This window comes from Mesorhizobium sp. L48C026A00 (assembly GCF_000502375.1).
GTDB classification, from domain to species: Bacteria; Pseudomonadota; Alphaproteobacteria; order Rhizobiales; family Rhizobiaceae; genus Mesorhizobium; species Mesorhizobium muleiense.
On record NZ_AYWU01000020.1, the window covers coordinates 1 to 57490 of the forward strand.

The following is a 57490-nucleotide window of genomic DNA, read 5'->3' on the forward strand; positions in this document are numbered from 1 at the left end:
ACTGATCGAAGGCATGCCGCGCCTATACCTCTTCGAGAATTCGCGCTTGCAGGGCGACTGCCGACGTGTCCGCAGCCTCGCGTCGAGGGCGAGGAAGATCGACAGGAATGTCGAGCGCTATGGCGCCATCGCGGATGACAATCACCCGGTCGGCTAGGGCCACCGCCTCGGCGACATCGTGAGTGATGAGAACCGTCGTGAAACCGTGCTCGCGCCAGATACGCTCGAGCAGGCGGTGCATCTCCATACGCGTCAGCGCGTCAAGAGCACCGAATGGCTCATCGAGGAGAAGAACACCGGGCCGGCTCACCAGGGCACGAGCAAGGGCGACGCGCTGGCTCTGGCCGCCCGACAAGACCGCGGGCCAATCATTCGCCCGATCCGCAAGTCCGACATCGGCGAGCGCTGCCGNAGGGCGACGCGCTGGCTCTGGCCGCCCGACAAGACCGCGGGCCAATCATTCGCCCGATCCGCAAGTCCGACATCGGCGAGCGCTGCCGTGGCGGTCTCGCGCCAGCCATTCGCGCGTGCGATGCCGACATTGCTGAGAACGCGATGCCAAGGGAGAAGCCGCGCGTCCTGGAAGAGCAGCCGGACGTTCGACTGCAGCGATTGGACCTCCGCGCCGCCGACCGAGACGGTCCCGCTCGTCGGGCGGTCGAGGCCGGCGATCAGGCGAAGGAGCGTGGACTTGCCGCAGCCGGAGCGACCGACAATCGCCAGCAACTGGCCGGCAGGGATAGCAAGGTCGAGCTTGGACAACACCCGCCTGTCGCCAAACGACTTGGACAAGCCGTCAAGCAACACAGCCTGTCCATTCGCCGGGCGCTCTTCATGCTTCCGTCGCACAGCCTCGCGGAGCGTGTTTGCTCCGTCTGGAGCTGTATCGGTTTCCNCACAGCCTGTCCATTCGCCGGGCGCTCTTCATGCTTCCGTCGCACAGCCTCGCGGAGCGTGTTTGCTCCGTCTGGAGCTGTATCGGTTTCCTGGAATACTGCGCCTTCGCGCAGCCGGAGCGCGGTTGCAGCTTCTCTCATGGTGCTGCTTCCTTGGTGGCGGCAGGTTGGTAGGCCGGATGCCAGGCCAGGGCCCGTGTCTCGATCTTCCGCGTGATGAAATCGGCCAGCTTGCCGAGCAGCGCGTAGACGATGATGCCGAGGACAACGATGTCGGTCTGCAGGAATTCGCGCGCGTTCATCGTCATATAGCCGATGCCCGACGAGGCCGAGATCGTTTCAGCGACGATCAGCGTCAGCCACATGATGCCGAGCGAGAAGCGCAGACCGACAAGGATCGACGGCAGTGCACCCGGCAGGATCACCCGCCAGAACAGGGCCAAGCGGCCGAGCCCATAGACGCGCGCCATCTCGATCAGCCGGACGTCGACGGTGCGGATGCCATGAAAGGTATTGAGATAGATCGGAAAGGCTGTTCCGACCGCAACAAGAAAGATTTTCGCTTCCTCACCGATGCCGAACCAGAGAATGACGAGTGGGATCATGGCCAGGTGCGGCACGTTACGCAGCATCTGCATCGACGAATCGAACGCCGTCTCGGCCGGCCGCGAAATTCCGGCCAGAACGCCGAGGACGAAGCCGATACCGCCGCCGATAACGAGCCCCTTCAGCGCCCGCTCCGTCGAGATGGCGGCATGGGTGAGAAGCGAGCCATTGCGGAGGCTTTCCCAAAAGGCGGCGGCCACAGCGCTCGGAGCCGGTAGCAGGCGGGTCGACATTATTCCGCTGCGCGAAGCAATCTCCCATACGACCAGAATCCCTATCGGCAACGCCCAAGGGGCCAGGAGCTTGAGCGCCGCGGCGCCTGCGTCTTTAAGCTGTGACGGCCGTGCCATGATCAGGATGCCTTCCGCGCGGCCGGCCTGATTTCATTGGCGATGGTCTCGCCGAACGGGCCGGTATTGACGGAAAGTGTCGTCTTTTCGGGCGCGTGCGCGAGTGGAAGCAACGGAAAGACGAGCTCGGCGAAGCGATAGGCCTCCTCGAGATGCGGATAACCGGAGAGAATGAAGGTATCGATGCCGATCGCCCTATACTCTTCCATTCGTGTCGCGACCTCCTCGGGCGAGCCGACCAACGCGGTGCCGGCGCCGCCGCGGACCAGGCCCACGCCTGCCCACAGATTTGGGCTGACCACGAGCTTGTCGCGGCGGCCCCTGTGCAACGCGCTCATCCGGCTCTGACCAACGGAGTCCATGCGTGAAAACACGGATTGCGCCTTGGCGATCGTTTCTTCGTTGAGATGCGCTATAAGGCGATCGGCCGCTGCCCAGGCTTCCTCCGACGTTTCGCGAACGATGACGTGGAGCCGGATGCCGAAGCTCAGCTTGCGGCCGTGCTTCCGCGTTGCCTCCTTGACCCTCGCGATCTTCTCCTCAACGAGCGTTGGCGGCTCGCCCNAGCTTGCGGCCGTGCTTCCGCGTTGCCTCCTTGACCCTCGCGATCTTCTCCTCAACGAGCGTTGGCGGCTCGCCCCAGGTCAGATATTTGTCGACCGTCTCAGCGGCGACTTCGATGCCTTCCTCCGAGGACCCGCCGAAGTAAAGCGGCGGATGCGGCGCCTGAACAGGCGGAAACAGCAACTGCCCGCCTTCCAGGCGGATGTGCTGGCCGGAAGTGTTGACCGTCTCGCCTGCAAGCAGCGCCTTGTAGGCATGGAGAAACTCGCGGGTGATTTCGTATCGATCGGCGTGGCTTGCGAAGATGCCATCGCCCTTGTTCTCGACCGGGTCACCGCCTGTGACGACGTTGACCAGCAGGCGGCCGCTTGACAGCCGGTCGAGTGTCGCGGTCATCCGCGCCGCCACCGTCGGCGGCTGCAGCCCCGGCCTGACCGCGACCAGGAATTTCAGCCGCTCGGTCGAGGTCAGCATCGCCGAGGCGACAATCCAGGAATCCTCGCAGCTTTTTCCCGTGGGCAACAGCACGCCGTAGTAACCGAGCTGGTCGGCAGCTTGGGCGATCTGGCGCAGATAGGGGAGATCAGTGGCACGGCCTCCCACAGCCGTGCCGAGGTACCTGCCGTCTCCATGAGTCGGCAGGAACCACAGCACGTTCACGCGGTCGGGAGAAAGATCGGCGGACACGTTCACGACTGCGGCTTCTTCACTGCATCGGCGATCGAGATGGCGGCCGGGATCAGGCCGAGTTCGAAGAACACGTCAGCGATCTTCTGCTGTGCGGCTACCACCTCCGGCGTGATCGGCTTCACGCCATAGGAGCGCCGTTGGACGGCGACTTCGAGAACATCCGCAGGGATGCCGAGCGCGGGCGAAAACTGTTCGGCCACATCGCCGCGATTGGCATTGATCCATGTGTCGATCTCCCCGAGCGACGCCACGATGGTGTCGACCACCTTGGGGTGGGTGTCGACGAAGTCGCGCGAGGCGAGATAGAATTCGTGGTTGTCCACCACGCCGCTGCCGTTCGCCAATTGGCGGGCACCGGTGGCTGCTTCCGCGGCCGCCAGAAATGGCTCCCAGATTACCCAGGCATCGACAGCCTGCTTCTCGAATGCGGCGCGTGCGTCGGCAGGCGGCAGAAATGAGACTTCCACGTCAGAATAGGCCAACCCGGCTTTCTCCAGCGCCTTGACGAGAAGGTAATGGACATTCGAGCCTTTGTTCAGCGCGACCTTCTTTCCCTTCAGGTCGGCGACGGTCTTGAGCGGGCTATCCTTGGGGACCAGGATCGCCTCGGCTTCAGGCGCCGGTGGCTCATAACCCACATAGACGAGTGGAGCACCTGCAGCCTGCGCGAAGATAGGCGGCGCTTCGCCAGTCGTGCCGAAATCGATAGAGCCGATGTTGAGTGCCTCGAGCAACTGCGGCCCGGCCGGGAATTCCGTCCACTCGACCGTGTAGCCCTCAGGCTTCAGCTTTTCCTCAAGGAGCCCCTTTGACTTAAGCAGAATGAGTGTGCCGTACTTCTGGTACCCGATACGGACGGTCTTGTCTTCCGCATGAGCTGCGGTCGCCGCCCCTAGCGCTATGCTGCCGGCGAGTGCGAGCTTCGCAAGGTAGCTTATGAAGGCATTCATCAATCGGACTCCTCTTCCCAACGTCAGTACAGGACTTTGAAATTAGCTGGCATGAAGCATGCCGCAGTGGCGGGCGCTCACAGACAGGAGCGCAGTCGGGAGTGCCCGATTTCGTTGAGCGTAACGGGCGGGAGGAGCCCTCACAAAGGATATTCGACTATTTTGATAGAATTTATTGGGAACAGTTTTCCTTTGGAGGAGAGGACCGGCAAAGCACCGGCCCGTGCCCGAACAAGCAAGCGCCACCTGGCGTCACGTCGACGAAGGCTGGCTGAGCAATGCGGTCGCGAGGCGCTGGCATTGAACGCGGATGTCCGGGATCGCTTCGATCTCGAAAAAGGTGCCGCGGGTAAGCGGACCCACTGCTGAAACGCGATCGTTGCGGATTCCCTCCCGGCTGATCAGGGCGCCGTCCGTGGAGACGTCGAGGCCGATATGAAGCCGATCCGGTCGTGCCATGCCTGCAGCCAAAAGCGATCCGATTAGCGGATTTGAGCTCTTTTCAGGGTCGGCGATGACGCCCGCGCAATCGTAGATGCGCGCAACCCGAATTTCGTCGACGATTAGGCTGTTTCGACGTTGCAGCCTGGCCGCGAAGCCCTTCTCGACAGATCTCACGTCAAGCACCCGGCCGGCGATCACGCACAGCCGACCATCCGCGATCGCCTCGGAGAGCCGCTCGCTAACTTGCGGCGCCATGCGGTGCCTGTGGATGTCCCACCAAGCCTTCAGATGCCTGAAGAATTGGCACTTCGAGGCATCCGACCAGCTCTGCCAGATCGACTGATTGTGCGGGCGCAACCCATCCACGACATCGCGCCAGTTACCTCCGCGCGCCTCAGTCGCGGTAACGAGATCCCGGAACCAGCGCGCGAATTCCGGCGGCCCGCTGCCGAGTGGAACATCGGCTTGCTGAAGAACCATGGGGGTAGTCTTGCTGTGCACGGCCGGAAGCAGTCCGCGGCGTGAAACAGCGACGATTTGGCCGTGGTGCCCGGCAAGCATCAGAGACAGGCATGTATCGACCATGCTGAGGCCGCTGCCGATGATGAGGACTTGATCGGCTGGATCGGGCAGGGCGGCGTCATCTGCCCCTGACGGCGCAAGCAAGGACTGACTGCTGCTCGCCTTCTGATCGTGTCCCGTCGCCAGAACGCATCGCTGCGTCACAACGCTTGAACCATCCGCCAGCCGCAGTTCCAAATACTCATCGCGCTCAACGATTCCGACGCATTCCTCGTCGATTATTCGCAATCTTCCGTATGAGCCCTCGTTCGAAGTCTCATGCAGCAGCTGTCCGAGATATTCGCCATACAGGCGACGGGGAGCGAAATAGGTCGTCGGATCATCGATCTGGATATTGCGAGCTCGCAGCCAATGCACGAAATGGTCGGGATCGTCGGCGAAGGCGCTCATGTTCGAGGCCCGGACATTGAGAAGGTGATCCGGGAGGTCCGTCGAATAGGCTAAGCCTCGCCCAAGCGAGGTGCGCTTTTCGATAATGACGATGTCGAGGTTGGGATCGCGACTGCGCAGGAGATGCGTCGCCATCAGCACGCCGCTTGCACCGCCGCCGATGATTGCAATCGAGCTCGCCGATACCGTGGGGCCGGCCAAGTTCCATTTTCGGCGATGGGTTACCGTCATCAACGAGCGATCTCCGTGCGGCTCGCGAGCGTGGGGCGCGACCCGGGAGGGGAACAAGGAGAAATCCGACACGCTCCGGTTAGGTGTGATTACCAGGCGGCGTCGAGATTGCGTAGACGCTCGACACAGAGCGCCCGCAACACGCGCGCGGCATCCGCATAGGTCAACTGCCCTTCGCCAAAGGCAAGAAGCCTCTCGGGGATCGCCGCGGCGACATCCTCCAGAATGCGAATCGGAAGGAGATCCGAACAGCTACGCATACGCCCGAAAACCGAGCTGATTGGGACCAACTGACCTTCGAATTCGACCAGCGGTTCGCCCGTATCATGCTCCCAGCCTTCATAGGCGTCGAGGGCATCGGAGAAAGCCTGATGCAGATAGATCGGTGCGTGGCCTTCGTGCAGTGCGGGAAGCAAACGCGTCATCAATTCCTCCTGTGATCTGCTAACAAACGCAAGCGAACTCATGAGATTCACACGCCGGAACTGGCCGCCCAACAGCCCGGTCCTGATCTTGAAATCAACGAAAGTGGGCAGGCCTACCAATGGCCGTACATGCAGAGATAGAAGCTTTCGTCACGCTCTGGCAGGCGTGAACGCTCTTCCCCTTGTCGGACGACTTCTTTCGGCGCGGGCGTATCAGCCGCCGCTTCGCGGCTTTGCGAAAAGAACATCCGGAGTCGGCTCCAGACATCCACTGCAGCTAATCCGAGAAATGTCTGCGTCATCGTCACCTCCTGCTATGCAAGCACGAATGGGTGGTAGGCGTTCAGGCATTTACCTGACCAGTATGACTCCGGAGAGCAGGAAGTCAACAATGTCTACTATTATTATAGACATTAACTTGTCGACCGGCTACTTCGCTCGTGCTTCCGCAACTCGATGAGCATGGCACCACACCGAAGAGGCACAGGGTGGCGAAATTCGACTGCACGGCGGTCGCGGAAGCATACGGAACGATACGGGAAGGCTTTTGATTTTGGCCCACGAAAAAGACAACGAAATCAATAATCTGAATACGCCCTCAGGGGCCACCATTGTGGTTATTCATCAATGGCTTACTGGATGGTTCGCCAAGCAGCGGCTTGCGCGTCACCAGCCGCACGACTCGGTCCATGCCCTGTACTGCCACGCGTACTTGCGATGCCCCACGCGAATAGAGCTCGGCGTGATCGATGTTGTCATGGCTAAGCACGTCCATGAGCTGCCTGGTGGATGCCTCGGCTTCGGCGAGATAGACGCCATCGACTTCCTTAGTCCGTGAAGCGTCAGGCCGTCGCGTCATATCACAACTGGCACGTGGTCGTCCTTCAAGCCGAGAATTGGGCGGTCTGGATCAATTTAACAAAGCCTGAGGCTGAGCTTTTGCGGCCGCTTCCAGCCGAATCCCTCGCGGTGGAAGCAGTTCGCCCCCGAAAGCTCGTGACTTAGCGGATATCGCGCCCCCTGACATCTAATCCCGGAGCAGATCGAACATCAGCTTGAAGAAGCGGTCTGCATCGACTTCCTGCGCGATGCGGGCATTGTCCCTTTCGCCACGCTCGCCCCAGAAATCGGCAACGGATTGGCGCGTCATCCCATTAGTCCGCTTCCTGAGGCAGTCTTCTTAGGCCTTCGCCAGCTTGGCCGACGCCTTCTTGGTTCGCGCCATTCTAGTTCTTCTGGCGAATTGACAGCGTTGCGATCGAAAGCAGAAACAGGCGTGGTGCCAGCGTAATCCTGTATCAAAGCAGACTTGGGTCCAGGAAACTGAAAGGGAAGTGTCGGGATTGGGAGGATAGCTCGGGTGAGGATTTATCCGGTCATCATGCCGACCGCATAGCGCTGCATACCAGCGACGCGATCGACACGGCGCGGCTGCTGAAGAGCACGATGAGGTTTGGCCCTGACCGGATCGTCGTCGGCAAGGTCCGCGACGGGGCCGCGCCGACGCTGCTTAAGGCCTCGAACACCGGCCTTCCCGCTTAACGCGGATACACGGCCCTAATGAGAACTGCTAGTGCAGCACTGCCTACGACCCCGCACAGAAGGGCGGGGCTGATGTAAAAGTTGAAGATCAAGGCGATGAAGAAGCACACGATGCCAGTGGTCGCGACCGTGATCACATCCAGTAATTCGTCTTCCATGACCAATTATCCTTGGTCTGCCATGGCGCCACTCGGCCGAAGGGGAGGGGGCACGAACCCAGCGGCGATAGCGGTGCCTTTGCCGGATTTGCGCCGCCGCGACGACTAGGCCGCTGCAGACGTTGCCGGAGGGCGAAGCGAAAGCGTGCAGAACCGTCGGGCGTTCTGTCAATCGCTCGCATTGGCATTGGCAACTTGGAAGGCGTTGAACGTCGTTGCGACCAGATCGGTTGTGTAGATCGTCTCGCCGTCCTTTTCGTAGGATGAGTTGTTTATGCGGCCTTCAGCTATTACCGGCTGGCCTTTGGAAACGTTCTCCTTGATCCAGGCTGCCTGATCATCGAACACGGTGACGGTGACCCAATCTGTCCTCGTTTCCTTTTTCCCGGCGTCGTTGGTCCAATGGCGGTCGGCAGCGATGCTGACCTTGACCGCCTTATTGAAGCTGGTGACGCTGCCTACGTTCCCGGCAACGGTGAAACGGTTGATGCTGCGCATAGTAGGATACCTTCTGTAATTAGGTGGCTCGATTTCCGTTCGCACGTCAATTAGAGTGTCATCATAGAATCGGCGGAAGCAGCAGTCAGATGTCGAGATTGAACCGGGCCCGCTGCCTCAAGCCCTTGGCGTCAGTGTACTCGACGTACCAAGGCTTTGACCGCACCGGCCGCGGCATGCTGATGGTCTTCTGGCAACTGTCGCCGTCACGCCGGGTGGTGACTGGCTTGAAGATGGGCCTGCCGTTGCGATGGTTGAAGCACAGATTCTCGCGCTTCTCGCACATGTTTGGTTTTGAGCGGTTGCCGTCGTGCCCGACGTCGCTGTAGCCGACGGTCCAGCCTTCCGGGCAGTCGTCATAGACGTCTTTCCGCGCCGCGGAGGAACTCGCGGCTGGACACGTCGGCCAGGAGAAACCCGGAAGCTTCATGGCCCCGAGGAGCCGGTACATGGGCGGGTGGCAGCTTGGGGTGGCTTGCCAGTTCCCGGAGACGCACAGCAGAACCTGACAGCCCCATTCGGAAGCCGGCGCGCTGCTGGCGTAGAGGGAGCCGACTGCAATCGCAGCGGCATAGAGCAGAGATTTGGTCAATGGGAGCTCCTTTCACGGACGTCGCAGTTAATACTTTAATTGATTTCTTGCGACCGCGAAAGGAGGTTTGTATGGGGTTGGACGGCGGTGGAAAAATACGATCCGAGAAACGTTTTGGACAATCCAGAGCGCGATGTCATGCAGGCGCAAATAGCGGCAAAACTCGACGAAGTACGACAGCGGCGCAATCTCTCGAATCGAGATTTCGTGGCGCTGATCAAGAGCTTTGCTAGCGAAAAGGAATTCTCCTATCGCACCTACTATTTGACGATGCGCCAGGAGCAGAACCTGACACTCGCGACGGTCGCGTTATTTGCACGGGCCCTTGAAATCAGCGTCGCTGAATTGCTGGTGCCGCCGGCAGTCCTGGAGCCATCCATGAAGCGACTCGACGTCCAGCAGATCAAGGACAACATCGCGCGCGCGATAAGTGGCTTCCGCAGCCGCAAGGACATGATGAAGAAGGATGTTGCCGACCTGATCGGCATCTCGACCGTCACGTATTACAAGATCGAGCAAGGGCAACAGAACCTGACGCTGGCGATAATCGGCATGATCGCCAAAGGGCTTGGCGTGCCGACGGCCGCTCTGCTCCTCGGCCGCGTCCCCTAGCGCTGATTTTTGCCTTGCCGGGCGCAAGCGGCTCCGGCAGGCTTGTTCAAAAGCCCCCTTTGCGGCGGTTCGACTGGGTGCGGACTGATTGGGTTAGGCGTCCGAGCCGTCAGCCGGACGGTGGTTTGCGTCTAGCAAACCGCTGAAAGCGGCCCGAAGGGCCATCCGCCCGGCTGTAAGAAGGCTGTCCGCCTTTCTGTTTATTGCCGAAGGTTCCTGAGGACGCCGCTTTTTTGAACCCAGTCGGACAAAAATTAAGGCCGAGGTTCGGCCGAAATTTTTTGAGCCATGCGAGCCAGCGCCGGCACTGGATTTTTACCAGGTTCGGCAGATGTCTGGCGCGCCATTGCGGGCGGTCTGTGATGTCGAGCAGGCCAAGACGGCGGGCCCGGCGCAGCGCGTTGCGGACGGTGGTGACGCCGACGCCGGCGCGGTCGCCGATCTCCTTGACGCTCGATCCGCAAGAGCCGTGCTGACGGCAATCCGAGGCGACAATGTAAAGCACAGCCCGTTCACCCTCCGTGAAGCGATCCCGCACATTTGGAGGTAGGGCGGCCATATCGCCCAAGCGCCGTTTCCTCGCCCATCGAACGGGGCAGCGCGACCCGCTCGCCGCCTGGTGGCGCGACTGCTCGGATTTCGGACGCTGCGGAAAGTAGGTGCGCGCCGGCGGCAACCGGGCTTCGCGCGCCCCTTGCAGCAAGGAGCGCCGCGAACAGGCGGCCTCGCTGAGCTCTTGCGCCTCCTGGTCGCTCAAGGCGCCCTCGGCCAGCCCTCGCCAGACAAGCGCAAGATAGTGGTCGATCTGCTTGACCGTCGTGATGTCGGCAAGCCACTGGGCCATTTCGGTGTGTATGGTCACCACGTCTTTCCCTTGCTTGCGGCAAAGAAAATCCGTGGCGCGAAAGCGCATTTTCCTGTTGCGACTGTCAGGGGAAGCAGCTAGATTTTGCCATCTTGTTTTGGTGGCAATTCGACGGAATTGGCGTTCCGTTCTAGGTACGACCTCTTGGAAATCCGGCCTTCGCGCCGGGTTTTCTTTTTGCCTATCAGTTCTCCTGCGATTCGATGATTTGCCACCCTAAGCGGCTGGGTGCATAAGTTAAAGTAAAAACCTGATCGCCGACAACCTCGGCTTACCCTGCGCCGCCTGGCCCAAATCGGCTTTGCGCCGTCGGCGCATCCGTTCCCGACCGATCGCCTTCGCTGCACAGGGGAGGGCGGCTTTCGCCGCCCCTGTCGTTAACTATTCGTCGCTGTCGTCAGTGTTTTCATTCGCTTCGGTGCGAGGATGGACGCGGGTGAATATCGCCGCGATAACATCGGTCGTGTAGACCGTCTTGCCGTCCTTTTCGTTGGACGAGCTTGCCAACCCGGCCTTCCACGTAAAAGCCGTCGCCAACGTTCACGTTGTTCTTGATCCAGTCGGCGCGCGTGCCGCTCAGGATCGTGACTGTAAGGCGAAAACCGGGAGGGGGACCACTCACCCGAAGGGCCGGCGCAAGATTCTCGCATGCGGATCCGCAGCCGATCCTGCACGGAGTCGGCGAAGCCGCGGAGGAAGAATGGGGGGATGCCGGTTTTCGCCTTTTTGGGGAGAGGGGCAGAGCCCGCCTTTCCCCTCTAGCGACAAAGGAGTTGATACTTTAACATCGCTGCATGAGCGGCGCCCAACAGATCGCGGACATGTATTTTGAGGAACTGCGCGAACGCGCAGAGCGCGAGGGGATTGACGCTGCGTTGCATGTGGCAGCGATGACGCTGGCGTTCTATCAGAACAGCGCCAGCACTGGATTTCATCGGCGACAAGGGCCGTTGCTGGTCACGCCGACGACTGCGGTAAACGGGCCGGAAGAACCATGAACAATGACAGCGTGTCACTCTTTCGAATGCGTGCGATCGCCCCCGCAGCGATCATCACTCTGCTGGTGCCCGGATTCACGTTTGCGCAGGCAGGCAATCCGATGTGGCAGTCAGGGTATAATTGGACGTGCGAAGCGACGGCCCGCACGATCTGTGAGCGAGACGGGACTTGCAAAATCGGCGATGCAGGCGGTGTGAAGTTCGAGATCGAATATGAAAACAGCCGTGCGCTGTTTCCCGACGGGACGGTGAAGATCAAGCGACACTACCGGCAGACGGTCAATGACAGTCCCCTGCAGGCGGAGGTGAAAGTCGAGCTGGCGGACAACCGCGTCCTGTGGTTAACGGCGGTCGATGCGAGCCGCACCTACTCGCAAGCCTGGACGGGAGCCATTGTCGAACCGAAAGGAGGGGTCGTGCTTTCGATCACGCAAGGCGTTTTTTGCCTTCCAGAATCTGCGGGAATGCCAAAGGGATGACACCGGACAGTTTGACCCGAAGGCAGCGTCGAGAACTCCGATGGTGGGCCGCTGAACTTGGCAAGGATCAGCAAGGCAGCGTGCCTTGCGTATCGTGTCACGGCGTCGGGCTGCAGGCGCTCGAAAACGATCGCGACGCGCCGTGATCAAGAACGATGTGGGATACGCAGCTGAGCCTTGCCGCCGTTGCGCCGGCATGAAATTTTTTCGCCGCTAGGGGAACTGTTCCCGTCCAATCGAAACCAGCCAATCGCCGCGTCCAGACCGGCAAACAGCCAAATTGTTCACCTTTGGGACGTTGTCGCTCCCCACAGCATCCCCGGATTCACATGAGAGAAGGCGAGTAAGACTGTGCCGGTCCGCCGGGCCGACTTGTCAGCAGACGACAGAAACCGCTCAACGGCCGCGCCTTAGTAACCGCTTCAAGCTCAAACCGGCCAACAAAATGTAAGGCGGCATGGCGAGCGAATAGTGACCACAGTTTAATTCCAAAATATTCGGCCTAGCACCGGCGTTCTTCAGCCTCTGCATGAACCTCTCCGATAGCTCTGGCAACACCACTTTGTCTCTCTTAGCCAACACAACCTGAAGATCGAGATCAGGCCGTGCCAAACTATGCGCGTAATTCTCCAAGTTAAGTGGACCCCAAGCCCTTCTGAGATCGGTCAGCTCAATCTCAGGCTCAAGGCTATCGCGTATCGATCGTGTCGCGCGGCCTGTCCAAACCATATCCGCTAGACTCCCCGCCGTCAGAAACAACGAGGCTTTTGACACAGCCAGGTCGTGTGCCGCGACTAAGGCCGCAACCCAGGAACCTAAGCTCATTCCGAGAACCGAAATCTCTCGATAGCCTTCGCTTTTCAACCAACGTATGAGTTTTCGCCCATCCAACACTGCCTGCCTTACAGATTGGATCGTTCGACCGAGATTAGGGCTAAGCATATAGTCGGCGTGCACGGAGCCGGGTCGGCTGCGTTCGAAGTGATAAGGCATAGCAATCTCGACAACCGTGATGCCACGCTGCGAGAAAAAGTTGGCAATCTTACGGTTCCGAGCGCTTGCATTCCAATGGTGAAAAATCACCATCGCCTGATCGAACGACCCGCTTTCTGTGATTTTCGCCGAGACGACATTGTTTTGTTCGATATCAGTAGAAATGTCCGATGGAAATTTGAGCCACCCATCTAGCCTTTCAAAACCCTGATCACTCACACTCGGCTCATCGAAAAAGGCTGGATCAGCCACGGCTTGGTCCGCAAGGGCACAGAATTCCTCGATACTTGTTATCTTCTTCGCACCTGGAAAGGCGCGTTCCGCGTCAAGGACGAAATCCGTTGGTTTCTTCCCTTCCTCACCGCGAAGGGCCCGGCGTTCGTCCCAACGATCGAGCCAACTATGAAACACTCTGATTGTTTCCTAACTCGCTCGCTCGCCAGCGGCCAAATCCTGGATCGAACAGGCCGTAGAGTGCGACTAGCACTGAAATGGCCAGAAGGGTCGAAAAGCCGGCAAACGCGTCGATCAACAAGTAGCTGACAACAAGTAACGCCACGACCGCCGACATCTTCCACAAAGACGCATGAAATCGACCTCCGACACCTAATCGGATCGAGCCATACAGAAATACAAAACAGGTCGAAATAACGATAAGAAGGCTGCTGTAATGCGTCGGCATACGATAGCGGAACCCGGTGCTCACATCATCGCGACCTTGGAACATCGAAGACATATCGCCGACCAACCACGCCACAATATTCTCACCACTGGATGCCAGATAAGAGCTTTGGACCTTCATCCATATGGCGACCAGAACCCCCAAAACAGTACACCGAAAAACCCCACGCATCACTGTGAGGCCGGCTTCATTGAGCTCTTGCTGATGATCAACATGCGGCAGCTTCTTCAATCCGTCTCCAATTCTCCAAAGATCATGAACAACCGTATAGAGCAAAATGAGACCTACGAAGAAAAGATAAAACACCAGGCACATGTATAGGTAAGCGAGCCCCGTAAAAACGACTGTTTCGGGGACAGATATGACCTCAGGACGCACAAGAGCTATTTTTCCCCAATCCATGGCATAGTTGCCACCGCCCTTCATCAACGGGATCAAGGACACGCCGATCCATTGAAAAAGACCCGCGAACAGCAAGCAAATCAGAAAAACCGACCAATATGTGTACGAGGAAGCGTCAACGTTGCGCAACCAGGCGTCGTCGCTTTCCATCTGATCGCCGTGCGCTGCGAGCTTTCTGCGCCCCTCACTTTTCCAGAAGACCAGCAACTCTATAACGAAGAAGAAAAACAGCGGTAAGAACACCATAAAGTCGAGTGTCCAATTTGCGGCCCAAAGGAATCCAACCTGCTTAACGAGCCCGTCCGCTCGCTCGTAGGTGACGTTGTGGTTACCAATGATGTACGACAAAAAGCCGAGGGCGGTCATGCCGGCAAACACCGACGCCGGTAAATTCAGGGGAGATCCGTGACTAAAAAACGCCTCCGATTTCCTCGCCAAACTAAAACGCCGCCTCGGCCCCTTGGCGTCAGTATCCCGTGTCAGCTCTGCCGGGGAGTCTGTCTCGTCATCGAAGGCCGCAGTCAGTGCCGTATCTGGAATCTCCTGTGCAACGCTGCTTCCGGCTCTCTTCCATTCTCGTCTTGGCCGATAACCGCGATTGCGCCGCACTAAGCTCCATCTGCCATTCGCTAGTTGCGACCGGATCATCGCATCCAAAAATCCTCGCCAGCCAACGAATGTTGGCAGTGCTAATTCCCTTCTCGTTCTCTTGAAACCAAAGCTGCACCGTTCGCAGATCGACCCCAATCCGGTTGGAATCGATCTGTGAAATCGCCCCTGCGAGAAGCTCGGGCGTCCATGGGCCTGCAGGAAACCCGTCTTTGCCCAACGGCCTACCAGCACCCGCCGCGGCCAACCGCTTGAATATTTCTTTGAAATCACTTTCGTCTCCCGGCGGAGGGAGAAATATTTTTCCATTCTTAATCAATGGCTTACAGGCGCTGCTTTCGTTTCGTTTCGCTGGCCTTCGTATCCTATCGTGCCTTCGTCCTCAATCAACGTATTTATCAACTCGATGCAACTAAGTAGCGCGCTTCCGAGCTTTGGACATGCGCGCCCGGATGAAGGGTGCAACTGATTGATTTTGGGAAGGAACATGGCCGAAATCATTTCCTTGGAGCGGGCGAGGGACGCCCAACGTAGCTTCTCACCCCACAAGGAGGATGCGCGATATGGCTCTGGCTGTAATAACGTTTAATGGTGAACGCCTTGAGGATCCTATCACTGAAAGGCCGCTCACAACGATACTTCGACGGCATCGTCAGTTGAGAGAGCAGGTGGAGCGTCTGTGTCGGCGTCTCGTCGAGTGCGAGACGGAAAGTCGGTTTTCAGCGCGGCTCGAGATGCGACTGAACGAGCTCCTTGCCAAGGAAGAGCATGCACGGGACGAGATGCTTCGATTTGCGGTCGAAAGCATCGAGGATTGCGCTGCCAAGGCCGAGCACCTTCGGTGGTTGCTCAACGAGGGCGACAGCGGATTGGAAGACGCCGATTGGAATCTGCTGTTGCAGTCGTTTGTGAATAGTACCCCGGTGGCCGCCGGCGCTTTCTCCTAAGCTTGCGTGCGGACGCCAAAGGTGCCTGCCAGAAACGAAGGTTTTTCAGAAGGCGCCATCTTCGCCGTCGCGAAAGGGTGGAATCTTGCTGTCTGAGCCGACTGCCGGAATGCACAGGTAGCGCCATATCGCGACATTCATGGCGCTTCTCAAAAGCTGCCCTTCGCGCACGGCTCGAATCGACCCGATTGAGACGTAGAACGCTCCATCGCGGTATAGTCGAGGCGATGCCCCGGCCGGCGCGGTCGCGCATCATTCGTTCTCCGTAGACCGGCAACAAATCATCAAGCCTTGCCGAGCGCAACCGCATCGGGCCGCGGCGAATGCGTTCGGTACGCTCTTCGACAGTTTCTGATGATTGCGTGCCACAGGTGTCAATCACGTCGCAGTTCAAGACGGGCCTGCCCCGATGCAACCACCATTCGGGCGGCTTCAGGGCGACACGCGAAAGCACCTGTGGGATCGGGATCAGAACCAGCCTGGTCGATCAGGAATATGTCCTCATTACCTTGTCATGGACCGGCCCACCAGGAACTCTTTGGGTATGTGGCCGTTTCCTTGACATAAGGAAAAGCCCTATTGGAGGTTCACATGTTTATACGAATAGCAAGCGCGTCGGCGCTCCTCCTTGCTTTCGCTTCGCCGGCCTTTGCCGACTGCGGCCAGGAGTTGAAGGTGCTCGAGCCGAACGTCATCACCGCCGAAACGGGCGCAAGCCCTAATAAATCAGGCATTCCGGCAACGAAGCACCAAGAGGAGGTCCTGGCCGGCAAGCAGCAGGGCGGCAATCCTGAAACCACCGGATCAACGGCGGGAAATGTGAAGCCAACCACGCCTCATCAGGAGCAAGCGACTGGCACCCGTAGCGCCCAGAATGCCGAACATCCTAGCCAGCTGATGGCGGAAGCTCACAAGATGTCCCAAGCTGGCGACGAGCAAGGCTGCATGAAAAAATTGGCAGAACTCAAGGACGCCCTTGGCGTCAAGTGAACGCCAGATTGCCGGATGATTGCGCCAAGCATCAAGGCGCAACAGATGCATGAAGGCAGACACCACTAGGATCGCTAGTGGTGAAAGCCTGACGCTTGGTACTCGACGCATTTCTCCGAAGCTGACCGTCCCGCAAGGGCTCTCGAGTCGACCCCTTGCGGACGTTCCCCGAGGCAAGAGCCCGGGCAAGTCCTGCGCGATACTCGTCAGGCCACCCGTTCCACGGCCAATATCTTCGTTTCAGCGGCCTCTTCCAGAGAGATTTCCGCCTATCCCATCAATTTGGGATACAATCGGGAGAACAGGGCAGCCCCCCGCAGCCGAAGAGGAGAAGGGGCGTGGATATCGCGGCATGGCTACTGAGCCTCGGCCTGCAGCAATACGAGCCGGCTTTTCGCGAAAACGACATTGAAGCTGATACGCTTCCCCAGCTCACAGCCGACGATCTTGTGGCGCTCGGGGTCACATCGATTGGTCACCGCCGCAAGCTGCTCGCCGCCATCGACGCCCTGCGCGCTAGTTCGGATACAGCGGCTATCTCAACCACGCGATCCATGGCGGCGGTCTCAGGGACAGCCCCGCCGCCTGCCGAGGCTGAGCGGCGGCAGCTAACGGTCATGTTCGTTGACGTCGTCGGCTCGACGGCACTCGCAGGCCGCCTGGATCCGGAGGACATGCGCGAGGTGATTGGAGCCTACCATCGCAGTGTCGCTGACACAGTTGGCCGCCACGGCGGCTTCGTGGCGAAGTATATGGGCGACGGGGGCCTGGTCTANCCAGAGGCTGAGCGGCGGCAGCTAACGGTCATGTTCGTTGACGTCGTCGGCTCGACGGCACTCGCAGGCCGCCTGGATCCGGAGGACATGCGCGAGGTCATCGGAACCTACCATCGCTGCGTCGCCGAGACTGTTGGCCGTTATGGCGGCTTCGTGGCGAAGTATATGGGCGACGGGGTCCTGGTCTATTTCGGTTGGCCACAAGCTGATGAGGCCGATCCCGAGCGCGCTGTGCGCGCCGCCTTGGCTACGCTGGCGGAGGTCGGCCACGCCGCGCCAGCCGGCGAACGGCTGGTCGCACGCATCGGCATAGCCAGTGGCCTCGCAGTCGTCGGCGACCTGCTGGGTGCCGGGGCCGCACAGGAGCAGACGGTAATAGGCGAGACGCCAAACCTCGCCGCCCGCCTACAATCGCTCGCTGATCCTGGCTGCGCAGTGATCGACGCACAACACGGCGGCGCATTGGCGGCTTGTTCGAGTGCCGCAAGCTTGGCGAATTTCATCTCAAAGGCCTGTCTGGCGCTGTGCGCGCGTGGCAGGTGTTGGGCGAAGCCTTGGTTGAGAGCCGCTTCGCGGCAATGCATGCGGCCTCCCTCTCGCCGCTGGTCGGGCGCGATGACGAGCTCGAGCTGCTGCTGCGCCGCTGGCAGCAAGCAAAGGACGGCGAAGGGCAGGTGGTGCTCATCTCCGGCGAGCCCGGCATCGGCAAGTCCCGCCTGATCGCTGCGCTCGAGGAGCGCGTGGCCGGAGAGGCGCATCTCAGACTCAAGTACTTCTGCTCGCCGCATCATCGCGACAGCGCGCTACAGCCCGTCATCGCACGCTGGCAGAACGATGCGGGTTTCGTGCGCAGCGAGTCTGCGGACGCACGGCTCGACAAGCTGGAAGCTCTGCTTCTCCCATTCGGCGCAACTCGCGAAGAAGTGACGCTCATTGCCGAGTTGCTTGGCGTGCCGGGTGGAGAGCGGTATCCGCCCCTGGCTCTCAGTCCGGAGCGCAAGAAGGAGCAGACCTTCGGAGCATTGAACCGGATTCTGGACGAAAGGTCACGTCGGTCTCCCGTGCTGATCCTGTTCGAGGACGCGCATTGGGCCGACCCAAGTTCGCTTGAGCTGTTGGACAGGTTAATCATGCGTGTGGCCTCTTTGCCAGTGATGGTGATCATCTCCTTCCGGCCAGAGTTTCATGCGCCTTGGGTCGGCCAAGCCAGCGTGACCTTGATGGCGCTGAGTCGGCTTGGCCCTCGCCAGGCGACGACGCTCGCAAGTCAGGTTGTCATCGGTCAGACGCTTCCGGCGGGGATGCTGGAGCGGATCGTGGCACAGACCGATGGCGTACCTCTCTTCATCGAGGAATTAACGAAGGCCGTGCTGGAGCGCGCCAGCCAGCCCGATAGCTTAGGCTCAGCGCTTTCGGTGCCGAGCACCTTGCAGGCTTCACTGATGGCACGGTTGGATCGGCTGCCAAGCGCAAAACAGGTGGCACAGATCGGCGCGGTTATCGGCCGAGAGTTCAGCCATGAGCTGCTGGTCACGGTGGCGGAAATTCCCGAGGCGGTATTGACGCAAGGATTGGACGAGCTCGTAAGCGCCGGTCTCGCGTTCCGGCGCGGCACCCCGCCCGAAGGTATCTACTCATTCAAACACGCGCTCGTTCAGGATGCCGCCTATGTGAGCCTGCTGCGTAGCACGCGTCAGAAGTTGCACTCGCGGATCGCCAGGGTGCTGGAAGAGCGGTGGCCGGACGTATTCAAGGATCTGAGTGCCGACAAGAGTCTAGGCTACTTGGGAGAAGGAGTGGCGAACGACGTCATCGCGATCCTCTCGCGCTTTTCTGACATTGCGGTCGTATCGCGACCCTCGTCCTTTGCTTACCAGGGCAAGGAAGGCGATATCCGTCAGATCGGCAAAGAGCTGGACGTTGGCTATGTCCTCGAAGGCAGCGTGCGCAAGGAAGGCAATAGGGTGCGGATCGTTGCGCAACTCATCAACGCCAATACGGGGGACCATGTCTGGGCAGACCGCTTCGACAAGGCCGGATCCGACCCATGGGCGCTTCAGGATGAGTTGACCGGCAAGATTGTGGGGGCGATGACGGGCGAATTCGGAGCCATTCGCAAATCGGACTACAGTCAGGCCTGGGGCAAGGACAGCACTAACTTGGCTGAATACGACTACTACCTGCGCGCGGAAAGCCAGCTGAACCTCTACACGAAGGAAGGTATCGAGCGTTCAGGTGAGATTTCGCGCGACGGGCTGCAGGTTTTCCCCGGCTCTCCCCTGTTAACCGTGGAGTTGGGGTGGTCTCACTGGTTGAAAGTTGCGCTGTTTTACAGTTCTGACCCGCAGGCTGATCTTCAGGAGGCGGAGCGACTCGTAAACCAGGTTCTTTCAAACAAGAACCTAAGCCCGCAGGTGGCGAGATTGGCGCACTGGCTCCACGCGTGGCTTCTGACGGTCAAGGGGGACCATGATAGGGCCGTTGCGGAAATGAACAAAGCCATCGCGGCGGCACCCTATAATGCCTTCACCCTCACGGATGCAGGAAGTATTTTCTTACAAGCCGGTCAACCCGAAAAGGCGCTGGAACTGACCGACGCTGCAGCCGCGCGGGATCCGGGGTTGTCCTGGTTCTTTAACTACGTGCGAGGTTTCATCTTTATCGTGCTTGGTAAGAACGAAGAGGCAGTTGAGGTCCTGAAGACCACGGAATTCGCCGACGCTCCGTTACAACTCGCCATCGCCTATATGCGTCTTGGGCGCCAAGCAGACGCTCGCGCTGCCGTCGAGAAGATGCTCAAGTCTACCCCGGGTGTGACGATCCAGTCGTGGCGGCACGCCTGGAACTTCCGAGACCCTTCCATTCTCGATCAAGCCGCCGCAGACCTTGCGCGCGCCGGCCTTCCGGGTAGCCCGACTCAATAGCCTAAGGGAATGATGTTCAGCCTTCGACGCCCTACATCGGTTATGCATCTGTCTTATGTCCGCTTTCCACCCCCGTTCAGGCCTTTCCAACTCCCTGAAGGGAAGGACAGCAAAGGGTCATGGGCGTGAGTTCGGCCGAGCGCGAGCGAACTTCCGCAAAGGTGAAGGTTTTTCGCGTTCGACGTCCGAGGGGAATTGATCGATCGAACAGGTCCGCGACAAGTGCGACAAGCCCGATCCGGGCGGTCGCACTGGCATGCCCTGGCTGTAACGCGGACGGCAGTGCGACCCATCCTGACAGGAATGCGCCAACTGTCGTGCTACGATGAGAGCGGTCGGCCGGTGTTTACGATACCGATCTGCCAGCCTGCCATGAAGTGAAGAGGAGAGTTCACCATGTCCGGGATCAACCGCCGCGCCTTGCTTCTCAGCTCCGGCAGCGCCGTCATCGCCTCGACGATTGCGGCAACGGCTTACGCCGGAGAGCCGCGACGCCGGGACCGGGAACCGTCCCGCGACCTGCGGGCACTGATAAAGGCGCACAAGGCAACGTACGCGGCGTTCGGCAAGGCAATCCAAGAAAAGGACGGCAGTAATCGCGAACACGACAGAGCCAGCCGGGCCGAGGAAGGGGCACTGCTGGCTGTCTGTGCCTATCCTGCGGTCAGGGAAGGTGATCGCCGGGCCAAGGCCAGATATCTTTTGAGGATCGAGGGCCGCGGCGAGCTCGACTTGGCAGAGCACATGCAGGCTCTTCTCCGTTCGACAATGTGGAAAGGATAGGGGACCGGCTTCCGCATCGCGGAACTTGGACGTCCGTACCTTAATCAGAGCTTCGACAATGGTCGATGTTGCCGCCAAGGCGGCCTATGTGCGGACGCTGCTACGCGACGGTGCGAGCGGTCTGGACGAGAAGGACTGGGAGACGCTTTTGCAGTCGTTTTCAGATCATGACGGCTATTGATAGAGCGAGGCCATCCAGCCGCTCGGGGTTTTAGAAAAGCCGACGATGGATTGTCTCTTCCTTTGGCCGCCGAGACCGTCATAGGTAACGTCAACGGCGCATCGTACACCGGGTCCCAGGGTGTCTTTGTCGCATTCCCCCAACGACAATTGTAAATTCGGCCAATCATTGGGCTTGGCAGCTTGAAGCGACGCGCGAGCTTCTTCCTCTGTGGGAATTTCCAATTGGGAGTTTCCAGGCACCGACGATGTTAGTGCATAGGTCCCGCCAACTCCTATGGCGATACCGATCACGAGAGCGATGGCGCAGGATGCGATGCTGTTCATGAATACCAAAGACCAACGAGCAAATCGCCTAAAGCGGGAAATTGATTGCAAAGCCATGTGAGCGCCAGAAGGAAAAGGATGGCGGCTACAGCCCAACCGTTACCGCTGTGGAGATCGGCGAGATCGCGTTCAGCTTGCTTTTGCGCTTCCAGCCCCTCCGCATGCACGATTGTCATAGGGCGATTGTAGTGAGAATCTGGCATGGTCACTGGCCAGCTCCTTTCGTAGCCGTGGGCTGCGAGGTCTGCAGAAGCGCCTGGACGGGATGTGGGAATTTATAGGCCCACAAGCCCTCACTCGCGCCTTTTGCCGTCAGTTCCGCAACAACATAGCCCATGTTGACGGCGTTGCCATCCGGATAGGTTGCCGCAAAGGCGAAGCCAGAAGAAATCATGGCTGTGCCAACATCGATCGTCGAACCCTCGATCTCGGCGGCGCAACTGCGAAAATCGCGTCGTCCCGCGCTCGCCCGATCGGTTGGCAAGTCACTGCCGCCGTCTGAAACAAGCCTCCGAGCTGGGCCAGCGAAAGACTTCCGCAGTCGTGTTTGTTACCGGCAGCGTCCGTAGCTATGCCGCCGCGTATACAGGACTGGACGCCATATAGGCGGTAGACCTGACCATCGGACTCCCAGGTGTCGCCGGTCTGCAACGTGATATTCTTGGGAACGGCGAAGCTCGATGCCACCTGCTGGCCATAGGCCGGAAGCAAGATTGCGGCGATTGCCGTCGCCGTCAAAAGAATATTATTGGCTCGAATTGCCAAGTCCCATTTCCTTTCCCATGACCGCCGACTCGAGGAGATCGGGACGAAGTGGCTTGCCGTCCTTGCCTACGGCAATCTGAGCAAAACCTTGGAAGACCATGGAGTCGTCGTCGTCGGCGACGAGGAATGGATCGTTGTTCGATCCTTCGCCAACGCGAGCGAAACAGGACACAGGGTCGGGCGTTCCAGGCGTCGATTGCAGGACCAGCGTCTTGCACAGAATCACGCTGGCGCGCTCGTTGTAGATCGTGCCGGCGTCGTCTTTCGCGGCGTCCTTGCAATCCCACGTCTGCACCCGATTGTAGATGACCTTCTTGGACGGGCACGACGTGAGGCCGCGCAAGACATATTCGACGCCGTTGATCTTGCGATGGGTCGCGTCGATGATTTCGACGGGAGACGAGATCTCGTCGACGTCGCGAGCGACGAGCTTGCCGGATGCATCGTAGCGTTCAAGAACGAAGACCTTTTTGTGAGGTTCGGCGAACTGGCTGAGATATTGAACGCTCGGTTCAGCGAAGGGTGACGGCTCGTCCTGGGCGGATGCCGCGCTCATCAAGGCAGCGGCGGCAACCAAGGCGGAAACGAACATTTTCATGACGGTATTCTCCGTTCTATGCCTGCATTTGTGCGCGGCCGACCGAAAGCGTCAAGCGGCTGGCGCGGGCAGCGCCGAAGGCGCAACACGGGCCGCTTGGACGCGCCGAGGTCGCCCGCGCTATGGTCAGCAGCAAAAGGGGCGAATTACCGACGAGAAAGAAAGCCATGGTTGTAGTCGCTTGTTGACGAGCAGGATTGGCGCGGTTATGACGTAAGTTAAAGTAATAACCGGAGCGACGCAATGGCCAGAGTTTCGTTCGTCGGAATTCTTGTGGCGGGGGTTGCGCTAGCAACACAGGGCCATGCGCAGGATGCCGTCTCTCGGCAGGCTCTGCAACCGGTAAATGTAGCAGCACGCATGGCAGCGGCGTTTCGGAACGAGAAGCCTGCCGCGCACACCGTGACGTTGAGTCATCAGTCGCCTGAGACGCAGTCGCCAGGGGCAACCGAGTGTCCGGCAGTCGACAGCAAGGCCGTAAGCGACCTCGTGCGCGCGGTGGCGGCGGAGGAAGGCGTCGATGCTGACCTGGCCGATGCGGTGGCTTGGGTCGAAAGCCGGCACGGCGCCGCGCGCAAGCAATCGTCGGCAGGCGCCGTAGGGATCATGCAGCTGATGCCGGGAACGGCGGGCGATCTTGGCGTTCGTGACAGGTGTGATGTCGAGGCGAACGTTCGCGGCGGCATCAAATATCTGAAGCAGCTCTACGGTGAGTTCGGCGACCCACTGTTGATGCTCGCCGCATATAACGCTGGACCCGCAAACGTTCGTCAGAGCCGGGGCATTCCGGAGTTTCCGGAAACAGCCGGCTACATCATCAAGGTTCTCAACCGCTGGAAGCTGTCAGCCATGGTCGGCTCGTCGCAGCCGGCGAACGTGTCTGAGATCAATGGAGAAGGGAAACTCGAAAATGCGTGGAAGGACGGACATGTCATTGAAGTGGAGTAAATTCACGCTGCAGTTCGCGGCTGCCATTGCAATCGGCACAATCTTGCAGCCGGTCGCCGCCTTCCCTCAGGACGCGGCGCCGATCGAAGGCGTCTTCGATTGGCTGGTCGGCGTCCTGCAGGGCAACATCGCGCGCTCTATTGCCATCATCGCGGTCTGCTTCCTCGGGTTTATGGCAATGACCGGCCGCCTGGCCTGGCCGCTGGCGTTCTCGATCGTCGTCGGCATCGCTTTCGTGTTTGGCGCCTCGACCCTGGTCGACGCAATCCGTGAGACCGCCTCGAGCTAAGACATGCACGACAACGAAGACGACCTGCCGACGGCCGAGCCTGTGAGCCTCGCGTTAACGCGGCCCTTGATGGTGTTGGGCGTACGTTACGAGGTTTTTTGGCTGAACGGTTTAATCGGCGTCGTGTTCTTCATCGCCACCAGCAACATTCTGCTTCCGCCCCTGGTGGCCGTCATTGGCCACGGGGTGTCGGCCTATCTGTGCCAACGCGACATTCACATGTTTCATATTTTCGAGCGCCTTTTTCTGACCAAGCGGGCGATGGGAAACACCTCGTATTGGGGAGCCAGGAGCTATTCTCCGTGAGCGTCAACGCTGATCTGAAATACGGTAAGCAACGCAAAAAAGAGCAGGGCGTGAGTGAACACGTCCCTTTTTTGCGTCATGTGGATGATAACGCATTGGTGACCAAGGCGGGGTTTCTGGCCTGCATCATCCGCATGGGCGGTCTGCCGTTCCAGACGATGGACCAGTCTGAGCTCAACGCCCGGGTCCTGAACCGCAACACCACATTCCGCAATCTCTCGTCGTCGCGCTTTGCCGTCTATGCGACGATCATCCGTCGTCACATCACGCCGGAGATCGAGGGTAGCTTCGACAACCCGTTCGTCGCGGAACTGGACGCGCGTTACATGGAAGCGCTGTCCTCCAAGAACCTGTTCGTCAACGAAGTTTACATGACGGTCATACGCAGGCCGATGGTCGGCAAGATCGGTTGGGTTGACAAGATTTTTGATCAGTTTCGGTTGCAGTCGGCCGGCGAGGAAACCCGCGCCGAAGCACTCAAGGAATTGCACGATGTGACCGACAGTATCGTGCAGGATTTCGGCGCCTATGGGGCGCGCAAGCTCGGGCTGGTCGAGCGCAACGGCAGCGTATTTTCGGAGCCTGCAGAATTTCTAGCCAAGATCCTGGCCGGCGCCGATGAGGTGGAAGTTCCGCTTCCCCGAATGAGTTTGGCTGAGGCAATTCCGATGCGGCAACTGCTGTTCGGGCGCGAGGCGATCGAAATCAAGGGAGCAGAGCCCTCAAGTTCGAAATTGGCCGCGATGATCTCCATGAAGGAGTATCCCCCCTACACAACGCCGGGCGGCCTCGACGGGCTTCTTCGCTTGCCTCATGAGATCATCATTACACAGTCCTTCGCCCTGGAGGACCGCGTTGCCGCAATAGGCCAAATCCGCAAGATCGGTCGACAGGTTATCGGCTCTGATGAAGGGGGCACCTCAGTCGAGCAATCCGTTCACGACGGCATGGACAAGCTGGCGCAAGGCGAAGTCGTGTTCGGCGACCATCATCTTACCGTTTGCGTGGTCGCTCGGTCAGTTCCGGAGCTCAACAAGGCAATTTCCGACGTGCAGTCGGAAATGTCGCGTCTGGCGATCATTCCGGTACGAGAGCGCATGAATATGGAGCCTGCTTTTTGGGCGCAACTGCCCGGGAATTTCAGCTACATCGCGCGCAAGGCATTGATCTCGTCGATGAATTTCGCGGGACTGTTTTCGGGGCATAATTTCCCGTCCGGCCAGAAGGACCGGCTGCATTGGAAACGTCCGATCGCCCTGCTCGAGACGACAAGCCAAACGGCCTACTATTTCAATTTCCATGTCGACGACGTGGGAAATTTCACGGTTTTTGGCCCGACCGGCTGGGGCAAGACCGTGGCGATGTCCTTCCTGCTTGCGCAAAGCATGAGGGTCGAGCCTCAGCCGCGCTGCGTATATTTTGACAAGGATCGCGGCGCGGAAATCTTCGTGCGGGCGCTCGGCGGCCGCTATGAAGTTCTACAGCCCGGTGTTCAAACCGGGTTCGCGCCCCTGCAGCTGGATGACACGCCGGAAAACCGGTCATTTGTCGATACGTTGCTCCAATATCTGCTGAAGCCTGACAACGGCACATTGGAGCCCGCCGAGATCCGCGTGATCGGCGATGCGGTCGACCAGATTTTCAGGATTCCGAAAGAGCGGCGCGTCTTTTCGATGCTGCCGGAGGTTCTGCGCGGTCGTTTGCAACCGGGGATGAACGACCTGACACAACGGCTCGAGCCGTGGCTCGACACGAAGAGCAGAGGCTGGCTCTTCAACAATGCGACCGACCAACTCGACTTCTCGTCGGCGGTGATCGGCTTCGACATGACCAAAATCCTGAACGAGCCGAAAATCCGCACGGCGGCGCTGCTCTATATGTTTTTCCGCATCGACCAGGAGATAAACGGCGATCCGTTCCTGGTATTCCTCGATGAAGGCTGGAAGCTCCTGGATGACGACGTTTTCGTCGAGTTCATCAAGGACCTGTTGAAGACGATCCGAAAGCGCAACGGCGTGGTCGGCTTCGGCACCCAATCCGCGGACGATGTTGCAAAGTCGGCAATCTCGAACACGCTGATTGAGCAAACCTCCACCAACATTTTCTTCCCGAACCCCAAGGCTGATCAGGAATCCTACCGCAGACGGTTCACCTTAACCGCCAAGGAGTTTCGGTTTGTCAGGGAGACGGCGAAGGAAAGCCGCGCGTTTCTTGTGAAGCATGCGTCGGATTCGATCGTCGCCAAACTCGACCTTTCGACGATGCCGGACCTGGTCAAGGTCCTGTCGGGCAACGAAAAGACAGTTCGCGAGTGTGAGGAGCTGCGCAAGCGCTATGGCGAAGAGCCGACCGCGTGGCTCCCCTATTTTTGTGGATGGGAGACGGAAGCGGATGAGCAGGCAGCGTAGAGCCGGCCCGAGGGCCGTATTGTTCGCAACGGCCGTGACGGCGCCGATGCTCATCGCCCCGAGCATTGGTCTAGCACAGATCGCTGTTGAAGACGATCCCAACCTCGTCGAGCGGAAAAAAGATGAGTTCCAGAACGACAGTTCCAATGAGGACAAGACATCTGAAACCGGACAGCGCAAGGCCGTCGTCTGCACCTATTCGAACAAATACCGGAACGAAATGTTTCGGCGCTCGCCGCAACAGGCGCTCGCACGCGATGCGGGCAATGTGTCCCTCATCCGGCACTACGCAAAGAAGTATGGCATTTCGGAAGGATTGGCGCTGTCCGTGTCCTACCAGGAAGCGCGCTTCGACACGTGCGCCGGCAGCCATACTGGCGTGAAAGGCGCGATGCAGCTCACCAAGAGGACGGGCCGCGGCCTCGGCTTCGATCGCGACATCAACGAGCAGAATGTCGAGGGCGGGGTGAAGCTGCTGAGCCAGGCGGTCAAGAAATGCGGCGGAACGAACTACGCATGCCTCGCCTCCTACTACAACGGTTCGACGGCGGCCGAACAGGCCAATTGGGCGGCCGGCGTCGGGCGTTGGCACGGTTATTTCAATGAGTATGCGGGGTCGGGCAAAGCGCCAGCTGCCGCCCCGCCGCCCTTCAGCATCGAGGTTAGCGGCACCGGCGCTGCCGGTGCTGCACAGGCGGGCGGTGTCAATGCCGTCAACAAGACGGCTGCCGGGCTCGAAACAAGCGGCGCGCAGCGATCGCAGTATTCCAGCCTAATCGAGACGTTGGCGGCGGGTGTCGGGACCAAGGAAGAATACATGGACGCTTGGGACGAAAACTCCACGGCGCGCGGTTTGAATGCCGACCTGCTCAACCAGCTAGTCCAGGGCTCCGCAGCGGTGAACGACCTGTTGAACGCCCGTCTTCTGCAGCGCAACACCAAGCTTTCTCAGGTGTCTAAATTCGGCACCAGTGAGGGCACGGAAAACCCCTTCACCTGCGATCCCGTCATCCTGGGCAAGCTGGAAGTGCCGGACCATTTGTGGCCCGGCTGCGCCAAACGCGTCGTGGGACCGGGCGGCGCTGAAGAAAACACACTGGTTCCAAATGCCAACGCGGCGGCGGGTGCTTTGGAAATTATGCAACGCAACGCGCAATAGACTGAAAGGAGCCCCCATTATGAAACGAACTGTTGCAGCATCGTTATTCCTGGTCGCGTCGACTGCGCTCGGGAATGCGCAAATAGCGGTCATCGACGGCGCCAATCTGGATGTCGCGCGAGAGAACGCCGAGAACACCAACTCGATCATGAAGAGCAATGACGACATCCTCGAGAAGTCGAAGGAGATCCTCCAGGCACTTTCCGGGACTCGAAACGGATCGCTCGGCATCGGTCAACAGGGTCTCGGCGGGGGAATGTCGATCGCGTCGGCGCCATCATTCGGATCGGTTCTCAATGGCGGGACGCTTTCCTTTGGCGGGCTTGGAGGTCAGGCACAACAGATCGCCGGCGCCGTGATCAACGGCCTGCAGTTGGTCAAGCAGCTGAAAGCCGTCATCGAGGGTGAGGACCCAGGCACCGTGAACAGCCTTTACAGCGGCAGCGTCAACACCTCGGCACTGCTGGCCGCACTGACGCAGCAAGCGTCCCAAGGCGTGACGACCCGGGAACAATCATTGCAGTCGGCGACCGGCCAGATCGGTCAGGCGGAGAACGTCAAGGGTTCGGTGGACGAAAACACGCGCATGCAGCTGGAAACCGCGCGCTCGATCAATGAGCTGATCGGCGTCCAGAACGGCGCGGTATCAGCCTTCAACGAAGACCTGAAATTCCGGCTGACGCAACAATCTCAGGTACAAAAATTGCTGCAATTCAAAGATGTGAACCCGTTCAAGGATGCCGGTGGTTCGCAGTAGGCGAATGCCTTATGGGGGCGAGTTCGCCGGCACCGGTCCGGGGAACGGTGCCGCCGATCGAGACTCTCACGGCGGGAAAGCTCATGAATTCTAGGGGGTTTTTGGCGCTGATGATCGCCGCGCTGGCAACTGCCTGCGCAAGACCTGGCCGTGAGCTCAAGGCNATGCCTTAGGGGGGCGAGTTCGCCGGCACCGGTCCGGGGAACGGTGCCGCCGATCGAGACTCTCACGGCGGGAAAGCTCATGAATTCTAGGGTGTTTTTGGCGCTGATGATCGCCGCGCTGGCAACTGCCTGCGCAAGACCTGGCCGTGAGCTCAAGGCGCCTTGCGGCCCGATTTCCTCGTATGCGGCCAACGACGAGTGCGGCGAGTTGAAGCCGGCAAACTCGGCATTCGACAAGGTGATGTCGGAATAAGACATGAGCCCCGTTTCGACCATCATCAGCGACCTTCTGAGCGGTGTCGATCAGGCCGGGGCTCGCTTTGTAGAGGTCCTGTACAAGCGCATCGGCCTTTATAGCGAAAACCTGTTCTTCGCGATGCTGCTCCTCTACGTGGTCATTTGGGGTTACATGCAGATTTTCGGCCGCTCGACGGCCTCGCCGCTGGAGGCCGCGTGGCGCCTCGGCCGCGCGATGTTCATCTACTGGATGGTCACGAACTGGGCGCCGTTCTCCGAGACGATCTATACGCTCGTCCAGTCGATCCCGGAAGTTCTGGCCAACCGCATCGTCCAAACGATTTCGTCGACGACCGGCACTCAGGTCTCATCGGTAGATGCTGTGCCGGCAATGTTCGACGCCCTCTACGAAGCGACGTTGCGGGTGGTGCCGGAACTCTACACGTCAGTGTTGACCGATTCTTCGGCGCCCTTCTGGCGATCATCATCATCATTTTTACGCTGCTATTCATCGGCGTTGCCGTAGCGGCGATTATCGCTGCAAAAGTCCTTCTTTTCATCATCCTGGCTCTTGGGCCGGTGTGGATCATCATGGCCCTCTTCAATTATTCCTTCAAATTCACCGAAGGCTTTTTCTCCGTCACTGCGAATTTGGTGGTGCAGCAGTTGCTGATCTACGGCTTCCTGGGTTTCTACTACTACATGGTTCAGCTCTCCGTTTCCGCGATGGAGGGCGGCGCCGGGACCGATATAACCGGCAAGCTTTCTCACGTAATGCCACTCCTGCTGGTCACGCTGGTCGGGTTCTATGTTCTGTTACAAATACCCATCATCGCCGGCATTTTGACCGGGAGCGGACCGATAGGTACCGCCGGAGCCATTCACGGCATCCGGCGGGCGGCAAGGGGAACAGTGGACAACGCAGTTACGCGGCCGACGACGCGGGCTGGCAGTTCGCTTCTTAGGAGATCAGCCGAAGGACGCCCCCGATTTGCGGCTGATGTGGGGAAGGCGAGTATTCAGCGCGAGACGGCCAAAAACGCGTCCTCGCTATAGGGTCCACGGGAGACGGCAGAAAGCGCCGAATTTGTCATCAATCGCTTGCGATCTGATGACGGCGAGAAGCGAGCTTGAAAGCAAGGCTAAATTAAAGTGTCAAACGAACCGACTGAAACTGGCTTGGTCGACCAGCGTTATTACCGGCAAGGCAAATCGTGGGAAGACGACACCCATCGCCGTTTACGGCGATCACGAACATTCGCTTGGCTGCTGACCGGGGTTTTCGGCGCCATCGCGCTTCTCTCACTGGTGGCGCTCGTCCTGCTTTTTCCGCTCAAGCAATACGAACCCTATATGGTCGCTGTCGACAAAACGACAGGCCACCTCGAGATTGCACGAGCCCTGAAACCAGGGGACCTGTCTCAGGATGAAGCGGTCACGGCGGCGAACATCGTGCGCTACATCAGGGCGCGCGAGACCTATGACCCGCGCATGATCAAATCGAATTTCGATCTGGCCCAGCTCTATTCGACCGGAGCAGCTGCCGACGATCTTGTGCGGGAATTTACGCCATCAAATCCGAATTCCAGAGATAAGCGTTATGGGATGGACACGACCATCGCCGTAACGGTGAAGTCGGTTTCGTTCCTGAATCGCACGACAGCCACGGTCCGCCTTTCGACCGAGGAAAAGCGGCAGAACACAACCCGGCATGAGCACTGGGTGGCGGTTATCAAATTCCGCTACACCAGCACGCCGCTCAAAAATGAGTATCGGTTCGATAATCCATTAGGCTTCCAGGTTACGGAATACCGGCGTGACCAGGAATCGCTGCCCGACGCTGCGCCGGCCGACAGGACGGTACAATGAGGCGGCGCCTGAAAACGGTGGCGCTGTCGGCTGTACTTTGCTTGGCGTTGTCGGTCCCGGCGCTCTCGCGCGACAGCCGGATTCGCTACGTCACCTTCAACAACGACAATGTCGTGACGGTCCAGGCGGCGATCGGCGTCTCGACGATGATCCAGCTGAGCCCGACCGAGGTTATCGAAACGATATCGGCCGGCGACACGATCGGTTGGTCGATCGTGCCGAAGAAGGGATCGGGCATCCTGTTCGTCAAGCCGCTAGTCGAAAAGGCCGAGACCAACGTCAACATCGTCACCAACAAGCGGGTCTATTCCCTGCTCCTGGTCGGCTCGCGCGAACCGTCGCTCAGGGCATCGTTTCATGTTCGCTTCAAATACCCTGACGAGGACGTGAACGCGCGACTCCTTGCCCAGGCCGAAGAAAGCGCCCGCAATCCATCGCTGAAAAACATCGATCCGTCGATGTTGAACTACGACTATGCCTATCGCGGTGATGACGCGCTCAAACCGCGAGTCGTGTTCGATGACGGAACGAAAATGTTCCTGCAATTCACGGGCGACGTGCCGGCGATCTTTGTTGTCGAAGCCAAAGGCCGTGAGTCTCTGGTGAACCTGCGCACCGAAGGCGAATACATGATCGTCGACAAGGTTGCGCAGCAATTCACCCTGCGCGCCGGCGACAAGACGTTGTGCCTCTACAACCGTCAATCTCCATCGCAGCGCATGCCGGATCCGATTGGAGACATTTATGGCCCGTCGAAACTCGACAAGAAGAGCGAGCGCGGGCAGTTCGATCAGAGGAGCCGCTGATGTCGAACATAGATTATCATGAGCTCGACGGTGGTAGTCCCGTTGCCCGGCGAAGTGCAGGTTTGGGCACGAAACTCGGCGTCGCCGGCATCGGGCTGCTTCTGGCCGGTGGCCTGTTGTATATCAATTGGCCGAGCGGGCCGTCCGACCGGAACGCGACATCGAACGAGGACGAAGCTTTCGAGACCTCGACTTTTCAGCCGCGCGAGCCGGCGACGCCGGTGACGGCATTGCCCCCGCAAGACCAGATTGTCATTCCGCCTCCTCAGACACCGCCGCCGCAACAGTCGGCCGACGTCGACCAGACGGTCGCGCCAGGCGTCGATCTCGAGGAGCAGCGCCGTTTGCTTGAACAGCAAATGCGCGAAGCCGAGGCCCGCCGGCTAGCCGAAGAAGAGGCCCGTCGCCGGGAGGAAGAGGCCCGGTTGGCGGAGGAGGCACGCAAGCGCAAGGAGCAAGAAGAAAAGGCGCTGTGGGAGCGTCTTCGTTCGAACCAGATCGTCACCGACGGCGAACAGGACGCCCCGGCGGGCGAAGCGGGCGCGGCGATCGCCGGCGACGGGCAGCTCGTTCCTGTTCCCGGGGCAGACCTGGACCCCAACAAGGCGTTCCTCGCCCAGGCTGAAGTAAGTCGGAACGCCAAGGCGACGGCGACAAAGAACAACCGTACGGACGCCCTGATTGCCGAGGGCACCATGATCCGCGGTTTTCTTGAAACGGCGATCAACACTGACCTGCCCGGCATGGTACGGGCCATCGTTCGCGAGGATGTCTATTCGCTTGACGGCCGCCGCGTGTTGATCCCGAAGGGGTCGCGGCTGACAGGCGAATACAAGTCCGGCATTGCTCGCGGCCAAACGCGCGTTTTTATCGTCTGGAACCGGATGATCCGGTCCGACGGCGTGTCGGTCAACATCGGTTCGCCTGGCGCTGACAGCCTTGGCCGTGGTGGCATGGCCGGTCGTGTCGATCGGCACTGGCTGGAGCGCTTCGGCTCGGCGATCGTGCTGTCGATCGTTGGCGGTGCGGCGGAATACCTTTCGGCGCTCGCCGACCCTAGCGGCGGCCGGCGCCAAGAGACCATTACCCGTGTCGATCCTATCACCGGCGAGGTGACAACGATCACGATCGATCCGGAGAGGACGGAAGAGGAAGCCCGCCAGATCGCGATCGAACGCTCCGCAAGCACAATGACCGAACTGGCCAAGGAGGCTTTCGAGGATTCGCGCAACGTCCCGCCGACGATCTATGTCGACCAAGGTACGTCAGTGATCGTTTTTGTGCGGCGCGATCTCGATTTTTCGGAGCTCTACGCCGATCCGGTCCAGCAAGAGCTGGCGAGGCTGAAACGCGGCGGCAAGCCGCGTGTCGCGATCGACCCTGTTCCCCTCTACATGACGCCGAAGGACAATTGGTTTCCGGCAGCACCCCCGGTGACCAAATGAACATGATCAAACACCCGGCCGTCGCTTCGCCGGCCGCATCGTCGAGCCCCTATGCCAAGTTCCCCATTCTGGAAATGGAACTGGAACCGCTTCACGAACTGCTACGGCAGGACGATGTTTCCGAGCTTTCCGTCAACAGGCCGGGCGAAATCTTTGTCGAGCGGCTTGGCGCCAAGGAAATGGAGCGGATCGCTGACGCCAGACTGACCGAGAAATGGATTCGCAACCTCGCAACACTCGTCGCCAGCTCGACCAATCAACAGGTGAATGAAGAAAAGCCGATCCTGTCGGCGGCACTCCCCAGCGGCGAGCGCATTCAATTCGTACTGCCGCCGGCGGCACCGGACGGCGGCGCGATTTCGATCCGCAAGCAGGTCATCATGGATATGACCGTCGACGACTACGCCAAGCGCGGCGCCTTCGAAGAAACGCGCATGGGCAATGAGCTCGGCTTGTCGGAAGAGGAAACGGAACTGGTTGAGCTGATCGGCGGCTCTGATCCGATGAAATTCCTGGAGCATGCGGTCAAGAATCGCGTGTCGATCGTTGTTTCGGGCGGCACTTCGACCGGCAAGACGACCTTCTTGAACGCCTTGCTGAAGTTAATTCCTTCGAGCGAACGGATCATCACGATCGAGGATACGCGCGAGCTGAAGCCCGTCACGCCGAATACGGTCGCCCTGCTCTCCTCCAAAGGCGACCAAGGCTTGGCGAAGGTCGACGCGCAAAGCCTCCTCGAGGCGTCGTTGCGGATGCGACCGGACCGGCTGCTGCTCGGCGAATTGCGCGGCGCGGAAGCGTTTTCCTTTCTGCAGGCGATCAACACCGGACATCCCGGATCCTTGACGACCGTGCATGCCAATTCGGCGCGCGCCGCCTACGAGCGCCTGGCGCTGATGGTCATGCAAGGCGGCGTGAAACTCTCGCGCGACGAGATCATGGATTACCTGAAAGAGGTGATCCCGATCGTCGTCCAGCTCGCGCGTCGGGATGCCGGCCGGCGCGTCGTTAGCGAGATCAAATTCACAAAGGCCGAACGCCTCGGCTGATCTGAGAAGGCGAGAAATGAGGGCGTGATGGTGCAGGTCATCAAGGGATTGGTCGTGACGCTCATGGTCGTGGCCGTGGGCGTTGTTTTTTTCGCCATCGCCTATGCCGGCGTCCATTGGTACGAAACGGGTTCCTTCGCCCTGACCCAGTCTCTCGACCGGGATCCTTTTGCCACGCTGCGCCGCGCCTACGCCGACGTCGTCATTCTCGGCCGCTATCAGCAGGCGCTTTATGCGGCCGGCCTGGCGCTGATTGGCGTGATGGTGCTGGCTGTCATGACCGTGGTGATGACGCGCAAGGCGACGAATGACGCCAAGTTTCTTAGCTTGGCGGAAGTCAATCGGGCCGGCTTGACGAAACGCGGCGGCGTCTACATCGGCCGCGTGGGCGGCAGCCTCGTGAACGTCATCGGCGCGTTCACCCAACGCGGTTCCAACAAGAGGCACTTGACCAAGCCGAAGTTCATAGGCGGAAAAAAGCTGTGGGTCGATGGCGACGACGTCGGCGGCTTCGTCGTCGGGCCGCCGCGATCAGGCAAGGGTGCCGCACTGGTCATCCCGAATGCCCTGCTCTGGCCGGATTCGCTCGTCGTACTGGACATGCGGGGCGAGACCTATCAGGCGACAGCGGGCTATCGTTCGACCTTTTCCAAGGTCATCCGGTTCTCGCCGGCGGACGAAAAAGGCGAGACGGAATGCTACAATCCGCTCGATTTCATCAGCCTGGACAGCGACCAGCGCGACATCGACATCCGCAACATCGCCGCCGCGCTCTTTCCCCGCCCGACGACGGGCGAAACCTATTGGGTCGACGACGGTCGCATGCTCTTTGCCGGCGTGATCTCCTACGTCATGGAGACGCCCCGCATCCAGGACAGCCAGCGAACGCTGCGCCAGGCGCTCCGCATCATGAATGGCGCCGACCGGCCGTTCCTGGAATGGATTCAGGCACTCCGCGGCGAGGAAGCGAGGGAACTTTCCGACTACACGCTACAGATGCTCGCCAGCTACGCCGACATGTCGGACAAGCAGTTTTCCGGCCTATTCGGCAGCGTGAGAACGGGCCTAAACCCGTTTATGAACGAGCGGCTTTTGCGCGCGACCGACAAAAGCACGTTCGACATCCGCAATCTCAAGCGCGAAAAGGTCTCGCTCTATCTCGACTTCCGTATCGAGCAAATCCGCTCGATCGGCCCATTGTTCAATGTCCTGATCACGCAGCTGATGAACTATATGGCGAAAGAGGTGCCCGGGCGGGGTGAGCATCGCGTCCTGATCTTGCTCGATGAGTTCCAGAACCTCGGGAAACTCGAGAATGTCATGGAAGCGGCCACCATCCTCGGCGGCTATGGCGTGCCGACCTGGTTCTTTGTCCAGTCGCTCAAGTCGGTGGACACCATCTACCGCGAGGAAGGCCGCAAGACGCTGGTCAACTCCGCGCGGGTCCAGGTGTTTTTCGGCGCGCAGGACGCCGAAGACCTGAAATACATTTCCGACACCCTGGGCGAGCGCACCGAAGTCCAGAAGGATGTCAGCAAGACCCAAGCGACGATGTTCGACATGCATCACGCGCGCACTGTCCACGTGAAGGAGGTCCGTCGGCCCTTGATGCGCCCCGACGAGATCCGCACCATGAGCCGCAACAAGTGCATCATCCTTCCACGCGGCTCGCATGCGATATTCGGCACGCGCAACTTCTATTTTGCCGACTCTGAGCTGTCGAAACGTGCCTGGATGCCGATTCCGGCCTTCAAAGCGTCGGCCGCCAAGGTGGACACGGAGCCGGACGACGGCCGGAAAGCAGCACCACAACCAAGCGCTGGTTTTAGCGATATGTTGGTTCCGCCGCGGTTGGCGCGCGCGAGTCAAGAGGCGCCGGCATTAACGCGGCCGCGCGGTGCCGTTTTCGCGGCCAAGGCCGGCAGGCGCCCTCCCCCACCAACGCGCCCGGTCACCGTGACGACCCACATTGCAGCGCACCCTAAACCATTAACCAGTCGGCCAATCCTGCCCCGGAACGAGCCAGACCTATCCGCGATTACGCGCGCCGCCGGACGAAACGACGCTGTATCGACTGAAGCCCAGGCGAAGATTGCGGAGGCGATCAGCCGGGTGGCGAAGGTCGCCGGGAAAGCGGCCAATAAATCGGAAGCAGACGCCGGCTTGCGCGATCTCGAGGCAGCCTTGCAGGGCGTTGAATAGTCAAGACCTATAAAGTCAGTGCGGCGCGCCGCCTTGAAAAAGATACGACATCCGGTCGTCGTCATCCAGCGCCGCGCCAGGTGGGTTTCCCAAGCCCTGTGTGCCCGCTCCGGTTCGCGGTCAGAACTATAGAGGAGCAACGACAGCAATTGCGTCATCGTTTGGAAAACTGACATTCCGATCCGCGTCAGCTTCCTGTCGCCGCGCGCAGGCGCCGGAATTCGAGCGTGGGCAAGCCGCCCCAGCCCCAATTGTCAGTGTCGACCTCATCGATGATGACAAAGGTCGATTCCAAGGGCTTGTTCAGTACGTCGGCAAGAAGCTGGCTGGCGCCCTTGATCAGCGCTGCCTTCTCCTCGGCTGTGACGGATGCCGTTCCCGATTTCGTGCCCTCGCGGGTCACCTGGATGGTAACGATCGGCATGGTGCCTCCTCGGAAAATGGATCGCTCGTTGGGTTCGCTTAATGGCCGGCGCTCTGGCCGCCATCCACATGCAGGATTTCACCGGTCACGAAGGACGCCGACTCTAAGTAGAGGATGGACTCGACGATGTCGGCGATCTCACCCATGCGTCCGACTGGATGAAGGGCGCCAAGCGCCTCGTGCGTCTCGAGCGGATGCATCGGCGTCTTGATGACACCCGGCGAGACTGCGTTCACCCGGATGCCGCGGCTCGCATATTCGATGGCGAGCGATCTGGTCACGGCGCTCAAGCCGCCCTTGGTCAGCGCGGCGAGCGCCGCCGGCAAGGCCGCGTTCGGATGGGCGACCAGGCTCGTCGTGACCTGCACAATATGGCCGCTGCCACGTTTCTGCATCTCGGCGACGGCGAGCTGCGTGATGTGGAAAAACCCGGCGATGTTGACGCCCAGCACCGCAGCGAAATCCTCGCCGGTGTAGCCGGTGAACGGCTTGGAGATGAAGATGCCGGCGTTGTTGACGAGCGTGTCAATCCGCCCGAACCGATCCATCCCTGCGGCGATTACGCGCTCGGCCGTCTCGGGTTCCGCGATATCGCCGGCTATGGCCAAAATGTCGTCATCATCAGACCGGTCAATCGAACGCGCCGTTGCGATGACCCGGTAACCCAAGCCTCGATACCCTTTTACTAGTGCCGCACCGATACCGCGCGACGCGCCGGTGATGACGGCGACTTTTTGTTCGTTGCCCAAAGTAATTCTCCTTCCGGCTGCTCTGTATCTGTTCACTTTGAATGTAATACGAGAGATGCGAAGTCGATTGTACGATGGTGTTGTCGATACCTTTGGATCGGTGAGGGCGACGAGTTTGTTCACGGGTGTTGCGCACGAACACGCTTCGAGTCGCGTAATCGAGTCACGGGCCTGCAGTTGAAAAGGTAGGCTGATAATGAGCCAGACGCCCGCGGCGTCTGCCACTAGTGCGCATAGTTGAGCCTTGCGGCCATATTCACCAGATCTGGAAGAGAGCGGGCCTTCATCTTTCGCATGACCTGGCCCCTGTGAGCCTTCACTGTAGTCTCGCTTATGCCGAGTTCAAAACCCACTTGCTTGTTCAGCAGGCCGGAGACGACCAGAGCCATGACCTCCTGCTCGCGGCAACTGAGCGATGCATGGCGATCTTGCAGCGCACGCACCTCAAAATTAAACTCAAGCGCGGTTCTGCTGCGCTCCAGCGCCTCCTTGACGGCGCTCAGCAGCGTGTCGGCGTGGAATGGTTTCATCAGGAACTCAACAGCGCCTGCTTTCATCGCCTTGACAGTCATAGCCACATCGCCGAACCCCGTGACGAAGACGATCGGCGTATCCGTCCACTCGGCAGAGACGAGTTTTTGCAGATCAAGCCCGCTGATATCGGGAAGATTGACATCTAGGATCAAGCAATTCGGAACATTAGGTCGCGGGTGAGAGAAGAATGCCAGAGCGGACTCGAAAGCTTTCGGGCACCAGCCCGCAGAAAGGATGAGCGATTCCAGCGACAAGCGGACCGATACGTCGTCGTCGACCACGAAAACGACCGGTTGATCTTGCGACGACATAGATGACCCCGCGTCAGCAGTTTGCGCCAACTCCATGCCTTGGAAGAAGTCGTTGACAGCTTCCCGCTTGGGCCAGCGGGTCGCCGCCAGGCGCCGACGCAAATTTACAAGCGTCTCTTCTGAAAGGTTGATGCGAGAGAGAGGAATCGCGTCACCTCCCTGAGCCGCGCCTACCCGCGCGTGTGCGGTGCGTTCGGCTGGTTTGGCAGGAAGGCCGAAAGCGCTGGCGGCTTCCCTTATCGCGAGGACGTTTCGCCGCTTGGCTTCGAAAAGGTTATCCATTGCGTGGCTCCTGAGTTCGGCGTTCGGTAGCCCGGCGGGGAGCAAAAGGTGTCCATGTTGCAGCACTGCAAGTCGCGGAGCTGCGGGCAACGCTTAGTTGCAGTCCGTCCTAGTGACTCATTTCGACCCTCGTCAAGTAATGTGCTGCGATCCTAAGATTCTGTGCTGGATTTGCTATCCAACGATCGGAAGGCGTGCTCATATCAAAGTATGAGTTGGATAGCGCAGATCGCCGCTTTCTGTCGCGCTATGACGACGCAAAGTCTCGGAGCGATAGCTTCGATGAGAACCATGAGTGTTATTCAGGTTTACGGGGCAGCGCTTGGCCCGAGGCAACTCAGGAATAAAATCCCGCGTAGGTAGCGCAGATCGTTGTTGGCACCGTAACCTCGGTCGGAAGCCCGGTGCAAGCGGGTGCCCAGCTGCGCGATCGAATAGGCTCCGTCACACTTTCGTTGATGCACGCCCAGAGTTCTGACATGCTAACCCAGCGATGCCGCTCCCCTCGGACCAAAAATCCATTGTTCACGTGGTCGACGATGACGCGTCGATGCGAGAAGCGTTGCATGGCCTGTTCCTTTCGATAGGGCTCGAAACGCGGACATATGCATCCGCACAGGATTTCCTCGCCACGGCCGTTCCAGATTCCCCGGGCTGCCTTATTATTGATGTCCGGTTGCCTGACATGAACGGGCTGGATTTTCAGGCGCAGCTATCACAGACGGGTGTTCAGTTGCCGGTCGTGATGATGACCGGATATGGCGACATTCCCATGTCAGTTCGCGCCATGAAGCGCGGTGCAGTGGACTTTCTCCCAAAGCCTTTCAAAGATCAGGACATGCTCGATGCCGTGTTGGCGGCCATAGAACGCGACCGGCAGCGGCGCGCCCTAGACGGCGATGTTTCAAAAGTGCGGGAGCGGTTTGGAACACTGTCGCCACGGGAGCAGCAGGTAATGCTACTGGTCACGGAGGGAAAGATGAACAAGCAGGTGGCCGGCGACCTCGGAATCAGCGAGATCACCGCCAAAATTCATCGCGGCGCGGTCATGCGCAAGATGGGTGTGAGGACCTTGGCGGACCTGATCCGGATGGCCGACGTAATCAACCCCAGGCGGCGGCCGTAAGCGCCGGGGTAACACTCCCGTATAGGTTCCTTACAACGGCATACATGCCAGAATTGCGATCCTACTATTCGCCTGGTGCAAATCCGGGGAAAGGACGATGTGTCAAGAGAGCTCCTAATTGCGGTTGTCGATGATGACGAATCATTCCGCATGGCTCTCGTCGACAGCCTTCGTTCGCTCGGCTATGGGGCACGCGGATTTGCATCCGCGGAGGACTTCAGCGCCTGGGAAGCGGACGCGTCATGCAACTGTGTCATCACTGACATTCACATGCCGGGCATGAGCGGGCTTGATCTTGCCCGGCAACTCACAACGCGTCGTCGCGGGGTGCCTGTAGTGATGGTCACCGCACGTTCAGACTTGGGCCTCGACGCTCGTGCGGCCGCAACTGGCGCAATCTGCCTGCTTCGAAAACCGTTCAAAACGGACGCGGTGATCGACTGTCTCAAAAAGGCCCTAAAGGCCTGATGGTCCGCCGGGACTTGAGAAGAAGGGCCGGCAAGCTACGCAATATTTAGGCACGGTCCCAGATCGGCTTGTCACTGCTCGATCCCTGGCGCATTCTCACGAAGGCTACTAAGACATCCGGAACGGACCCTCAATCCAATGACGGAAAGCAGGGACTCAGCGTTGGCGCCGGCCTCGCGCATCACCCAGCCGCTGGTCCTGGCGAACATCCCCCCAAGTCCCGGTCAAGGCCGAATTGCGCGCGCTTTTCTGCTGGCCCTGCTCGTCATACTTCTCGGCACATGGCCCTTTGCGGCCATCCGCCTGCCCGAAGTCGACGCGTTCGTACCAACTCTTGCCGCCGCCCTGTTTGTCAGCGACTGCGTGACCGCCGCGCTTCTGTTTGCCCAATTCTCCATTTTGCGTCAATGGGCACTCCTGGTGATTGCGAACGGCTATCTGTTCAGTGCCTTGATCGTGATTGCACATGCGCTGACGTTCCCGGGAGCGTTCACGCCGACCGGCGTCCTGGGCTCGGGATTGCAATCCGCCGTTTGGCTCTACTGGTTTTGGCACGCAGGGCTGCCCATCTCGATCATCGGCTATGCGCTGCTCAAAGATACGGATCGAGTGGCCGATGCCCGGGTCACGCGACGTGCCATCAGTTTGAGCGTCGTGGGCGTTTTTGCCCTCGTCATTGGATTGTTCTTGTTCGTTACGCACTTTGAACACTTGCTGCCGATACTTTTTGTAGACGTTCGTCCGCTCAGTCTCTTTCGTCGCACCATCGGCGGGATGGTGGTCCTGGCGCTGGGCGGAATTGCTCTTTGGTTGCTGTGGCCGCGACAGCGTTCCTTACTCGACCAGTGGCTTATCGTCGCTTTGTGCGCGCTCCTGCTTGAAGTGGCCTTGGCTTCCGTGTTGAGTGCCGGCCGCTACAATCTTGCATGGTATGCCGGCCGCTTTTATCAACTCGTGACAGCCACAGTTGTGATGGTGGTGTTGCTTGCAGAGATGACACGGCTGTATGCGAGCCTCGCTCGTTCGAACGCTATGCTGCAACATGAGCGCAAGAGGCTGCAGCGGGCCATCGATGCGCAGCACCGCGAGCGCGATGCCCGATTGATGACCGGCGATGCCGTTGCCGCCACGATTGCACACGAGGTCAAGCAGCCCCTTGCTGCTATGATAACGAGATCCGAAACCGGTTTACGATGGCTCGATCGCGCGGTTCCCGAACTACACATGGCGAGAACGGAGTTCATGAAGATCGCCGCTGATGGGCACCGCGCCGCCGCGGTTATCGAGAGCATCCGGGCAAACTTCCGGAAGGATGAACGCGTCAGAGCTTCGTTTGACGTCGACAACCTAATTGAAGAAGCCATCTCATTGTTCGAGGACGATCTGAAAAGTCACCGAATATTGGTCAAGGTTGAGCGAAGCGCGCGGCCGCTGCGGGTGATCGGGGATCGAATTCAGTTGCAGCAGGTGCTCCTCAATCTGATCACGAATGCGATTGAGGCCATGATCACAGTGGATGGTCCGCGCGAGCTCGCCGTCAGTTCCAGTCTTAGCGACGATGGCGATGTAATGATTTCGGTAGCTGACACAGGCATGGGCATCGCCGCGCAGGACCTGCAGAGGGTTTTCGATCCGCTCTTCACCACCAAATCTCGCGGGATGGGAATGGGCCTATCGATCTGCCGTTCGATTGTCCAAGCGCACGACGGTATGCTCTGGGTTTCGCCCAACGCACCAAGGGGCTCAATTTTTCAATTTGTTTTAGGTGCCAAGACCGCATGATCCGTCGGCACGGTGTGAGGCCTCGAGACCAAGCGCCATTTGATGATCACTCCGGAGTCGTCGCGCATCGGACTGCATTGGAGGCGGAACCAACGGTACTGCCCGTCTAAGCGTCGTACGTGCTTCCATTTCGCCGGGCTCGCCGGACGCAGAATTAATCGCCAGCGTTTTGAGGATTGAGTGCGGCCTCCACCCACCCGTCAAGCTTCGTCGAGCCGCACCCCGGTGTATCGGGCCGCCAGACTCGAATGACAAATTCGATCTGCTCGTCAGGCACCCCAATCCACGCTATGGCCGGCAACGCATCCAAAACGCCGACCGAAACCGAACCCCGTTGCCGTGCTTTCGCGTGTGTTAGCGTGGAGGCGATCCTGCGACGACGATGCGACGTCCATTGTGTCTTGGTGTCGGCTTTCAGACGTGCACTGTTCTCGGGCCGCCACCAATACAAAGGTATCGCCGACACCATCGTGCAATAGATTTGCGTCCGCTGTTGGTCGATCTGTGTGTCGCATCCCCGAGTGGAAAGAAACACACAGGAGGACGTTATGTCAGCACTTTCGATCTTGCCCACACGGCGCGAACTACTTGCCGCCTCAGCCGCTGTCGGCGCCCTCACCCTGCTCCCCGGAGGGCTACGCGCGGCGGGAGCCAGCTATTCAATCCGCCCCTTCACTGTCGACATCCCGCAGGAGGAGATCACCGAGCTTCGCCAGCGGATTGCCGCGACACAGTGGCCCGATCGCGAAACGGTTGCCGATTCATCGCAGGGCGTCCAGCTCGCGACCATTCAGAAGCTCGCGCAATATTGGGCGACGGATTACGACTGGCGCAAAGGGGAGGCCAAGCTCAATGCCTACCCGCAATTCATCACCGAGATCGACGGGCTGGACATCCATTTCATTCACGTCCGTTCGAAGCATGAAAATGCGTTGCCGCTGATCGTTACGCACGGATGGCCCGGCTCGATCATCGAGCAGCTGAAGATAATTGATCCGCTGACCAATCCCACGGCGCATGGCGCTAACGCATCCGACGCGTTCGATGTGGTGATCCCGTCGATGCCCGGCTACGGGTTTTCAGGCAAGCCGACCACGACCGGCTGGGGCCCCGAGCGCATGGGCCGAGCCTGGGCAGAATTGATGAAGCGCCTCGGTTATACCCGCTACGTCGCCCAGGGCGGCGACTGGGGTGCATTCGTCGTCGACCAGATGGGCTTGCAGGCGCCTGCGGGATTGCTCGGCATCCACACCAACATGCCCGCCACCGTTCCAGCCGACATCGACAAGGCTGCTCAGGCAGGCGCCCCGCCGCCGTCTGGTCTCTCGGCCGATGAAAAACATGCGTACGAGCAGCTCGTCGCGACATTCAAGCAGGTCGCCTATGCAAGGCTGATGGCGTCGCGCCCGCAGACCTTGTACGGCATTGCGGACTCGCCAGTCGGCTTGGCGGCCTGGCTTCTCGACCACAATGATGCCGGTGGCCAGCCGGCCGCGGCGGTCGCCGCGGCTCTGGATCGGACCACGAGCGCCACCGGTGAACTGACGCGCGACGAAATCCTCGACAATGTCACGCTCTACTGGGTGACGAACACGGGCGTGTCGGCGTCGCGACTCTACTGGGAGTACAAGGGCGGCTTTTTCAATGCCAAGGGAGTCTCCATCCCGGTCGCAGTGAGCGTGTTCCCCGGCGAACAATATCAGGCTCCGCGTAGCTGGACCCAGCAGGCCTACCCCAAGCTGATCTACTACAACAAGGTCGACAAGGGCGGCCACTTCGCGGCCTGGGAGCAGCCGCTGCTTTTCGCCGCCGAGCTCAGGGCCGGCTTCCGGCCGCTGCGCCACGAAATCTGAAGCGAGCGGGACTTAGCGCCCCGCTCTCCTCCCGAGGCGCGGACCGGGTCATTCGAGCCCGGTCCGCCCGTCAACTCACGCGCTTACCGACACACAGAGGGCGTCATGTCAGCAATATCGCTATTCCCCACAAAGCACGAACTGATTGCGGCCACGGCTGCCGCTGGGGTCGTCGGGCTACTCCCCGGAGTAGTACGGGCTGCGGGCACTGGCGCTCCAATCCGCCCATTCACCGTCGACATCCCGCAGGAGGACATAACTGAGCTTCGCCGGCGCATCGCGGCGACGCGGTGGCCTGATCGCGAAACGGTCAACGACCGCTCGCAGGGTATACAACTTGCGAAAATGCAGGAGATCGTCCGCTACTGGGGGACCGAGTACGACTGGCGCAAGGCAGAGGCCAAGCTGAACGCCCGCCCGCAGTTCATGACCGAGATCGACGGGCTCGACATTCACTTCATTCACGTTCGCTCGAAGCACGCCAATGCTCTGCCGCTGATCATGACGCATGGCTGGCCTGGCTCCGTGTTCGAGTTGCTCAATACCGTCGGCCCGCTCACGAATCCAATCGCGCACGGCGGAAGCCCGGAGGACGCTTTCGACCTAGTCATGCCCTCGATGCCGGGTTACGGCTTCTCTCGCAAGCCAACGGGCACGGGTTGGAATCCAGACCGCATCGCCCGTGCCTGGGCCGAACTCATGGAGCGCTTGGGATACACCTACTACGTCGCCCAGGGAGGCGACTGGGGTGCTCCCGTTTCCAGCGCGATGGCGCGCCATGCGCCGAGGGGGTTGCTCGGCATCCACATCAACCTGCCGGCAACGATACCGCCCGAGATCGCCGCGGTGCTCGCCGGCGGCGGGCCTGCCCCGGCGGGACTCTCCGAAAAGGAGCGCGCGGCGTTCAGCTCACTTGAAACCTTCTACAAAAAATACCGGGCGTACGCTGCAATGATGGGCTCGCGGCCGCAAACAATCGGCTACCCGTTGACGGATTCTCCGGCCGGGCTCGCGGCATGGATGTACGACTACAACAACGGTGAGCCCGAGCGCCTGCTCAGCAAGGACGAAATGCTGGACGACGTTACGCTGTACTGGCTGACGAACAGCGCGACAACGTCGGCGCGGCTCTACTGGGAGACAATGGGCCAAAGCGTCCTTCTCGCGGCCGCGCAAAAGACGGCCGAAATCTCGCTCCCGGTGGCCATCACGGTGTTTCCGGAGGAGGTCTATCGAGCGCCCGAGACATGGGCCCGGCGCGCCTATCGCAACCTGATCTACTTCAACGAGGTGAACAACGGCGGACACTTCGCTGCCTGGGAGGAGCCAGAACTCTTCTCAGCCGAACTGCGCGCGGCCTTCAGGTCACTTCGGCAGCCGCACTGATCACTTAGGTTTCCATTCGCGATTCGAAAGGATGTCCACATGAAAATAACTGGAATTATCGTGGCAGCAGTGCTCATCGCCGGAAGCGGTTTGACGCTGCACGTAGCGCAGTCGCAGCAGCCAGGAGTCAAGCGCACCGATCTGCTGCGGCACGATTTGGACGTTTCGGGTCGCGAAGTGATCCAGGTGCGCGTCGACTTCGCCCACGGGGTGGCGTTCCCCCCGCACAGCCATCCCGGCGAAGAAATCGCCTACGTCATCGAAGGCCTGCTCGAATACCGAGTCGAAGGCAAGCCACCGGTGACACTCAAGCCCGGTGAGGCCTTATTCATCCCCGCCGGAGCGATCCACGCGGCGAGGAATGTAGGCAGCGGCAACGCGGCCGAACTCGCCACGTACATCGTCGAAAAAGGTAAGCCGCTCGTGGTGCTGGGTTTGGTAGCGCCCGGTAACTGACCGGAAGCGAAAGCCTGAACGTGCCGAGACAACCAATGGAGAAAAAGGAGATCATCATGAACCAGACTGTGATTGAAAGAGATGTTGCACCTTCCGCAGGAACGGTCGACATGAAGCTCGAAGTCGTTGTTATCCCTGTTTCAGACGTCGATCGCGCCAAGCGCTTCTACGGCGACCTGGGCTGGCGGCTCGACGCCGACTTCATCGTCGGGGATGAATTTCGGGGCATACAGTTCACGCCTCCCGGCTCGCCTGCCTCGATCCACTTCGGCAAGGGGATCCCTTCAGCCGCCCCAGGCTCGGCAACCGGACTCTATCTCGTCGTCTCGGACATTCAGGCGGCGCGCGCCGACCTCGTAGGTCGTGGTGTCGAAGTGAGCGAAGTGTTCCACCGTGCCGGTCCGGGAAAGCCGGCCATTAGCGGCCCGGATCCGGAGCGGCGCAGCTACTTCACCTACGCCACGTTCAACGATCCGGACGGCAACGAATGGCTGTTGCAGGAGGTCACCACCCGGTTCCCGGGGCGGATCGATTCGAACACGACGAGCTTCGCCTCCGTATCGGATCTGGCGAGCGCGTTCAGGCGCGCGTCGGCCGCTCACGGCGAACATGAGGCGCGCAACGGCGGCCAGCGCGATGAGAACTGGCCGGATTGGTACGCCGAATACATGGTGGCGGAGCAGGCCGGCAAGCCGCTGCCGGTTTGAGCGGCCAAGTCATCGTCAAGAGCTGCACAGTCCTTGTTCCGTCAAGGGCTGTGCGGCCACACAGCGAACGCCGTCACCTGATGGCACGAAGGTGCGGCGATGCAGCCTCACTTCAAGGTCGAACGCATGTCTTCTTTAATGTAAATTCAACTATCGGAATCAACCCGCTTAGGCCGCCAATCAATACAAAAGTATTGGCGATACCATCGTGCAATAGATTTGTTTCCCCAACATTTGAACTCTGTCTCTGCATCCAAACAGTCGGGTAAACAATGGAGGACATCATGTCAGCAGCATCACTATCACCGACACGGCGTGAATTGCTTGCGGCCGCGGCTGTCGTTGGGGGCGTCAACATGCTGCCCGGGACGTTGTTCGCGGCGGCTGGCGGTGATTCAATCCACCCTTTCACCGTCAGCTTCCCGCAAGAGGAGATCGACGATCTACGCCGACGCATCGCTGCCACGCGTTGGCCCGAGCGCGAGTTGGTCTCCGACGCAGCTTCTCGGCGGATCTGGTCGTCCTCACCGGAAGGTGAAACACAAGGCGTGCAACTTGGCACGATGCAGAAACTCATCGAGTACTGGGGAACCGAGTACGATTGGAGCAAGTGCGAGGCGCATCTGAAATCGCTGCCGCATTTCATCACCGAGATCGACGGCCTCGACATCCATTTCATCCACGTGAAGTCCAAGCATCAGGGTGCGTTGCCGGTCATCATCACGCACGGCTGGCCCGGTTCGGTCATCGAGCTGCTTAAGGTTATCAATCCGCTCACGAACCCCACGGAGCATGGTGGAACCGAAGCCGATGCGTTCGACGTGGTGATCCCGTCGATGCCGGGCTACGGCTTTTCCGGCAAGCCGACTGAACCCGGTTGGGATCCGATTCGCATCGCGAAAGCGTGGACCGTGCTGATGAAGCGCCTGGGCTATAACCAGTTTGTCGCACAGGGCGGCGACTGGGGGGCTCTCATCACCGAACAGATGGCTCTGATGGCGCCTCCCGAGTTGATCGCCATCCACACCAATATGCCAGCGACCATTCCGCCCGAGATTGTGAAGGCGCTTGCCGCCGGCAACCCGCCTCCCGCCGATCTCGGACCCGACGAAAAGCGTGCTTACGAACAGGTCGCCTTTTTCTACAAATTCGGCCTGGGGTACGCCAACGAGATGGCGCTTCGACCGCAGACGCTCTACGGGACCGTCGATTCGCCGGCCGGTTTGGCGTCATGGATTCTCGACCACGACGCGGACAGCTATGCACTGATCGCCCGCTCCTTCGATGGGGAGCCGGAGGGCCTCACCCGTGACGACATCCTCGACAACATCACGCTCTATTGGTTGACGAACACGGCCGTCTCATCAGCCCAACTCTATTGGGAACACCGGCGAACGGCGACGGCGGGCTTCTTTGACGCCAAAGGCGTCACCATTCCCGTCGGCGTCAGCGCGTACCCGAGCGAAATCTACACCGCGCCGAAGAGCTGGACCGAGCGCGCGTTCCCGAAGCTCCTGCATTACGGCCGTCCGCCCAAGGGCTGCCATTTCGCGGCATGGGAACAGCCGAAGTACTTCACCGATGAGGTGCGCGCTTCATTCAAGACGTTGCGGACGTGAGGTTGGGCGAGGGTGACGCGCCGGACGGGCGTCGCCCTCCGCAAGGCGAATAACCCGTAGCGAATCTCCAAAGGGAGAGACTGCCATGAACCTGCTCACCAAGACGCTTGCCGTGGTCGCAGCGTATATTGTGTTCACCACCGGTGCTTCCGGGCAAAGCACGGTTGTTCCCGTCGACAACGAACCCTCGCCCGAGTTGACGGTGGAGCCGCCGCTTCCGGGTCCGTTGGCCGGGGGCGTGGTGTTCATCCCGTACCGGGTGGAGAACTTGCGCATCCTGCCTGTGGGTGGGCCGGCCGCGCGCAACGTATCTCCGCGGGTCGGGCACCTGCACCTCACCGTGGACGACCTGCCCTGGGCGTGGGCGGACTACGGTCAAAGCGACACCATCATCCTGGTGGGCATGCCGCGCGGCCAGCACAAGGTTCTGATCGAAGTGGTGGACGCCGAAGGTAACGTCTTCACCAAGCAAACGGTGACATTCCACTCGCCGGGCAAGGAGATTCAGCCATGAAGCTCCACACATTGGCGGCTGCGCTGGCATTCGGACTCTGCATCCTTTCTGCCCTGAGCCAAGCCAATGCGGCCGAAGATCGCTCGATCCGACCTTTCAAAGTTCAGGTGCCGCAAGCGGCGCTCGAGGAGCTTCGCCGGCGCATCGCGGAAACACGGTGGCCGGATCGCGAGACGGTCGATGACCAGTCGCAGGGCATACAGTTGGCCAAGCTGAAGCCGCTCGTCGAGTATTGGGGCACCGGCTACGACTGGCGAAAGGCCGAGGCCAAGCTCAACACCCTGCCTCAATTCATGACAACGATCGACGGCGTGGACATTCACTTCATTCACGTCCGCTCGAAGCGTCCCAATGCTTTGCCGCTGATCATGACGCATGGCTGGCCCGGGTCGGTGTTCGAACTGCTCAAGACCGTGGGCCCGCTGACGGATCCCACAGCTCATGGCGGACGGGCGGAGGACGCGTTCGATCTCGTCCTGCCTTCGATGCCGGGATATGGCTTCTCCGGCAAGCCGACAGAGACGGGTTGGGGACCTGATCGCATCGCGCAAACCTGGGCGGAGCTGATGAAACGCCTGGGTTACACCCGCTACGTCGCACAGGGTGGCGACTGGGGCTCCCCCGTCTCCAGCGCGATGGCGCGCCAGGCGCCGACAGGTCTGCTCGGCATTCATATTAACTTGCCGGCGGTGGTGCCGCCCGAGATTGCCGCGGTGCTCGCCGTCGGCGGGCCAGCGCCAACGGGACTCACGGATAAGGAACGCGCAGCGTTTGACGCGCTCAGCGCTGCAGCCAAGATGGGGAACAGATCCTACGCTACGATGATGGGCACCCGGCCGCAGACGATCGGCTACGCCATCAATGACTCTCCCACAGGCCTCGCGGCGTGGATGCTCGGACATCCGGGCTTCTCACGCTGGACATACGACAACAGCGATCCCGAGAAGTCCCCGGACGAGGTGCTGGACGACATTACTCAGTACTGGCTGAGCGACAGCGCGACCTCAGCAGGGCGGCTGTACTGGGAGTACGGTGGACGCAGCGTTGTTTTTGCGGCCGTGGAGCGGACCCTCGAGATCGCGCTGCCGGTGGCCATCACGGTGTTTCCGGGGGAGAGCTATCGCGCGCCGGAGACATGGGCCCGGCGCGCCTATCCAAACCTGATTTACTTTCATGAGGTCGACAAGGGCGGTCATTTCGCCGCCTGGGAGCAGCCCGAACTGTTTTCCGCTGAGTTGCGTGCGGCGTTCCGACCGCTCCGACAAGATTTCTGAGGCGCGTACCAGGCCCCAGCCCGGACGCGTTCAACGCTTAACAGGTTAAACCTAAGGAGATCGACATGAGCAGCACCACTCTGACGCATAGCGAAAAACCGATCGAAACTCCCGGAACGCGGACGCTCGACATGAAGCTCGAGGCCGTGGTTATCCCAGTTTCGGACGCAGCACGCTCCAAGCAGTTTTACGAAGGCCTGGGCTGGAGGCTCGACGGCGACTTCGTCGTCGGCGACACGTTCCGGGCGATGCAGTTCACGCCTCCGGGCTCGCCGGCCTCGATCCATTTCGGCACCGGCATCACGCCGGCCGCGCCCGGCTCTGCAAGCGGGCTTTTCCTCGTCGTGTCGGATATTGACGCCGCGCGCGCCGAACTCATTGGCCACGGCGTCGAGGTGAGCGAAGTGTTCCACCGGGCCGGTCCGGGCAAACCAGCGCTCAGCGGCAGGCATCCGGAGCGGCAGAGCTATTCCTCTTACGCAACCTTCAAGGATCCAGACGGCAACGAGTGGCTGCTGCAGGAGGTCACCACCCGGCTCCCTGGCCGGGTCGATTCCAATACGACGGACTATGCTTCGGTAGCGGACCTTGCGGCCGCAATGTGGCGCGCGGCGTTAGCCCACGGCGAGCACGAGAAGCGCAACGGCGGCCAGCGCGACGAGAACTGGCCCGACTGGTACGCCGAGTACATGGTTGCGGAGCAAGCCGGCAAGCCGCTGCCACTTTGAGAAGTTCGGCGCGCGCGTTGTGCCCGCTCCTGTGCGCGCGCGATATTTCGATCATACCCAGAGGCGTCATGATGAAAACTATCAGGTTGTTGGTAGCCGCGGTACTCGCGATGGCAATCGGCGCATCGATTGCAGGTTTTCTGGGAGATACGAATATGACGCGGCCCATTACCTCCAAACAGGCAGAGGTTCCGTTCCTTCACGGGCTTTCCACCGGCGCTGTTGCGGGTCAATCCGCGCTTGCTTCTCTCGAGCGTGCGGACGAGTGGATCAATTCACCGCCGCTCTCGGCGTCCGTTTTGCAGGGAAAGGTCGTCCTCATAGATTTCTGGACCTACACCTGCATCAACTGGCTTCGAGCACAACCCTATGTCCGAGCGTGGGAGGAGAAGTATCGCGATCAAGGTTTGGTGGTGATCGGCGTCCATTCACCGGAGTTCTCGTTTGAGAAAGACCTGAACAATGTACGTCGCGCCGCGAAGGATTTGGGAGTTGATTATCCGATCGCCGTCGACAGCGATCATGCCATATGGCGTGCCTTTAACAACCACTATTGGCCAGCGCTGTATTTCATCGATCCACAAGGGCATGTTCGGCATCATCATTTTGGCGAAGGCTCATACGAACAATCGGAAAAGATCATCCAGGAGTTGCTTGCCGAGGCTGGAGCCGGCGGGTTCGACAGTAGGCCCCTGTCGGTAGATGTCCGCGGTATCGAAGCGGCGGCCGATTGGGACAACCTCAAGTCTCCAGAAAATTATCTCGGCCACGCACGCACCCGGAACTTTGCGTCCAGCGGCGAACTGGTCTTGGACGAGCCGGGCAGCTACGAAGTGCCGGAACGGCTACGCGTGAATGAATGGGGGCTATCTGGGGATTGGACGGTAAGGCAGGAGAACGCCGTACTCAATAAGTCCAATGGAAAGCTCGCGTATCGTTTTCACGCACGTGATCTTCATCTCGTCATGGGGCCGGCAGCGACGGGAACTTCCGTGAGATTTCGGGTGCTGATCGACGGACAGCCGCCAGGCGCTGCTCACGGAATTGACATTGACGAAAAAGGCGAAGGCACGGTGACGGAGCAGCGCCTGTACCAACTGATCCGCCAACCGCATCCCATCGTCGATCGCCAGTTCGAGATCGAGTTTCTCGACTCGGATGTGGAGGTCTTCGCGTTCACGTTCGGCTGATTGCCTGCACAACGATAGAGGTTTCCCAAATGCATTCGCTCAATATCCCGGATGGGATCGACCAAGATCGCCGCCGATTCTTAGGCACCGCCGCGATGGCTGTCGCAGCCACTCAGCTCGGTCTGGTCGCTCCGGCAGCAGCACAGCAGGCAACCGAAGAGCCAGCAACACCTTTCGGGCCATTGAATCAGATCGACGCCGGCGTGCTGAGCGTCGGCTATGCCGAGGCCGGTCCCACCGATGGTCCTGCAGTCATTCTCCTGCACGGATGGCCATACGACATCCACACCTATGTCGATGTCGCGCCCTTGCTTGCGTCGAAGGGATACCGCGCGATCGTGCCATATCTGCGCGGTCATGGCACGACGCGCTTTCTTTCAAGTGAGACGGTCCGCAACGGCCAGCAATCGGCGATCGCGCTCGACATCATCGCCTTGATGGATGCTCTGAAGATCGGGAAGGCAACCATCGGCGGTTGTGACTGGGGCGCGCGGACTGCCTGCATTGTCGCGGCGCTGTGGCCGGAGCGATGTAAGGCTCTGGTTTCCGTGAGCGGTTATCTGATCGGCAGCCAGGAGGCCAACAGGATGCCGCTGCCGCCGAAGGCGGAGCTGCAATGGTGGTACCAGTATTATTTCGCAACCGATCGCGGCCAGGCCGGTTACGAGAAATACACGCGCGATTTCGCGAAACTCATCTGGCAGATCGCTTCGCCGAAATGGACCTTCGACAACTCGACCTTCGACCGCAGCGCTGCTGCGTTCGACAATCCGGATCATGTGGCGATCGTGATCCACAATTACCGCTGGCGGCTCGGGCTGGCTGAAGGCGAGCTAGAGTTTAAAGAGCTTGAGCGGCGGCTCGCACAAAGTCCCATAATCACCGTGCCCACGATCACACTCGAGGGCGACGCCAACGGCGCGCCTCATCCGGAGCCCAGTGCCTATGCAAAGAAGTTCTCAGGCAAGTATCAGCATCGGCTGATCGAGGGGAATATCGGTCACAATTTGCCGCAGGAAGCACCGCAGGCCTTTGCTCAGGCAGTGATCGACGTCGAGGGTTTTTGAACGAGGCAAGGCCAAGAGCCGCGAACAAGGGGGACCCATGACAAGGCTTGCAAGACTGTCGCCAAACAGGAATTTTCGCGGTGACCTTTCTCGCCGATCGTTCGATCGGGTTACTGGCAAAAAAGGCGGCTATCACGTGGCTGGAAGAACGCGGTCTGGGCCAAGGCCGTGTGCAATACCGGCTACGCGATTGGTTGTTTTCGAGGCAGCGGTACTGGGGCGAGCCCTTTCCGATCCTCCACCGGGCAGATGGCGCAATTGTCCCGCTCCCCGAAGACTCCCTTCCGCTGCTGCCACCTGAGCTTGATGAGTACAAGCCAACGGAGAAAGGCGACCCACCTTTGGCAAGAGCCGAAGACTGGGTGCATACAACCGATCCGCACAGCAAGCTGCCGGCTATGAGAGAGACCAACACGATGCCACAATGGGCGGGATCATGTTGGTACTACCTTCGGTTTGCTGATCCCAAAAATGATCACGCGCTGATCGACCCTGAAAAAGAGAAATATTGGCTACCCGTCGATCTCTACATTGGCGGAGCCGAACACGCTGTACTGCACCTGCTGTACGCCCGCTTTTGGCATAAGGTGCTGTTCGACATTGGCGTCGTCTCAACCAAAGAGCCGTTTCAGAAACTCTTCAACCAAGGCATGATTCTCGCCGTATCCTACCGAGATCGCGCCGGAAAATATTACCGTCCCGACGAAGTCATTGAACGTGATGGTCAATGGCTTGCTGATCAAACCTCGGTGACGCAGCAGATCGAGAAAATGTCGAAGTCGAGATTCAATGTCGTGAATCCCGATGAGGTGATCGATGCCTATGGTGCCGACCCCATGCGGCTCTACGAGATGTTCATGGGACCGCTCGATGTCGCCAAGCCTTGGCAAATGTCAGGTGTGGTTGGCGTAAGTCGTTTTCTCAACAGGGCGTGGCGTATCGTCGTGGACGATGAGGACGCATTGAACGCTCAAGTGGGCGACACCGACCCAACTCCGGAGATCCTGCGCCTCCATCACAAGACCGTCCGATGCGTTACGGAAGATATCGAGGCTCTCCGATTTAACACAGCGATCGCCAGGCTTATGGAGATGTCGAACGCATTGATTTCGCTCGAGCATAAGCCTCGTGTTGTGGTCGAAACGTTCGTGCTGCTGCTCGCGCCCTTCGCACCGCATGTGGCGGAAGAACTCTGGAGGCTCCTGGGACACGAAGCGTCACTTGCGTATGCACAGTGGCCGTCATTCGATCCAGTATTGGCGGAGGACGAACTTCGTGAGTATGCCGTTCAGGTCAATGGAAAGCTCCGTCATAGAGTGCTCGCAGATGCCGGCCTGTCCGCTACCAGTCTCCTTGAAACAATCAAGGCTGACGCGCGCGTGACCGAACTGCTTCAGGGGAAACACATAGCGAAGGAAGTCGCCGTGCCTGGCCGCCTCGTCAACTTCGTCGTCGTGGAATGATTGTCGCGACAAACCGGAAGGGCCGCAGTCTATACCCTACCAGCGCGAGGGGCGGCATCAAGTTCGCTTCGTTGCGATTCCTTGCTCGCAAAATGGCTACGCAATTCTTCGACGAGGACACGAGCATTCTCCGAATAGTCGATCGGGACGTCTACCAGATGGACGCCGCCTTCCTTGAAAGCCATCTCCAGCGTTGGAACGAGATCCTCGGCAGCGCCGACGCGGGAACCGCTAGCACCATAGGACTGAGCGTAACGGACGAAGTCGGGATTTCCGAATGTGAGTCCAAAGTCGGGAAATCCATCAACCGCTTGCTTCCAGCGGATCATGCCGTAAGCAGAATCGTTCAGGATCATCACCACTAGATTCAGCTTCAGGCGAACAGCCGTTTCTAGTTCCTGAGAGTTCATCATGAAGCCGCCGTCCCCGCACACGGCCATCACGCGGCGTTCCGGATACAGAAGCGACGCCATGATCGCGGACGGCAGTCCTGCCCCCATGGTCGCCAGCGCGTTGTCGAGAAGCAACGTGTTTGCGTGATGGGTGCGGTAGTTGCGGGCGAACCAAATCTTGTACATGCCGTTGTCCAGGCAGACTATGCCGTTCTCAGGCATAACCGTTCTGACATCATGCACGATGCGCTGCGGCGTGATCGGGAAACGATCCTCCTGACTACGATCATTGATCGAGGCGAGAATGGTCGGCCGAAGCGCTATGATCGAAGTGTCGGCACTGAGCTTGCCATCGAGCCGATCGGCTAAGGCAGTCACCGTCGCGCCGATATCGCCAACCACTTCGGCGTCGGGGTGGAACACCCGTTCGACTGTCGCGGACGTAAACCCGATATGGATGACTTTCGGACCGCCCTCGTCGCGCATGAGGAATGGCGGCTTTTCAACCGTGTCGTGTCCGATGGCGATGATCAGGTCCGAAATTTCGATCGCGTCATGGACGTAATCGCGCTCGGAAAGTGCTGCCGTTCCGACATAGAGGTTCGAGCCGCCGTCGACTGCTCCCTTGCCCATCTGCGTGTTAAAGAACGGGATGCGCATCCGCCGCACGAACTCCGAGAGCGGCGCAACCAGGCGGGGGCGATTTCCAGCCGCGCCGATCACGATCAGTGGACGCTTGGCCGCCACTATCATATCCGCCGCACGATAAATCGCGTCCGGATGGGCGACGGGATGTTCAAGCGGATGCACCGGAACGGGTGGAACGAACGGGATCTGCTCGCCAGCGACATCCTCGGGGAGCTCCAGATGAACGGGCCCTGGACGCTCTTCCGCCGCAACCCTGAAAGCATCGCGAACCACGGTCGGAATGCTGCGCGGGCTGACAATTTGCCGCGTCATCTTGGTCAGCGGCCGCATCGACCCGATCACGTCGACGATCTGAAAACGGGCCTGCTTGGCTGTAAGTATTGGCTTCTGCCCAGTGATCATAATCATGGGCATGGCGCCAAGATGGGCGTAGGCGGCGGCAGTCGAAAAGTTGAGCGCGCCGGGCCCGAGCGTCGAAATGCACACGCCTGGCCGCCCTGTCAGGCGTCCATGTGTGGCTGCCATGAAACCGGCGGCCTGTTCGTGTCGGGTGAGGATCAATTCGATATGCGACGTGCGCAGCGACTCCAGGACATCGAGGTTCTCTTCGCCGGGCACACCGAAGACCCGATCCACGCCTTCGTTCTCGAGGGCAGCGACGAGGAGGTCAGATCCCTTTTTCAATTCCAGCGTCCTCGTGCTTGAAGCGTTACCTAAGTGAACGGATCGATCCGGATACGACAGGAACAATATATGGCACTCGCACTATATCAATGGCGGCCGGGCTGGTTCGGCAGGATCGCGTCACGGCCTTGGTGCGGGAGTCATTGCCTCGATACGCATCACCGTCTGCGGTCCATCGAAGCCCTTGTATTCGACCTCGGCCGCGAGCCTCGGCGCAACGGTCCGCCGGGAGATGGCTAGGCACGTAGTTACCCACTGGGCGTAGGCCTCGATGAAATTGGTGAGAAATTTGCGGGTCCTCTCGTTTGCCAGCGCGCCACTCGCATCAAAAATTTCGTCTGCGCGGCCCAAATAGGCTTCAGGTTGCTGCATGACCGGCACATTGAGGAAAACGAACGTCAGGCGGAGATGGTGATTAGCGCCAAACCCGCCTATTGCGCCCGGTGAAACCGTGATTACACCTCCCGGTTTTCCGTCCCAAACGCTTGCGCCTTCTGGACGGGAGCCCACGTCAATCGCGTTCTTGAGCACTCCCGGGACGGACCGGTTGTACTCCGGCGTCACGAACAAGATAGCATCTGACGCTTTGATCCGTTCCCGGAACGCCTGCCACTCCCGCGGCGCGTTCTCGTCGAGATCTTCATTGTAGAGCGGCAGATCACCGATGCCGACAATCTCCAGGCTGAGGTCATTGGGTCCCGTGCGGACAAGCAGCTCGGCTACCTTCCGATTGAGCGAGTTGGCGCGGAGGCTTCCTACCAGAACAGCGACCTTATGGGGCATGGTTGATCTCCTTCTCAATAGCAAGTTGCGGATGTGGCTAGACAGAGCGACTTTCCGCGGAGACAAATCTATTGCACCATGGTGTCGGCGATACTTTTGGATTGGTTTGGTGCGGTGAGCAGTCGATCCCGCTCATCAACATAGATACGAGCCGCAATGTGTTAGCAGGGTCTGGAGCATGGGTGCTCGCATGCGGGAGGATCGCATGACCGCTATATGCAACTCGACACGGCCGATGCATATGCGCGCTCTCCACGTTCGGCCTTAAAGGTGCGTACCGGTTGTGTGCGAATCCTTGGATTTGCTGATCCGCTCCGCAGGCTAGCAGCCGAACGCGTGCCAGGTCGCGCAGGAAGTCCCCGCGCTTTTCCGAGGTGTCTGGTCCTGGGCGTCAACCCTCTCGATCTCTAACGTGATGGCGGCCACGATCGCCGAGTTACCGGCCTTGGCCATCCCGCCCGGCGGTTCGGTACTTTGGAGATGTGCACCTAATGATCGGCCTCCTTATCGATGCGGGAGAGTTGGAAGTATTGAAGCGGGTCTGCTCAACCAGTCCGTCTTTG

The 57490-nt window shown here is 59.8% G+C and carries 59 protein-coding genes and 5 pseudogenes; 38 read left to right on the forward strand and 26 right to left on the reverse strand.

Features of this window, described 5'->3' with window-relative positions; all coding sequences use genetic code 11:
* Positions 1 to 22: 22 nt before the first annotated feature.
* From X738_RS89185 to X738_RS85055, 10 genes and pseudogenes are all read right to left on the reverse strand, one after another.
* Positions 23 to 310 (reverse strand): hypothetical protein, encoded by a 288-nt coding sequence (locus tag X738_RS89185; RefSeq protein ID WP_373420450.1) that lies wholly within the window; start codon positions 308 to 310, stop codon positions 23 to 25.
* Entirely contained in the window at positions 307 to 849 is a 543-nt protein-coding gene (locus X738_RS89190; protein WP_441295556.1) for an ATP-binding cassette domain-containing protein, read from the reverse strand. Before X738_RS89190 ends, X738_RS89185 begins: the two co-directional genes overlap by 4 nt.
* Before the next feature lie 184 nt (positions 850 to 1033).
* Positions 1034 to 1852: an aliphatic sulfonate ABC transporter permease SsuC gene (ssuC, locus tag X738_RS69160; RefSeq protein WP_051407891.1), complete on the reverse strand. Its 819-nt coding sequence runs from the start codon at positions 1850 to 1852 to the stop codon at positions 1034 to 1036.
* Positions 1853 to 1854: 2 nt separating this feature from the next.
* Positions 1855 to 3103 (reverse strand): annotated as a pseudogene (locus X738_RS69165) (FMNH2-dependent alkanesulfonate monooxygenase).
* A 2-nt stretch (positions 3104 to 3105) separates the two neighbouring features.
* On the reverse strand, positions 3106 to 4056 hold the full coding sequence (locus X738_RS69170) for a sulfonate ABC transporter substrate-binding protein (protein WP_023801627.1): 951 nt from the start codon (positions 4054 to 4056) through the stop codon (positions 3106 to 3108).
* A gap of 252 nt (positions 4057 to 4308) precedes the next feature.
* Entirely contained in the window at positions 4309 to 5703 is a 1395-nt protein-coding gene (locus X738_RS69175; RefSeq protein ID WP_023801628.1) for an FAD/NAD(P)-binding protein, read from the reverse strand.
* A gap of 89 nt (positions 5704 to 5792) precedes the next feature.
* Entirely contained in the window at positions 5793 to 6200 is a 408-nt protein-coding gene (locus X738_RS69180) for a hypothetical protein (RefSeq protein ID WP_245277759.1), read from the reverse strand.
* Between the two features lie 41 nt (positions 6201 to 6241).
* Positions 6242 to 6430 carry a hypothetical protein gene (locus X738_RS85050; RefSeq protein WP_156942641.1) on the reverse strand — a complete coding sequence of 63 codons (189 nt, stop codon included), beginning with the start codon at positions 6428 to 6430 and terminating at the stop codon, positions 6242 to 6244.
* A 368-nt stretch (positions 6431 to 6798) separates the two neighbouring features.
* Positions 6799 to 6977: pseudogene (locus tag X738_RS87375) on the reverse strand (tyrosine-type recombinase/integrase); the annotation flags it as partial.
* Positions 6978 to 7155: 178 nt separating this feature from the next.
* Positions 7156 to 7278, reverse strand: a complete 123-nt coding sequence (locus X738_RS85055; protein ID WP_023801631.1) for a hypothetical protein — start codon at positions 7276 to 7278, stop codon at positions 7156 to 7158.
* A gap of 173 nt (positions 7279 to 7451) precedes the next feature.
* Here X738_RS85055 and X738_RS87385 point away from each other — a divergent pair.
* A pseudogene (locus tag X738_RS87385) lies at positions 7452 to 7664 on the forward strand (ATPase, T2SS/T4P/T4SS family); the annotation flags it as partial.
* 332 nt (positions 7665 to 7996) lie between these two features.
* Here X738_RS87385 and X738_RS69190 read toward each other — a convergent pair.
* A complete protein-coding gene (locus X738_RS69190; protein WP_023801634.1) occupies positions 7997 to 8326 on the reverse strand; it encodes a single-stranded DNA-binding protein in 330 nt (109 codons plus the stop codon).
* Between the two features lie 85 nt (positions 8327 to 8411).
* Positions 8412 to 8918 (reverse strand): hypothetical protein, encoded by a 507-nt coding sequence (locus X738_RS0142795; protein WP_031255846.1) that lies wholly within the window; start codon positions 8916 to 8918, stop codon positions 8412 to 8414.
* 207 nt (positions 8919 to 9125) lie between these two features.
* Here X738_RS0142795 and X738_RS69195 point away from each other — a divergent pair, with 207 nt between their 5' ends.
* The gene (locus X738_RS69195; protein ID WP_198032862.1) at positions 9126 to 9530 is read left to right on the forward strand and encodes a helix-turn-helix domain-containing protein; all 405 of its coding nucleotides are present in this window, start codon (positions 9126 to 9128) and stop codon (positions 9528 to 9530) included.
* 109 nt (positions 9531 to 9639) lie between these two features.
* Here X738_RS69195 and X738_RS69200 read toward each other — a convergent pair whose 3' ends face one another.
* Both X738_RS69200 and X738_RS88465 read right to left on the reverse strand, forming a co-directional pair.
* A complete protein-coding gene (locus X738_RS69200; RefSeq protein ID WP_156942642.1) occupies positions 9640 to 10392 on the reverse strand; it encodes a hypothetical protein in 753 nt (250 codons plus the stop codon).
* Between the two features lie 384 nt (positions 10393 to 10776).
* A complete protein-coding gene (locus tag X738_RS88465) occupies positions 10777 to 10902 on the reverse strand; it encodes a hypothetical protein (RefSeq protein ID WP_023801638.1) in 126 nt (41 codons plus the stop codon).
* A 287-nt stretch (positions 10903 to 11189) separates the two neighbouring features.
* On the opposite strand from X738_RS88465, the gene X738_RS69205 reads away from it, so the two are divergent.
* Positions 11190 to 11393 carry a hypothetical protein gene (locus X738_RS69205; protein ID WP_023801639.1) on the forward strand — a complete coding sequence of 68 codons (204 nt, stop codon included), beginning with the start codon at positions 11190 to 11192 and terminating at the stop codon, positions 11391 to 11393.
* Complete coding sequence (locus X738_RS0142800; RefSeq protein ID WP_023801640.1) at positions 11390 to 11872, forward strand: hypothetical protein; 483 nt, start codon at positions 11390 to 11392, stop codon at positions 11870 to 11872. The genes X738_RS69205 and X738_RS0142800 overlap by 4 nt, the downstream gene beginning before the upstream one ends.
* A 396-nt stretch (positions 11873 to 12268) precedes the next feature.
* On the opposite strand, the gene X738_RS69210 is transcribed toward X738_RS0142800, so the two are convergent.
* Positions 12269 to 13276, reverse strand: a complete 1008-nt coding sequence (locus X738_RS69210; protein ID WP_023801641.1) for an RcgR family putative quorum lactone hydrolase — start codon at positions 13274 to 13276, stop codon at positions 12269 to 12271.
* Positions 13266 to 14867, reverse strand: coding sequence for an RcgA family putative transporter (locus X738_RS69215; RefSeq protein ID WP_373420452.1), 1602 nt, complete (start codon positions 14865 to 14867; stop codon positions 13266 to 13268). The genes X738_RS69210 and X738_RS69215 overlap by 11 nt, the downstream gene beginning before the upstream one ends.
* 254 nt (positions 14868 to 15121) lie before the next feature.
* Here X738_RS69215 and X738_RS85060 point away from each other — a divergent pair, with 254 nt between their 5' ends.
* The 6 genes from X738_RS85060 to X738_RS88470 all read left to right on the forward strand — a co-directional run bounded on the left by X738_RS85060 (position 15122) and on the right by X738_RS88470 (position 21159).
* Complete coding sequence (locus X738_RS85060) at positions 15122 to 15505, forward strand: hypothetical protein (protein ID WP_156942643.1); 384 nt, start codon at positions 15122 to 15124, stop codon at positions 15503 to 15505.
* 579 nt (positions 15506 to 16084) lie between these two features.
* On the forward strand, positions 16085 to 16495 hold the full coding sequence (locus tag X738_RS69225) for a hypothetical protein (protein ID WP_023801647.1): 411 nt from the start codon (positions 16085 to 16087) through the stop codon (positions 16493 to 16495).
* A gap of 338 nt (positions 16496 to 16833) precedes the next feature.
* Positions 16834 to 17991 carry an adenylate/guanylate cyclase domain-containing protein gene (locus X738_RS87390; protein ID WP_023801648.1) on the forward strand — a complete coding sequence of 386 codons (1158 nt, stop codon included), beginning with the start codon at positions 16834 to 16836 and terminating at the stop codon, positions 17989 to 17991.
* Positions 17874 to 20195, forward strand: coding sequence for an AAA family ATPase (locus X738_RS83155; protein WP_245277766.1), 2322 nt, complete (start codon positions 17874 to 17876; stop codon positions 20193 to 20195). The genes X738_RS87390 and X738_RS83155 overlap by 118 nt, the downstream gene beginning before the upstream one ends.
* Positions 20196 to 20591: 396 nt before the next feature.
* On the forward strand, positions 20592 to 20978 hold the full coding sequence (locus X738_RS69235; RefSeq protein ID WP_023801650.1) for a hypothetical protein: 387 nt from the start codon (positions 20592 to 20594) through the stop codon (positions 20976 to 20978).
* Positions 20979 to 21036: 58 nt separating this feature from the next.
* Positions 21037 to 21159 (forward strand): hypothetical protein, encoded by a 123-nt coding sequence (locus X738_RS88470; RefSeq protein WP_023801651.1) that lies wholly within the window; start codon positions 21037 to 21039, stop codon positions 21157 to 21159.
* Here X738_RS88470 and X738_RS0142820 read toward each other — a convergent pair.
* The 4 genes from X738_RS0142820 to X738_RS69245 form a co-directional block, all read right to left on the reverse strand.
* Positions 21153 to 21485, reverse strand: coding sequence for a hypothetical protein (locus X738_RS0142820; protein WP_051407893.1), 333 nt, complete (start codon positions 21483 to 21485; stop codon positions 21153 to 21155). The genes X738_RS88470 and X738_RS0142820 overlap by 7 nt on opposite strands.
* On the reverse strand, positions 21482 to 21694 hold the full coding sequence (locus tag X738_RS0142825) for a hypothetical protein (protein ID WP_156942645.1): 213 nt from the start codon (positions 21692 to 21694) through the stop codon (positions 21482 to 21484). The genes X738_RS0142820 and X738_RS0142825 overlap by 4 nt, the downstream gene beginning before the upstream one ends.
* 181 nt (positions 21695 to 21875) lie before the next feature.
* On the reverse strand, positions 21876 to 22250 hold the full coding sequence (locus X738_RS85070; protein WP_156942646.1) for a hypothetical protein: 375 nt from the start codon (positions 22248 to 22250) through the stop codon (positions 21876 to 21878).
* The gene (locus X738_RS69245) at positions 22231 to 22848 is read right to left on the reverse strand and encodes a hypothetical protein (protein ID WP_023801654.1); all 618 of its coding nucleotides are present in this window, start codon (positions 22846 to 22848) and stop codon (positions 22231 to 22233) included. The genes X738_RS85070 and X738_RS69245 overlap by 20 nt, the downstream gene beginning before the upstream one ends.
* A 489-nt stretch (positions 22849 to 23337) precedes the next feature.
* Between X738_RS69245 and X738_RS0142840 the strand changes: the two genes are divergently transcribed.
* From X738_RS0142840 to X738_RS69305, 14 genes are all read left to right on the forward strand, one after another.
* Positions 23338 to 23796 (forward strand): lytic transglycosylase domain-containing protein, encoded by a 459-nt coding sequence (locus tag X738_RS0142840; protein ID WP_198032863.1) that lies wholly within the window; start codon positions 23338 to 23340, stop codon positions 23794 to 23796.
* Positions 23777 to 24085: a TrbC/VirB2 family protein gene (locus X738_RS69250; protein ID WP_023801656.1), complete on the forward strand. Its 309-nt coding sequence runs from the start codon at positions 23777 to 23779 to the stop codon at positions 24083 to 24085. Before X738_RS0142840 ends, X738_RS69250 begins: the two co-directional genes overlap by 20 nt.
* Positions 24086 to 24154: 69 nt before the next feature.
* The gene (locus X738_RS89195; RefSeq protein WP_373420455.1) at positions 24155 to 24391 is read left to right on the forward strand and encodes a VirB3 family type IV secretion system protein; all 237 of its coding nucleotides are present in this window, start codon (positions 24155 to 24157) and stop codon (positions 24389 to 24391) included.
* Positions 24388 to 26799: a VirB4 family type IV secretion/conjugal transfer ATPase gene (locus X738_RS69260; protein WP_023801658.1), complete on the forward strand. Its 2412-nt coding sequence runs from the start codon at positions 24388 to 24390 to the stop codon at positions 26797 to 26799. Before X738_RS89195 ends, X738_RS69260 begins: the two co-directional genes overlap by 4 nt.
* A gap of 19 nt (positions 26800 to 26818) precedes the next feature.
* The gene (locus X738_RS69265; protein ID WP_023801659.1) at positions 26819 to 27958 is read left to right on the forward strand and encodes a transglycosylase SLT domain-containing protein; all 1140 of its coding nucleotides are present in this window, start codon (positions 26819 to 26821) and stop codon (positions 27956 to 27958) included.
* Between the two features lie 19 nt (positions 27959 to 27977).
* A complete protein-coding gene (locus X738_RS69270) occupies positions 27978 to 28715 on the forward strand; it encodes a type IV secretion system protein (RefSeq protein ID WP_023801660.1) in 738 nt (245 codons plus the stop codon).
* 243 nt (positions 28716 to 28958) lie between these two features.
* A complete protein-coding gene (locus X738_RS85075; RefSeq protein WP_023801662.1) occupies positions 28959 to 29132 on the forward strand; it encodes a hypothetical protein in 174 nt (57 codons plus the stop codon).
* A 3-nt stretch (positions 29133 to 29135) separates the two neighbouring features.
* A complete protein-coding gene (locus X738_RS88475) occupies positions 29136 to 29642 on the forward strand; it encodes a type IV secretion system protein (RefSeq protein WP_023801663.1) in 507 nt (168 codons plus the stop codon).
* Positions 29618 to 30172 (forward strand): type IV secretion system protein, encoded by a 555-nt coding sequence (locus tag X738_RS88480; RefSeq protein ID WP_280810830.1) that lies wholly within the window; start codon positions 29618 to 29620, stop codon positions 30170 to 30172. The genes X738_RS88475 and X738_RS88480 overlap by 25 nt, the downstream gene beginning before the upstream one ends.
* A 123-nt stretch (positions 30173 to 30295) precedes the next feature.
* Positions 30296 to 30985 (forward strand): virB8 family protein, encoded by a 690-nt coding sequence (locus X738_RS69285; protein WP_023801665.1) that lies wholly within the window; start codon positions 30296 to 30298, stop codon positions 30983 to 30985.
* On the forward strand, positions 30982 to 31791 hold the full coding sequence (locus X738_RS69290) for a TrbG/VirB9 family P-type conjugative transfer protein (RefSeq protein ID WP_023801666.1): 810 nt from the start codon (positions 30982 to 30984) through the stop codon (positions 31789 to 31791). Before X738_RS69285 ends, X738_RS69290 begins: the two co-directional genes overlap by 4 nt.
* Entirely contained in the window at positions 31791 to 33236 is a 1446-nt protein-coding gene (gene virB10 / locus X738_RS69295; RefSeq protein WP_084833833.1) for a type IV secretion system protein VirB10, read from the forward strand. Before X738_RS69290 ends, virB10 begins: the two co-directional genes overlap by 1 nt.
* Positions 33233 to 34285 (forward strand): P-type DNA transfer ATPase VirB11, encoded by a 1053-nt coding sequence (virB11, locus tag X738_RS69300; protein ID WP_023801668.1) that lies wholly within the window; start codon positions 33233 to 33235, stop codon positions 34283 to 34285. Before virB10 ends, virB11 begins: the two co-directional genes overlap by 4 nt.
* Before the next feature lie 27 nt (positions 34286 to 34312).
* On the forward strand, positions 34313 to 36487 hold the full coding sequence (locus X738_RS69305; RefSeq protein ID WP_023801669.1) for a type IV secretory system conjugative DNA transfer family protein: 2175 nt from the start codon (positions 34313 to 34315) through the stop codon (positions 36485 to 36487).
* A 15-nt stretch (positions 36488 to 36502) separates the two neighbouring features.
* Here the strand turns inward: X738_RS69305 and X738_RS87400 are convergent.
* From X738_RS87400 to X738_RS0142845, 4 genes and pseudogenes are all read right to left on the reverse strand, one after another.
* Positions 36503 to 36606: pseudogene (locus X738_RS87400) on the reverse strand (DUF2285 domain-containing protein); the annotation flags it as partial.
* 68 nt (positions 36607 to 36674) lie between these two features.
* Positions 36675 to 36911: a tautomerase family protein gene (locus X738_RS69310; protein ID WP_023801670.1), complete on the reverse strand. Its 237-nt coding sequence runs from the start codon at positions 36909 to 36911 to the stop codon at positions 36675 to 36677.
* 38 nt (positions 36912 to 36949) lie between these two features.
* On the reverse strand, positions 36950 to 37660 hold the full coding sequence (locus X738_RS69315; protein WP_023801671.1) for an SDR family NAD(P)-dependent oxidoreductase: 711 nt from the start codon (positions 37658 to 37660) through the stop codon (positions 36950 to 36952).
* 224 nt (positions 37661 to 37884) lie between these two features.
* Complete coding sequence (locus tag X738_RS0142845; protein ID WP_023801672.1) at positions 37885 to 38787, reverse strand: response regulator transcription factor; 903 nt, start codon at positions 38785 to 38787, stop codon at positions 37885 to 37887.
* 493 nt (positions 38788 to 39280) lie between these two features.
* Here X738_RS0142845 and X738_RS69320 point away from each other — a divergent pair, with 493 nt between their 5' ends.
* From X738_RS69320 to X738_RS69385, 14 genes and pseudogenes are all read left to right on the forward strand, one after another.
* On the forward strand, positions 39281 to 39913 hold the full coding sequence (locus X738_RS69320) for a response regulator transcription factor (RefSeq protein ID WP_023801673.1): 633 nt from the start codon (positions 39281 to 39283) through the stop codon (positions 39911 to 39913).
* Positions 39914 to 40012: 99 nt separating this feature from the next.
* Complete coding sequence (locus X738_RS69325) at positions 40013 to 40381, forward strand: response regulator transcription factor (RefSeq protein ID WP_023801674.1); 369 nt, start codon at positions 40013 to 40015, stop codon at positions 40379 to 40381.
* A gap of 162 nt (positions 40382 to 40543) precedes the next feature.
* Positions 40544 to 42163: an MASE4 domain-containing protein gene (locus X738_RS69330; protein WP_023801675.1), complete on the forward strand. Its 1620-nt coding sequence runs from the start codon at positions 40544 to 40546 to the stop codon at positions 42161 to 42163.
* 548 nt (positions 42164 to 42711) lie between these two features.
* On the forward strand, positions 42712 to 44016 hold the full coding sequence (locus X738_RS69335; protein WP_023801676.1) for an epoxide hydrolase family protein: 1305 nt from the start codon (positions 42712 to 42714) through the stop codon (positions 44014 to 44016).
* 105 nt (positions 44017 to 44121) lie between these two features.
* On the forward strand, positions 44122 to 45402 hold the full coding sequence (locus X738_RS69340; protein WP_031255868.1) for an epoxide hydrolase family protein: 1281 nt from the start codon (positions 44122 to 44124) through the stop codon (positions 45400 to 45402).
* A gap of 39 nt (positions 45403 to 45441) precedes the next feature.
* Positions 45442 to 45858, forward strand: coding sequence for a cupin domain-containing protein (locus tag X738_RS69345; protein ID WP_031255870.1), 417 nt, complete (start codon positions 45442 to 45444; stop codon positions 45856 to 45858).
* Between the two features lie 56 nt (positions 45859 to 45914).
* On the forward strand, positions 45915 to 46565 hold the full coding sequence (locus X738_RS69350) for a VOC family protein (RefSeq protein WP_031255871.1): 651 nt from the start codon (positions 45915 to 45917) through the stop codon (positions 46563 to 46565).
* Positions 46566 to 46849: 284 nt separating this feature from the next.
* Positions 46850 to 48184, forward strand: a complete 1335-nt coding sequence (locus X738_RS69355) for an epoxide hydrolase family protein (RefSeq protein WP_031255873.1) — start codon at positions 46850 to 46852, stop codon at positions 48182 to 48184.
* An 85-nt stretch (positions 48185 to 48269) separates the two neighbouring features.
* The gene (locus X738_RS69360; protein ID WP_023801681.1) at positions 48270 to 48698 is read left to right on the forward strand and encodes a DUF6130 family protein; all 429 of its coding nucleotides are present in this window, start codon (positions 48270 to 48272) and stop codon (positions 48696 to 48698) included.
* Positions 48695 to 49972 carry an epoxide hydrolase family protein gene (locus X738_RS69365; protein ID WP_023801682.1) on the forward strand — a complete coding sequence of 426 codons (1278 nt, stop codon included), beginning with the start codon at positions 48695 to 48697 and terminating at the stop codon, positions 49970 to 49972. Before X738_RS69360 ends, X738_RS69365 begins: the two co-directional genes overlap by 4 nt.
* 65 nt (positions 49973 to 50037) lie before the next feature.
* Positions 50038 to 50700 carry a VOC family protein gene (locus X738_RS69370; RefSeq protein WP_023801683.1) on the forward strand — a complete coding sequence of 221 codons (663 nt, stop codon included), beginning with the start codon at positions 50038 to 50040 and terminating at the stop codon, positions 50698 to 50700.
* 68 nt (positions 50701 to 50768) lie between these two features.
* Positions 50769 to 51890 carry a thioredoxin family protein gene (locus X738_RS69375; RefSeq protein ID WP_051407897.1) on the forward strand — a complete coding sequence of 374 codons (1122 nt, stop codon included), beginning with the start codon at positions 50769 to 50771 and terminating at the stop codon, positions 51888 to 51890.
* 29 nt (positions 51891 to 51919) lie between these two features.
* Positions 51920 to 52957 carry an alpha/beta fold hydrolase gene (locus X738_RS69380; RefSeq protein ID WP_023801685.1) on the forward strand — a complete coding sequence of 346 codons (1038 nt, stop codon included), beginning with the start codon at positions 51920 to 51922 and terminating at the stop codon, positions 52955 to 52957.
* A 116-nt stretch (positions 52958 to 53073) separates the two neighbouring features.
* Positions 53074 to 54420, forward strand: a pseudogene (locus X738_RS69385) (class I tRNA ligase family protein); the annotation flags it as partial.
* Positions 54421 to 54449: 29 nt separating this feature from the next.
* On the opposite strand, the gene X738_RS69390 reads toward X738_RS69385, so the two are convergent.
* On the reverse strand, positions 54450 to 56144 hold the full coding sequence (locus tag X738_RS69390; RefSeq protein ID WP_023801687.1) for an acetolactate synthase large subunit: 1695 nt from the start codon (positions 56142 to 56144) through the stop codon (positions 54450 to 54452).
* 120 nt (positions 56145 to 56264) lie between these two features.
* Positions 56265 to 56927 (reverse strand): NADPH-dependent FMN reductase, encoded by a 663-nt coding sequence (locus X738_RS69395; RefSeq protein ID WP_023801688.1) that lies wholly within the window; start codon positions 56925 to 56927, stop codon positions 56265 to 56267.
* Positions 56928 to 57490 lie beyond the last annotated feature (563 nt).

Bases quoted from the DNA above. Each gene is read 5' to 3' on its own strand.
- ssuC (WP_051407891.1), bottom strand. From the start codon at position 1,852: ATGGCACGGCCGTCACAGCTTAAAGACGCAGGCGCCGCGGCGCTCAAG.
- X738_RS69170 (WP_023801627.1), bottom strand. From the start codon at position 4,056: ATGAATGCCTTCATAAGCTACCTTGCGAAGCTCGCACTCGCCGGCAGC.
- X738_RS69175 (WP_023801628.1), bottom strand. From the start codon at position 5,703: ATGACGGTAACCCATCGCCGAAAATGGAACTTGGCCGGCCCCACGGTA.
- X738_RS85050 (WP_156942641.1), bottom strand. From the start codon at position 6,430: ATGACGCAGACATTTCTCGGATTAGCTGCAGTGGATGTCTGGAGCCGA.
- X738_RS85055 (WP_023801631.1), bottom strand. From the start codon at position 7,278: ATGACGCGCCAATCCGTTGCCGATTTCTGGGGCGAGCGTGGCGAAAGG.
- X738_RS69190 (WP_023801634.1), bottom strand. From the start codon at position 8,326: ATGCGCAGCATCAACCGTTTCACCGTTGCCGGGAACGTAGGCAGCGTC.
- X738_RS69205 (WP_023801639.1), top strand. From the start codon at position 11,190: ATGAGCGGCGCCCAACAGATCGCGGACATGTATTTTGAGGAACTGCGC.
- X738_RS0142800 (WP_023801640.1), top strand. From the start codon at position 11,390: ATGAACAATGACAGCGTGTCACTCTTTCGAATGCGTGCGATCGCCCCC.
- X738_RS69215 (WP_373420452.1), bottom strand. From the start codon at position 14,867: ATGGAAAAATATTTCTCCCTCCGCCGGGAGACGAAAGTGATTTCAAAG.
- X738_RS85060 (WP_156942643.1), top strand. From the start codon at position 15,122: ATGGCTCTGGCTGTAATAACGTTTAATGGTGAACGCCTTGAGGATCCT.
- X738_RS69235 (WP_023801650.1), top strand. From the start codon at position 20,592: ATGTCCGGGATCAACCGCCGCGCCTTGCTTCTCAGCTCCGGCAGCGCC.
- X738_RS88470 (WP_023801651.1), top strand. From the start codon at position 21,037: ATGGTCGATGTTGCCGCCAAGGCGGCCTATGTGCGGACGCTGCTACGC.
- X738_RS0142820 (WP_051407893.1), bottom strand. From the start codon at position 21,485: ATGAACAGCATCGCATCCTGCGCCATCGCTCTCGTGATCGGTATCGCC.
- X738_RS69245 (WP_023801654.1), bottom strand. From the start codon at position 22,848: ATGAAAATGTTCGTTTCCGCCTTGGTTGCCGCCGCTGCCTTGATGAGC.
- X738_RS69250 (WP_023801656.1), top strand. From the start codon at position 23,777: ATGTCATTGAAGTGGAGTAAATTCACGCTGCAGTTCGCGGCTGCCATT.
- X738_RS89195 (WP_373420455.1), top strand. From the start codon at position 24,155: ATGGTGTTGGGCGTACGTTACGAGGTTTTTTGGCTGAACGGTTTAATC.
- X738_RS69270 (WP_023801660.1), top strand. From the start codon at position 27,978: ATGAAACGAACTGTTGCAGCATCGTTATTCCTGGTCGCGTCGACTGCG.
- X738_RS85075 (WP_023801662.1), top strand. From the start codon at position 28,959: ATGAATTCTAGGGTGTTTTTGGCGCTGATGATCGCCGCGCTGGCAACT.
- X738_RS88475 (WP_023801663.1), top strand. From the start codon at position 29,136: ATGAGCCCCGTTTCGACCATCATCAGCGACCTTCTGAGCGGTGTCGAT.
- X738_RS69290 (WP_023801666.1), top strand. From the start codon at position 30,982: ATGAGGCGGCGCCTGAAAACGGTGGCGCTGTCGGCTGTACTTTGCTTG.
- virB10 (WP_084833833.1), top strand. From the start codon at position 31,791: ATGTCGAACATAGATTATCATGAGCTCGACGGTGGTAGTCCCGTTGCC.
- virB11 (WP_023801668.1), top strand. From the start codon at position 33,233: ATGAACATGATCAAACACCCGGCCGTCGCTTCGCCGGCCGCATCGTCG.
- X738_RS69305 (WP_023801669.1), top strand. From the start codon at position 34,313: ATGGTGCAGGTCATCAAGGGATTGGTCGTGACGCTCATGGTCGTGGCC.
- X738_RS69310 (WP_023801670.1), bottom strand. From the start codon at position 36,911: ATGCCGATCGTTACCATCCAGGTGACCCGCGAGGGCACGAAATCGGGA.
- X738_RS0142845 (WP_023801672.1), bottom strand. From the start codon at position 38,787: ATGGATAACCTTTTCGAAGCCAAGCGGCGAAACGTCCTCGCGATAAGG.
- X738_RS69320 (WP_023801673.1), top strand. From the start codon at position 39,281: ATGCCGCTCCCCTCGGACCAAAAATCCATTGTTCACGTGGTCGACGAT.
- X738_RS69335 (WP_023801676.1), top strand. From the start codon at position 42,712: ATGTCAGCACTTTCGATCTTGCCCACACGGCGCGAACTACTTGCCGCC.
- X738_RS69340 (WP_031255868.1), top strand. From the start codon at position 44,122: ATGTCAGCAATATCGCTATTCCCCACAAAGCACGAACTGATTGCGGCC.
- X738_RS69345 (WP_031255870.1), top strand. From the start codon at position 45,442: ATGAAAATAACTGGAATTATCGTGGCAGCAGTGCTCATCGCCGGAAGC.
- X738_RS69350 (WP_031255871.1), top strand. From the start codon at position 45,915: ATGAACCAGACTGTGATTGAAAGAGATGTTGCACCTTCCGCAGGAACG.
- X738_RS69355 (WP_031255873.1), top strand. From the start codon at position 46,850: ATGTCAGCAGCATCACTATCACCGACACGGCGTGAATTGCTTGCGGCC.
- X738_RS69360 (WP_023801681.1), top strand. From the start codon at position 48,270: ATGAACCTGCTCACCAAGACGCTTGCCGTGGTCGCAGCGTATATTGTG.
- X738_RS69365 (WP_023801682.1), top strand. From the start codon at position 48,695: ATGAAGCTCCACACATTGGCGGCTGCGCTGGCATTCGGACTCTGCATC.
- X738_RS69370 (WP_023801683.1), top strand. From the start codon at position 50,038: ATGAGCAGCACCACTCTGACGCATAGCGAAAAACCGATCGAAACTCCC.
- X738_RS69375 (WP_051407897.1), top strand. From the start codon at position 50,769: ATGATGAAAACTATCAGGTTGTTGGTAGCCGCGGTACTCGCGATGGCA.
- X738_RS69380 (WP_023801685.1), top strand. From the start codon at position 51,920: ATGCATTCGCTCAATATCCCGGATGGGATCGACCAAGATCGCCGCCGA.
- X738_RS69395 (WP_023801688.1), bottom strand. From the start codon at position 56,927: ATGCCCCATAAGGTCGCTGTTCTGGTAGGAAGCCTCCGCGCCAACTCG.